This is a genomic window from Pseudomonas pichavaramensis, from assembly GCF_050473265.1.
In the GTDB taxonomy this organism is placed as follows: Bacteria; Pseudomonadota; Gammaproteobacteria; order Pseudomonadales; family Pseudomonadaceae; genus Aquipseudomonas.
The window spans coordinates 1-57671 of the sequence record NZ_JBJKFJ010000002.1; the positions used below are offsets into that span (position 1 = coordinate 1).

General features: G+C 62.2%; 53 protein-coding genes and 2 tRNA genes (1 of these 55 running past the window's edge). 17 read left to right on the plus strand and 38 right to left on the minus strand.

Features of this window, described 5'->3' with window-relative positions:
• Positions 1-178: 178 nt before the first annotated feature.
• The 3 genes from recD to recC are packed head-to-tail and all read right to left on the minus strand — an operon-like array spanning position 179 to position 9245.
• Positions 179-2209: an exodeoxyribonuclease V subunit alpha gene (gene recD, locus ACJRW5_RS03480; protein WP_484569149.1), complete on the minus strand. Its 2031-nt coding sequence runs from the start codon at positions 2207-2209 to the stop codon at positions 179-181.
• Positions 2206-5835 carry an exodeoxyribonuclease V subunit beta gene (gene recB / locus ACJRW5_RS03485; protein ID WP_484569150.1) on the minus strand — a complete coding sequence of 1210 codons (3630 nt, stop codon included), beginning with the start codon at positions 5833-5835 and terminating at the stop codon, positions 2206-2208. Before recB ends, recD begins: the two co-directional genes overlap by 4 nt.
• Positions 5832-9245, minus strand: a complete 3414-nt coding sequence (gene recC / locus ACJRW5_RS03490) for an exodeoxyribonuclease V subunit gamma (protein WP_484569151.1) — start codon at positions 9243-9245, stop codon at positions 5832-5834. The genes recB and recC overlap by 4 nt, the downstream gene beginning before the upstream one ends.
• Before the next feature lie 299 nt (positions 9246-9544).
• Here recC and ACJRW5_RS03495 point away from each other — a divergent pair, with 299 nt between their 5' ends.
• From ACJRW5_RS03495 to ACJRW5_RS03535, 9 genes are all read left to right on the plus strand, one after another.
• A complete protein-coding gene (locus ACJRW5_RS03495) occupies positions 9545-11341 on the plus strand; it encodes a thiamine pyrophosphate-requiring protein (protein ID WP_484569152.1) in 1797 nt (598 codons plus the stop codon).
• A 206-nt stretch (positions 11342-11547) separates the two neighbouring features.
• Positions 11548-12525, plus strand: a complete 978-nt coding sequence (gene coxB, locus ACJRW5_RS03500) for a cytochrome c oxidase subunit II (protein WP_484569153.1) — start codon at positions 11548-11550, stop codon at positions 12523-12525.
• Positions 12526-12537: 12 nt separating this feature from the next.
• A complete protein-coding gene (ctaD, locus tag ACJRW5_RS03505) occupies positions 12538-14439 on the plus strand; it encodes a cytochrome c oxidase subunit I (protein ID WP_484569154.1) in 1902 nt (633 codons plus the stop codon).
• Positions 14440-14442: 3 nt separating this feature from the next.
• On the plus strand, positions 14443-15042 hold the full coding sequence (locus tag ACJRW5_RS03510) for a cytochrome c oxidase subunit 3 (protein ID WP_484569155.1): 600 nt from the start codon (positions 14443-14445) through the stop codon (positions 15040-15042).
• 12 nt (positions 15043-15054) lie between these two features.
• Positions 15055-15393 (plus strand): hypothetical protein, encoded by a 339-nt coding sequence (locus tag ACJRW5_RS03515; RefSeq protein WP_484569156.1) that lies wholly within the window; start codon positions 15055-15057, stop codon positions 15391-15393.
• A complete protein-coding gene (locus ACJRW5_RS03520) occupies positions 15390-16250 on the plus strand; it encodes a cytochrome c oxidase assembly protein (protein ID WP_484569157.1) in 861 nt (286 codons plus the stop codon). The genes ACJRW5_RS03515 and ACJRW5_RS03520 overlap by 4 nt, the downstream gene beginning before the upstream one ends.
• Complete coding sequence (locus tag ACJRW5_RS03525) at positions 16247-16612, plus strand: c-type cytochrome (protein WP_484569158.1); 366 nt, start codon at positions 16247-16249, stop codon at positions 16610-16612. The genes ACJRW5_RS03520 and ACJRW5_RS03525 overlap by 4 nt, the downstream gene beginning before the upstream one ends.
• Before the next feature lie 6 nt (positions 16613-16618).
• A complete protein-coding gene (locus ACJRW5_RS03530; protein ID WP_484569159.1) occupies positions 16619-17182 on the plus strand; it encodes a c-type cytochrome in 564 nt (187 codons plus the stop codon).
• Positions 17179-17613, plus strand: a complete 435-nt coding sequence (locus tag ACJRW5_RS03535) for a c-type cytochrome (protein WP_484569160.1) — start codon at positions 17179-17181, stop codon at positions 17611-17613. Before ACJRW5_RS03530 ends, ACJRW5_RS03535 begins: the two co-directional genes overlap by 4 nt.
• On the opposite strand, the gene ACJRW5_RS03540 is transcribed toward ACJRW5_RS03535, so the two are convergent.
• From ACJRW5_RS03540 to ACJRW5_RS03575, 8 genes are all read right to left on the minus strand, one after another.
• Positions 17539-18768, minus strand: coding sequence for a cation:proton antiporter domain-containing protein (locus tag ACJRW5_RS03540; RefSeq protein WP_484569161.1), 1230 nt, complete (start codon positions 18766-18768; stop codon positions 17539-17541). The two genes, ACJRW5_RS03535 and ACJRW5_RS03540, sit on opposite strands and share 75 nt — an antisense overlap.
• 383 nt (positions 18769-19151) lie before the next feature.
• Positions 19152-19481 carry a four-helix bundle copper-binding protein gene (locus ACJRW5_RS03545; protein ID WP_484569568.1) on the minus strand — a complete coding sequence of 110 codons (330 nt, stop codon included), beginning with the start codon at positions 19479-19481 and terminating at the stop codon, positions 19152-19154.
• 37 nt (positions 19482-19518) lie between these two features.
• Positions 19519-19821 (minus strand): hypothetical protein, encoded by a 303-nt coding sequence (locus tag ACJRW5_RS03550; protein WP_484569162.1) that lies wholly within the window; start codon positions 19819-19821, stop codon positions 19519-19521.
• A 62-nt stretch (positions 19822-19883) separates the two neighbouring features.
• The gene (locus ACJRW5_RS03555; protein WP_484569163.1) at positions 19884-20198 is read right to left on the minus strand and encodes a hypothetical protein; all 315 of its coding nucleotides are present in this window, start codon (positions 20196-20198) and stop codon (positions 19884-19886) included.
• 187 nt (positions 20199-20385) lie between these two features.
• Positions 20386-21510, minus strand: coding sequence for an alkene reductase (locus tag ACJRW5_RS03560; RefSeq protein WP_484569164.1), 1125 nt, complete (start codon positions 21508-21510; stop codon positions 20386-20388).
• Between the two features lie 138 nt (positions 21511-21648).
• Positions 21649-21777 carry an aldehyde dehydrogenase family protein gene (locus ACJRW5_RS03565; RefSeq protein WP_484569165.1) on the minus strand — a complete coding sequence of 43 codons (129 nt, stop codon included), beginning with the start codon at positions 21775-21777 and terminating at the stop codon, positions 21649-21651.
• A 28-nt stretch (positions 21778-21805) separates the two neighbouring features.
• Positions 21806-22483, minus strand: a complete 678-nt coding sequence (locus tag ACJRW5_RS03570) for a type 1 glutamine amidotransferase domain-containing protein (protein WP_484569166.1) — start codon at positions 22481-22483, stop codon at positions 21806-21808.
• 59 nt (positions 22484-22542) lie between these two features.
• Positions 22543-23136: a TetR/AcrR family transcriptional regulator gene (locus tag ACJRW5_RS03575; protein WP_484569167.1), complete on the minus strand. Its 594-nt coding sequence runs from the start codon at positions 23134-23136 to the stop codon at positions 22543-22545.
• A 171-nt stretch (positions 23137-23307) separates the two neighbouring features.
• On the opposite strand from ACJRW5_RS03575, the gene ACJRW5_RS03580 reads away from it, so the two are divergent.
• Positions 23308-24258, plus strand: coding sequence for a GlxA family transcriptional regulator (locus ACJRW5_RS03580; protein WP_484569168.1), 951 nt, complete (start codon positions 23308-23310; stop codon positions 24256-24258).
• 70 nt (positions 24259-24328) lie between these two features.
• On the opposite strand, the gene ACJRW5_RS03585 is transcribed toward ACJRW5_RS03580, so the two are convergent.
• The gene (locus ACJRW5_RS03585) at positions 24329-24901 is read right to left on the minus strand and encodes a TetR/AcrR family transcriptional regulator (RefSeq protein WP_484569169.1); all 573 of its coding nucleotides are present in this window, start codon (positions 24899-24901) and stop codon (positions 24329-24331) included.
• A gap of 134 nt (positions 24902-25035) precedes the next feature.
• On the opposite strand from ACJRW5_RS03585, the gene ACJRW5_RS03590 reads away from it, so the two are divergent.
• Positions 25036-25737: a glutathione S-transferase gene (locus tag ACJRW5_RS03590; RefSeq protein ID WP_484569170.1), complete on the plus strand. Its 702-nt coding sequence runs from the start codon at positions 25036-25038 to the stop codon at positions 25735-25737.
• A 101-nt stretch (positions 25738-25838) separates the two neighbouring features.
• Here ACJRW5_RS03590 and ACJRW5_RS03595 read toward each other — a convergent pair.
• From ACJRW5_RS03595 to ACJRW5_RS03640, 10 genes are all read right to left on the minus strand, one after another.
• Positions 25839-25915, minus strand: a tRNA-Pro gene (locus tag ACJRW5_RS03595).
• 75 nt (positions 25916-25990) lie between these two features.
• Positions 25991-26347 (minus strand): MerR family transcriptional regulator, encoded by a 357-nt coding sequence (locus ACJRW5_RS03600; protein ID WP_013716019.1) that lies wholly within the window; start codon positions 26345-26347, stop codon positions 25991-25993.
• On the minus strand, positions 26328-26630 hold the full coding sequence (gene ihfA / locus ACJRW5_RS03605; RefSeq protein ID WP_003243414.1) for an integration host factor subunit alpha: 303 nt from the start codon (positions 26628-26630) through the stop codon (positions 26328-26330). Before ihfA ends, ACJRW5_RS03600 begins: the two co-directional genes overlap by 20 nt.
• A gap of 3 nt (positions 26631-26633) precedes the next feature.
• Complete coding sequence (gene pheT / locus ACJRW5_RS03610) at positions 26634-29012, minus strand: phenylalanine--tRNA ligase subunit beta (protein ID WP_484569171.1); 2379 nt, start codon at positions 29010-29012, stop codon at positions 26634-26636.
• Between the two features lie 49 nt (positions 29013-29061).
• Entirely contained in the window at positions 29062-30078 is a 1017-nt protein-coding gene (pheS, locus tag ACJRW5_RS03615; protein WP_484569172.1) for a phenylalanine--tRNA ligase subunit alpha, read from the minus strand.
• Positions 30079-30173: 95 nt separating this feature from the next.
• Positions 30174-30530: a 50S ribosomal protein L20 gene (rplT, locus tag ACJRW5_RS03620; protein WP_003243409.1), complete on the minus strand. Its 357-nt coding sequence runs from the start codon at positions 30528-30530 to the stop codon at positions 30174-30176.
• A gap of 29 nt (positions 30531-30559) precedes the next feature.
• Complete coding sequence (gene rpmI, locus ACJRW5_RS03625; protein WP_003243407.1) at positions 30560-30754, minus strand: 50S ribosomal protein L35; 195 nt, start codon at positions 30752-30754, stop codon at positions 30560-30562.
• A gap of 59 nt (positions 30755-30813) precedes the next feature.
• Positions 30814-31347, minus strand: a complete 534-nt coding sequence (gene infC, locus ACJRW5_RS03630; RefSeq protein ID WP_484569173.1) for a translation initiation factor IF-3 — start codon at positions 31345-31347, stop codon at positions 30814-30816.
• 17 nt (positions 31348-31364) lie between these two features.
• On the minus strand, positions 31365-33287 hold the full coding sequence (thrS, locus tag ACJRW5_RS03635) for a threonine--tRNA ligase (RefSeq protein WP_484569174.1): 1923 nt from the start codon (positions 33285-33287) through the stop codon (positions 31365-31367).
• Between the two features lie 276 nt (positions 33288-33563).
• Positions 33564-33640: transfer RNA gene (locus ACJRW5_RS03640), tRNA-Val, on the minus strand.
• A 184-nt stretch (positions 33641-33824) separates the two neighbouring features.
• On the opposite strand from ACJRW5_RS03640, the gene ACJRW5_RS03645 reads away from it, so the two are divergent.
• Complete coding sequence (locus ACJRW5_RS03645; RefSeq protein ID WP_484569175.1) at positions 33825-35108, plus strand: NAD(P)/FAD-dependent oxidoreductase; 1284 nt, start codon at positions 33825-33827, stop codon at positions 35106-35108.
• Positions 35109-35157: 49 nt separating this feature from the next.
• Here the strand turns inward: ACJRW5_RS03645 and ACJRW5_RS03650 are convergent, their stop codons facing one another.
• The 12 genes from ACJRW5_RS03650 to ACJRW5_RS03705 all read right to left on the minus strand — a co-directional run bounded on the left by ACJRW5_RS03650 (position 35158) and on the right by ACJRW5_RS03705 (position 48923).
• The gene (locus ACJRW5_RS03650; protein WP_484569176.1) at positions 35158-36039 is read right to left on the minus strand and encodes a PA2778 family cysteine peptidase; all 882 of its coding nucleotides are present in this window, start codon (positions 36037-36039) and stop codon (positions 35158-35160) included.
• Positions 36040-36095: 56 nt separating this feature from the next.
• Positions 36096-36503: a PA2779 family protein gene (locus tag ACJRW5_RS03655; protein WP_484569177.1), complete on the minus strand. Its 408-nt coding sequence runs from the start codon at positions 36501-36503 to the stop codon at positions 36096-36098.
• 80 nt (positions 36504-36583) lie between these two features.
• Positions 36584-38308 carry a hybrid sensor histidine kinase/response regulator gene (locus ACJRW5_RS03660; protein WP_484569178.1) on the minus strand — a complete coding sequence of 575 codons (1725 nt, stop codon included), beginning with the start codon at positions 38306-38308 and terminating at the stop codon, positions 36584-36586.
• A complete protein-coding gene (gene ercA, locus ACJRW5_RS03665; RefSeq protein WP_484569179.1) occupies positions 38292-39455 on the minus strand; it encodes an alcohol dehydrogenase-like regulatory protein ErcA in 1164 nt (387 codons plus the stop codon). The genes ACJRW5_RS03660 and ercA overlap by 17 nt, the downstream gene beginning before the upstream one ends.
• 76 nt (positions 39456-39531) lie before the next feature.
• Positions 39532-41478, minus strand: coding sequence for a S9 family peptidase (locus ACJRW5_RS03670; RefSeq protein WP_484569180.1), 1947 nt, complete (start codon positions 41476-41478; stop codon positions 39532-39534).
• Positions 41466-42620 (minus strand): pyrroloquinoline quinone biosynthesis protein PqqE, encoded by a 1155-nt coding sequence (pqqE, locus tag ACJRW5_RS03675; RefSeq protein ID WP_484569181.1) that lies wholly within the window; start codon positions 42618-42620, stop codon positions 41466-41468. The genes ACJRW5_RS03670 and pqqE overlap by 13 nt, the downstream gene beginning before the upstream one ends.
• Positions 42592-42873 (minus strand): pyrroloquinoline quinone biosynthesis peptide chaperone PqqD, encoded by a 282-nt coding sequence (pqqD, locus tag ACJRW5_RS03680; protein WP_484569182.1) that lies wholly within the window; start codon positions 42871-42873, stop codon positions 42592-42594. The genes pqqE and pqqD overlap by 29 nt, the downstream gene beginning before the upstream one ends.
• 100 nt (positions 42874-42973) lie before the next feature.
• A complete protein-coding gene (gene pqqC, locus ACJRW5_RS03685; RefSeq protein WP_484569183.1) occupies positions 42974-43726 on the minus strand; it encodes a pyrroloquinoline-quinone synthase PqqC in 753 nt (250 codons plus the stop codon).
• An 87-nt stretch (positions 43727-43813) separates the two neighbouring features.
• Entirely contained in the window at positions 43814-44728 is a 915-nt protein-coding gene (gene pqqB / locus ACJRW5_RS03690) for a pyrroloquinoline quinone biosynthesis protein PqqB (protein ID WP_484569184.1), read from the minus strand.
• 46 nt (positions 44729-44774) lie between these two features.
• Positions 44775-44846, minus strand: a complete 72-nt coding sequence (pqqA, locus tag ACJRW5_RS03695) for a pyrroloquinoline quinone precursor peptide PqqA (protein WP_003243383.1) — start codon at positions 44844-44846, stop codon at positions 44775-44777.
• A 456-nt stretch (positions 44847-45302) separates the two neighbouring features.
• Positions 45303-46823 (minus strand): acetaldehyde dehydrogenase ExaC, encoded by a 1521-nt coding sequence (gene exaC, locus ACJRW5_RS03700; RefSeq protein WP_484569185.1) that lies wholly within the window; start codon positions 46821-46823, stop codon positions 45303-45305.
• 324 nt (positions 46824-47147) lie between these two features.
• Positions 47148-48923, minus strand: coding sequence for a methanol/ethanol family PQQ-dependent dehydrogenase (locus ACJRW5_RS03705; protein WP_484569186.1), 1776 nt, complete (start codon positions 48921-48923; stop codon positions 47148-47150).
• Between the two features lie 256 nt (positions 48924-49179).
• Here ACJRW5_RS03705 and ACJRW5_RS03710 point away from each other — a divergent pair, with 256 nt between their 5' ends.
• Positions 49180-49566 (plus strand): hypothetical protein, encoded by a 387-nt coding sequence (locus ACJRW5_RS03710; protein ID WP_484569187.1) that lies wholly within the window; start codon positions 49180-49182, stop codon positions 49564-49566.
• A 204-nt stretch (positions 49567-49770) separates the two neighbouring features.
• On the opposite strand, the gene ACJRW5_RS03715 is transcribed toward ACJRW5_RS03710, so the two are convergent.
• From ACJRW5_RS03715 to pedF, 4 genes are all read right to left on the minus strand, one after another.
• Entirely contained in the window at positions 49771-50700 is a 930-nt protein-coding gene (locus tag ACJRW5_RS03715; RefSeq protein ID WP_484569188.1) for a quinoprotein relay system zinc metallohydrolase 1, read from the minus strand.
• A 118-nt stretch (positions 50701-50818) separates the two neighbouring features.
• Positions 50819-51568 carry a quinoprotein dehydrogenase-associated SoxYZ-like carrier gene (locus ACJRW5_RS03720; protein ID WP_484569189.1) on the minus strand — a complete coding sequence of 250 codons (750 nt, stop codon included), beginning with the start codon at positions 51566-51568 and terminating at the stop codon, positions 50819-50821.
• Between the two features lie 16 nt (positions 51569-51584).
• Entirely contained in the window at positions 51585-52457 is an 873-nt protein-coding gene (locus ACJRW5_RS03725) for a substrate-binding periplasmic protein (protein ID WP_484569569.1), read from the minus strand.
• Positions 52458-52497: 40 nt separating this feature from the next.
• Complete coding sequence (gene pedF / locus ACJRW5_RS03730) at positions 52498-52917, minus strand: cytochrome c-550 PedF (RefSeq protein WP_484569190.1); 420 nt, start codon at positions 52915-52917, stop codon at positions 52498-52500.
• Between the two features lie 327 nt (positions 52918-53244).
• Between pedF and exaA the strand changes: the two genes are divergently transcribed.
• The 4 genes from exaA to ACJRW5_RS03750 all read left to right on the plus strand — a co-directional run.
• Positions 53245-55107: a quinoprotein ethanol dehydrogenase gene (exaA, locus tag ACJRW5_RS03735; RefSeq protein WP_484569191.1), complete on the plus strand. Its 1863-nt coding sequence runs from the start codon at positions 53245-53247 to the stop codon at positions 55105-55107.
• Between the two features lie 169 nt (positions 55108-55276).
• A complete protein-coding gene (locus ACJRW5_RS03740; RefSeq protein ID WP_484569192.1) occupies positions 55277-55930 on the plus strand; it encodes a pentapeptide repeat-containing protein in 654 nt (217 codons plus the stop codon).
• Between the two features lie 224 nt (positions 55931-56154).
• Positions 56155-56580: a DUF2231 domain-containing protein gene (locus tag ACJRW5_RS03745; RefSeq protein ID WP_484569193.1), complete on the plus strand. Its 426-nt coding sequence runs from the start codon at positions 56155-56157 to the stop codon at positions 56578-56580.
• Positions 56577-57671, plus strand: the 5' portion of a protein-coding gene (locus ACJRW5_RS03750) for a PQQ-dependent sugar dehydrogenase (RefSeq protein WP_484569194.1). Its footprint extends 207 nt past the window's final position; only the first 1095 of its 1302 coding nucleotides appear in the window; its start codon is at positions 56577-56579; its stop codon lies off the right edge, out of view. Before ACJRW5_RS03745 ends, ACJRW5_RS03750 begins: the two co-directional genes overlap by 4 nt.

The window sequence follows — 57671 nt, forward strand, 5'->3', positions numbered from 1 at the left end:
ACTCAACCACCGCCCTGCCGACCGGCGCGAATTCTACACGCCAGATCCAGCTTTGCAACCCCTCTTTTAAACTTAACTCATTGATTAACAAGAAGTTTTTGAAGAGCTTCATCGCTGAAGTGGCGCGCATTCTACATCCAGCAGAATGCGCGTCAAGCTTTAATTGCAGTTTTATTACCTACAGCCCTTCGAGCGCCTCGCGCAGTCCGCTGCGCCGCTCCACACGTCGCTGCACCGCCTGTTCGAAGATGCCAGCACGACTCTCGACAAGGCTGAACCAATGACGCGCCCGGGTGATGCCTGTGTAGACCAGCTCCTTGGTCAGCACTGGATTGAGGTTATCAGGCAGGATTAGCGCGCAATGGGCGAATTCGGAGCCCTGGGATTTATGCACGGTCATGGCGAACACTGTCTCCACAGCACTCAGACGACTCGGCAGGATGTGACGCAAGGCGCCGCTGCCATCATTACGCGGAAATACCACCCGCAGTACTTGGTGTATGGGCGCACCAGGAACCTCTGGCAGCTCGGGCAAGCGCAACGCTATGCCGATATCGCCATTCATCAATCCCAGGCTGTAGTCGTTACGCGTGACCAGCACTGGCCGGCCCTCATACCAGCCATGAGCCTGTTCAAGCAGCCCCCGCCGCTCCAGCGCCTGGGTAATGCGCTCATTGAGCGCTTCCACACCCCATGGGCCCTTGCGAACGGCGCAGAGCAACTGGAACTGGTCGAATGCCGCGAGAACCCTACCAGCCCACTCATCCCAAACTGGTTCTCCCGCATCAGCCGCCGGACGCTGCTCGCGCATCAATTGCAGGTAGCGAGCATAGCCCTGCGGGCTAGATTCACTGCTACCCAGCCCATCTATCAGCAGGCACTCCAATGTACGATCCTGCTCACTCGAAAGGCGCAGCACGTGCAGGTCATCCGCACCTGCCGCCAAGGTTGCACGGGCAGCCTGCGCATCGCCCTGATTAACAGCCCGCGCCAGACGGCCGATACCCGAGCCACTGCCGAAGCGGCGCGAATGACGCAGCATGACGATATGCTGTGCCAGCGCCTTGTCACCGGAGACCAGGGCGGGATCGTCCATCAACTCTCCTGTCTGGCTTTCCAGCCTGGCCCGCGTCGCCTCGCTGTAACCACCGCATTCTGCCTCTCGACAGAGATCACCCAGCACCGCACCGGCCTCCACCGAAGCGAGCTGATCCTTGTCGCCCAGCAAAATCAAACGCGCATGTACCGGCAGTGCATCCAGCAAGCTGGCCATCATTTCCAGGTCGATCATCGACGCCTCGTCGACTACCAGCACGTCCAGAGGCAGAGGATTGGCGGCATCGTGACGGAAATGACGGCTGCCTGGGCGACTCCCCAACAAGCGATGCAGCGTCGTTACCAGCGTCGGAATCTGCTGGCGCACTCGCTCGTCCAGCGCCAGGGACTGCACCTGTGCACCAATGGATTCAGTCAGGCGCGCTGCAGCCTTGCCTGTGGGTGCTGCCAGACTCAGGCGCAGCGGCTCTCCAGAGGCCATGGCGGCTTCCTGCAACAATGCCAGCAAGCGCACCACTGTGGTCGTCTTGCCGGTTCCCGGCCCTCCGGTGATCAGCGTGAAGCGCCCTTGAGCAGCCATTGCACACGCCAGCTTTTGCCAGTCGGTCTGGCGCTTGCCGTCCACCATCAGCGCATTGGGAAAGAGTGAGGCCAGTCGCGTGGCCAGATCGGCCGGTGCCTCAGCGCTCGCCTGCAGACGCCGGGCAATGTTGCCGGCCACCTGACGCTCATAGCTCCAGTAACGCTTCATATATAAGCAGGCGCCACTCAGTACCAGCGGCGCACCTTCGGATTCCAGCAGCGAGCTGCCGACACAGGCTGCCAGCCAAGATTCCAGACTGAGCCCGGCTAGCACCTGCGACGGCAGGATCAGCGCTTCTTGCGCATCCTCGCCTTCCGGCGGCAACGACAACGTGAAGTCCGGGTTCGCCAGAGTGGCTGCCAGATCCAGGCAGACATGGCCCTGACCCAGCTGGTGACTGGCCAGCGCAGCGCCAAGCAACAACAAGGGCGAAGCGTCCGGGTCCAGCTCGGCGAACAGCTGCGCCAACGCCCGGTCCAGCTCACGCAGCCAGCCACGCTCGCTCCATGTAGAAAGCAGGGTAAAGAGCTCCGCGCGATCACGCAGCGCCGGCGCCAGCGTCGCACTCATGCTGCGCCCTCCTCGGCTCCGCCCATGAACAGCGCATCCAGACGCTCGATCAACTCGCGTGGCGGCCGTGCCAGGTAGGCGCCCTGCTGCGGCGCGCGCAAGAACAGATAGAGCGCGCCACCGACATGTTGGTCGTAGTCGTAATCCGGCAGGCGCAGACGTAGTTGCCGGTGCAGCGCCAGCACGTAGAGCACGTATTGCAGGTCATAACGATGGCTGGCGATAGCCACTTCCATCGTCTCCCGGGTATAGGCACTGTCGTCGCTGCCGAGCCAGTTGGACTTGTAATCCGCCACGTAGTAACGCCCCTGATGTTCGAATACCAGATCGATGAAGCCCTTGAACATGCCGTTGAGGGTGTCGGCACGTAGCGGCTGCCTGGCGACACCTGGCAACTCGTACTGCTGCACCCACTGATCCAACAACCTGACGTCCACCCCACGGGCTTCGAACCAGAACTCCAGCTCCGCCTGATACTGCGTCAGCTCCGCCAGCACCACAGTATCCGCACCCTTCAGCGGCAGCGCTTGGCTCAGCAGTGTCCGCAGCCAGTGCAGCAGCGGGTCGATCCAGCTTTCCAGGCCGCGACGCTGGCAGCGCCTGGCCAGCGCCTCACGCAACCTCGGCGGGTCCTGCATCAGCGTGGCGAAGCCTTCCTGCGCCGCCATTTCCAGCAGACCATGCAGGAAAGTGCCGGGGCTGGGCCCGCGAGGGAAACGATGCAGCCCCTGAGCGGATGCCGGCAGCGGCGCCAGGGCCAGCACTGGGTCCTCATCGTCGATGGCGTTCTGCATCGCCGGGCTGTCGGGCGCGGCGTCTTCGTGGCGGCTGACCTGGCTGGGCGCGTCCTCGTCCAGGCGCAGCGCACTGTAGGAGGCGATCCACCAATGTTCGGCGGCGCGTCGTACTGGTGTACGCCAGTGCGGCTCGAACTGACTATCTTCGATCATGCGATAACGCTGCTCGCTGGCGGCCGGTACTGGCGCCACGGTACTTTCCAGCTCGGCGGCAAAGGGCTCGAGCCAGTTGGCGAGCTCATGACTGGTTGCCAGCGATACACCGCCACCGAGCAGATAACCCAGCGCCGACTCGTGCAGACGCGACTTCTTACCGTTACCGATCTTCAAGTCCGCCACACCCAGCCAGCAGGCATGACGGGCACGGGTCAAGGCCACATAAAGCAGGCGCAGGTCTTCACCCAGGCGCTCACGTTCGGCGCGCGCCACGCTGTCCGCATCAGCCTTGAGCACCAAGCGGCGGCGTTCGCCGTCATGGATCTGCAGCGGCTTCTTGTCATCCACCGGACGGAACGCGCAGATGAATGGCAGGAACACCAGCGGATATTCCAGGCCCTTGGATTTATGGATGGTCACCACGCGCACCAGCGCCTCATCGCTCTCCAGACGCAACACCTGCTCGTCTGCTGTCTGTCCCTCACCGCTCAGCAACTCACCCAGGTAGCGAATCAGCGCCAGTTCGCCGTCGAGCTCGGCGGCGGCCTGCTGCAGCAACTCGGCCAGGTGCAGCAGGTTGGTCAATACCCGCTCACCATCGTCACGCCCCATCAGTCGTTGCGGCAGTTCGAAGTCCTGCAACAACTGACGCAGCATTGGCAGCACGCCCTGACGCTGCCAGCGCTGACGATAGTCGCGAAATTGCATCACCCGGCGCTCCCAGGTGCGCTCGTCGAGATTGAGCTGTTCCAGATCGGTCAGCGCCAGCCCCAGCGTCGCGCTGGCCAGCGCTGCACGCAGCGGCCGATCCTGATCCGGCTCGGCACAGGCGCGCAGCCACAGCAGCAGATCGCGCGCTTCCTGGGCGGCGAACACCGAATCCTTGTCGGAGAGGTAGACGCTGCGCACGCCGCGAGCGGCCAATTCGCCGCGAATGGCCTGCGCCTCGTTGAAGTCACGCACCAGCACCGCGATGTCGCTCGGTCGCAGGGCGCTGAATGCGTCTGCTTTGCTAAAACCGGCCTGCCCGCGCTGGCCCAGATCCAGCAGACGCACGATCTCGCTGGCTGCTCCGGCCGCCATGGCAGCCAGATAGGCACCCTTGGCGACCGACTCGTCGCTCGCCAGCTGCCACACCGTCAGGGCTGGCTGTGCCTGGCCGGCGACACTCCAGACTTCGCGTCGACCTTGCGCACCCACCTCGATGAAAGGCAGATCATCGCGTAGCAGGAACGCTCCCTCACCGTCCTCGCGCTGTTCGGCCCGCAGAAAAACACCGTTGACGGCATCGACCATGGCCTGACTGGAGCGGAAATTTTTCTCCAGGTTGTAGTGCCGACCAGACGTTGCCCGACGCGCACGCAGGTAGGTGTAGATATCGGCACCGCGGAAGGAATAGATGGCCTGCTTGGGATCGCCGATCATGAACAGGCCGCAGTCGTCGCGATTGGCCTCTACCTCGTAGAGCGTATCGAAGATGCGGTACTGCAGCGGGTCGGTATCCTGGAATTCGTCGATCATCGCCACCGGGAACTGACGACGAATCACCTCGGCCAAACGCGGGCCGTTGCTGCCCTGCAGGGCAGCATCCAGACGCACGAGCATATCGTCGAAGCCCATCTCCGCACGCTGGCGTTTCTCCCAATCGAAGCGCTGACGAACCCAGGCCGCCGCATGCCGTAAAGCCGCATCGGCAGGGTCAGGCAGCGCATCGAGCTGCGCCTTGAGCAACGCCATCGCGTCCAACGCTGGATGATCCGGGGCGTCACCCTTCCAGGCTTCGGCCAGGCCATCAGGGGTCAGGCGAGTGAAGCCCGTACCCAGATCGAGACGCGACTCCTCCCCGCCCGCCCACTCGCGCAACTTGGCCAGCCAGGGGTTATAGAAGCGCGCCTGGATTTTCTTGCCATCTACCTGCTTGGCCGCCACAGCCGCATCCAGCAACAGCTGCAGCTCGTCGGCCCAGACCAACCAGGGCGACTTGAGTTCGGCAAGCGCTTGCTCGCGCTGCAACAGTGCATTGTCGAGCAACTCGCCCAGCGACTGCGTCGGCTCTTTACCCTCCTCGCTCAGCAGAGGTCGTAACCTGGCACCAAGACCGGCTGGCGTGCCCCAGACGCTTGCCCCCCATTGCAGCGCGGCGCCCTGCAGCGGATAGCAGTGCTGTCGCCAATAGTCGCGCACCACTTCGGCCAGCAGCTCGCTGTGGTCGGTCTCCAGGGTCTGGCTGAACAGGCTGCCACTGTCGAAGGCATGTTCACGCAGCATGCGCTGGCACCAGCCGTGAATAGTGGACACAGCCGCCTCGTCCATCCACTGTGCTGCCAGCTCCAGGCGGCGGGCGCACTCGTCCCATTGCGTCTGGGCGAAATCGCCGCGTAGCTCACACAACAGATCATCGCCCTGTGCATCGCCCCTGAATACGCTCGCCGCCTCGACCAGGCGTGCGCGAATCCGGTCGCGCAGCTCACGCGTCGCTGCATCGGTGAAGGTCACCACCAGAATCTGTGGCGGTAGCAGCGCTTCGCGGAACGCGGCCTCGTCACCATGGCCGAGGATCAACCGCAGGTAGAGCGCGGAAATGGTGAAAGTCTTGCCCGTACCGGCGCTGGCCTCGATCAGGCGGCTGCCATGCAGGGGAAAGCTCAGAGCCAGGGGGCGCTGCTGGCTCATGCTGCGTCCTCCTCGAGCGTCTGGGGATGGCTATCGAGCAACGACTGATAAAGCCGCTCGCTCCATTCTGAAAACTGGCCATCGGCGGTGAGCGCAGCATAGTCCGGGAACTGTCGAGCTAGGCTGGCGCTAGCCTGGACTTCACCACTGAGGTTGTAGCCGCCCTCGTAGACACTACGAGCCTTGTCCTCGTTATTGTCCTGCAACCAGGCCAACGAGGTTTTCAGGGCGACCGGCAGAGGCGCCTGCATACCCGAGCTCCAGGCCTCCAGCCAGGCGGTCAGTACGCGGGCAGCGTGCTCCACGGGTAAAGGCTCGAACGCCAGGCTGCGGTCCTCGCCGACCAGTAAGGTGGTCAACGGCACGCCGCAAGCCGCCGCGATCACATGCAGCCCGTAGGGACGCAGCAGGCGATGCCACTTCCAACTCTTGTCCTTGTACAGCGCGCCTGGCAGCAGCTCCAGGCGTGCCACGCTGCCATCGGCCTTCTGCCGTAGCCCTGCCAGCCAGCCGTCGAGTTCAACACCCATTGCGCTGAAAAACAGGCGCTGCGGCGACTCCAGCAGGGTCGGCCAGCACAGGCAGAGCCCCTGGTAGCGGCGCAACTGGGCCGGCAAGGGCTCCAGCAAGGCGTTGCGATACTGCTCGCCGAAACCTGCCAGCGGCAGGATACCGCTGCGCTGCAGGCGATCGGCTGCTGCTCGTAGCGCATCGTCGCTGTCGCCCTCGCCTGCAACCGCCGCCTTGAGCAGGCTTTCCTGCAACTGGTAACGCTGCAGGCCGTCGAGGGCGAATGGCTCGCTGTCTAATTGCGCCTGCTCCTCTTCATCGAGAAACACCTTCAGCCGGCGGGTGAAGAAACACTTCACCGGATCCCGCAGGAACGACTGCAACAGTTCGGGCGTGAGCTGCTGCCCCTCTTCCCAGGCCGCCAGGGAAGCAGCGGTATTGCCCGCGGGGGCCTGACCATGCAATGCGGCCCACTCGTGGGCGTAACTGAACAACTGCGCCTCGCCATCGAAGTAGCGACGACTGAAAGGTTGCAAGGGATGCTCGGTGGTCAGGCCATGCAGAACGTCGCCGCCACCGGCCAGCGTCCAGGCGCTGGTAAGATGGTCGCGCAACTGGCCGACCAGCACCGACGGCGGGCGCTCGCTGTTATCGCGAATGCTGCGTCCCACCCAGCTGATATAGAGGCGATCACGCGCGGCCAACAACGCTTCCAGCAGCAGATAGCGGTCATCCTCGCGGCGCGAACGGTCACCGGGTCGGTAATCACCCGCCATCAGGTCGAAATCCAACGGCGCCTGGCTGCGCGGGTAGTCGCCATCATTCATGCCGAGCAGGCAGACCTGGCGAAACGGGATCGCGCGCATCGGCATCAGAGTGCAGAAATTCACCGCGCCAGCGAGAAAACGCTGACTCAAGCGCCCCTGATCGAGCCCTCCTAGCCAGGCCTCACGCACCACAGGTAAAGGCAGCGCCTCTTCCAGCGTCGCAGACTCGCACAGCTCCAGCCAGGCATCCAGCGCATCGAGCAGCTGAGTCGTCAGGACTTCTTCGCGGTCGTTCTGCGCCTGGAAGAAGTCGTCGAGCAGGCTGCGCAAGCGATCCCCCCACTGCGCAGGCACGGCAGGCTCACGCAGCTGCTGCAGATGCCGGTCGAGGGTTTCCAGCAGCCGCGTCACCGGGCCAATCAGGGCAGCATCAAGCCCGCCGATTTCATCGTAGGGTTCGATACCGGCAAAGGCATCGGCCGTGCCCACCGCGTAGCCCAGCAGCATGCGCCGCAGGCCAAAACGCCAGGTGTTCTGCTCCAGGTCCTCACCCAGACCAAGCGACTGGCGCTGGGTTGCATCCAGCCCCCAACGTACACCGGCCCCTTCCAGCCAGCGGCGCAACGTGGGCAACTGATCCTCGGCGATGGCGAAGCGCTGACGCAGCGCGGCGACATCCAACAAATCGAGGATCTCGCTGACACTGAAGCGGCTGTCCGGCAGACGCAACAAGTGCTCCAGCGCGATGACCATCGGCTCCTTGCCACGCAGCCCCTGGTCAGCCAGGGTAAAGGGGATGAAACGCGGATCATCGCTGGCGAACTGGCCGAACACAGCCTGGATATGCGGCGCGTAGGCGTTGACGTCCGGCACCATGACGATCACATCACGCGGCCTCAGCGTGGCGTCCTCGCTGAAGCAGGCCAGCAGTTGATCGTGCAGCACTTCCACCTCGCGCTGGGCGCTGTGGGCGACATGAAAGCGCAGCGAATGATCGCGTGCCGGGTCGACCGGCGACCAAGTGCTGCGCGTTTCTGCCAGCGGACGCAGGTCGAGGATGTCGTTCTGCAACTGCCCGAGCAGGCAGCTCTCACCGGCTGGACTGAACAGGTCGATGCGCTCGAACTGCTCGCGGTAACGCTGCGGTTCGTCGTACTGATCCAGCAGGTTAATGTAGTCACGCCCCTGCTTGCCCCAGGCGGCCAGCAGCGGCTGCCCATGCTGGTGCACATCGTCCTGTTCAAACAGTCCGATCTGCGCACCTGGCCGGCCCTTGCGCTGCTGGCGACGGTACTCGTGGCGCAGCAGGTCCTTGTCTTCGACGATATCGCCCCAGTGGTGCTGACAGGGGTTGTGCACGTAGAGCATGACCTGGCTGAAACGCGCCATGGCCGCCAGCGCCTCCAACACCTGAGCCGGCAACGAGGAGATACCGAAAACCGTGATACGCCGGGGCAGCCCGGGTGGCGGCGCGTCCAGTTCGCCCATCCGGGCGACAAAGCGCGGATGCACACCGGCACGACTCTCGGCCAGGTGCTGTTCGCCAACATCAGCCAGCAAGGCACGCCACAGCGCAGGTTGCCAGCGGGAATCATCTTCCAGAATCCGTTCACCGCCGCGTGAGGTGCGCAGACGGTCCTGTCCGGCGGCCCAATCCGCCAGCCAGTCAGCGCGATAAACCTGGTATTGGTCAAACAGATCCGCCAGACGCTCGGCCAGTTGATGGCGCTTGCGCAGATCCTGGTCATCAGCGAGAAAACGCTGCAAGGGAGCAAAAGCCTCGTCGACCAGCAGGCCCGGCAACAATCGCATCAAACGCCAGGTCAGCGGCGCCTTGTCCAGCGGCGACTGTTGCGGAATGGCGTCTTTGCCCAACACATTGCGGTACGCCTGCCAGAGAAAACGCGCCGGAAGATCGACATTCAGCGCTGCGGCGATGCCACAGCCGTCGCGCTCGGCCAGCGCCAGCTTGAGCCACTGGGCGATACCGTTGCTCTGCACCAGCAGCACCTCGTTCTCCAGCGGCCGCAACGGATAGCGGCGCATCCACGCCACCGAAAGTGCGCGCAGCTCTTCCAGATGGTTGCCGTGGATAACGATGAGGCCGGGCGACAGTTCCGGGCTGGCGGGCATCGACTCACTCCTGTCGAAAATCGAAGCGCAAGTTTGCCAGCATTTACCGACAAGGTGCGTCGTCAAACATCAAGCCATGGTCGCTCGACGCCAGGTTCTCAAGGCAACATCCGCAAGAAAGAACTGCGTCGCCAGCTACAGCGCCGCCCCAGTCCCCCCACTTAAACAGTCGAAACTTAGTCCCAGACCCCCAGTCCACTCTATCTATACCGGCCAGCACGAACGCCACCGAGCGGTGGTGACCTTGCCTCGGCAGCAACCGCCTGGCCGACACGCCGCATATAAGGGGGAGGACTGCCATGGCCAGTACTGTCGGTGACTTCATCGTCGAGCGTCTCTATCAATGGGGCGTGCGACGCATCTATGGCTATCCCGGCGATGGTATCAACGGTGTGTTCGGCGCACTCAACCGCGCCAACGGCAAGATCAAGTTCATCCAAGCGCGCCACGAGGAAATGGCCGCATTCATGGCCGCCGCGGATGCCAAGTTTTCCGGCCAGCTGGGCGTGTGCATCGCCACCTCCGGGCCAGGTGCAACTCATCTGCTCACCGGGCTTTACGATGCCCGACTGGATCACATGCCGGTGCTCGCCATCGCGGGCCAGCAGGCACGTACCGCGATCGGCGGGCATTATCAGCAGGAAGTGGATCTGCTCAGCGTGTTCAAGGATGTCGCAGGCGCTTTCGTCGAGCAGGCCAGCGCACCTGAGCAGGTCCGCCACCTGGTCGACCGGGCGATCCGTACGGCTCTGGGTGAGCGGCGGGTGACCGCGATCATTCTGCCCAACGACCTGCAGGAGGCCGAATACAGTGAGCCGTCGCGCAAGCACGGCATGCTACACAGCGGCGTCGGCTACACGAGGCCCAAGGTACTGCCCTACGACGAAGATTTGCGGCGTGCCGCCGTGGTACTCAATAGCGGCAAGAAGGTAGCCATGCTGGTCGGCGCCGGTGCGCTGGAGGCTAGCGCGGAGGTTACCCAGGTCGCAGAGAAGCTCGGTGCCGGCGTGGCCAAGGCGCTACTCGGCAAGGGCGTACTGGCAGACGACCTGCCCTGGGTCACCGGCTCCATCGGCCTGCTCGGCACGGTACCAAGCTTCAAACTCATGGAGGAATGCGACACCCTGCTGATGGTCGGCTCCGGTTTTCCCTATGCAGAATTCCTGCCTTGTGAAGGCCAGGCCCGTGGCGTGCAGATCGACCTCAAACCGGACATGCTCAGCCTGCGCTACCCCATGGAGGTCAACCTGACCGGCGACGCCGCCGAGACCCTGCGTGCCCTGCTGCCGCTGCTGGAGCACAAACCTGATCGCAGTTGGCGCGAGCGCATCGAGGGCTGGCGCCAGAACTGGGACCAAACCCTGGAGCAGCGTGCCCTGGCCTCGGCCGAGCCGATCAACCCGCAGCGAGTGGTCTACGAGCTGTCGCCCCGTTTGCCAGATCGCGCCATCGTCACCTGCGATTCAGGCTCCTGCGCCAACTGGTACGCGCGTGATCTGAAGATCCGCAGCGGCATGCTTTGCTCGCAATCCGGCGGCCTGGCGTCCATGGGCGCGGCGGTGCCCTACGCCATCGCCGCCAAGTTCGCCCACCTGGATCGGCCGGTGGTGGGCCTGGTCGGCGATGGCGCGATGCAGATGAACAACATGGCCGAGCTGATCACCGTGGCCAAATACTGGCGCGAGTGGGATGATCCGCGCTGGGTCATGGCGGTGTTCAACAATCAGGACCTGAACCAGGTCACCTGGGAGCAACGCGTCATGCAAGGCGACCCCAAGTTCGAGGCCTCGCAGGACATCCCCGACGTGCCCTACCACGCCTTTGCCGAATCCATCGGGCTGCGCGGCATCCTGGTCGAACGCGAAGAGGACGTTGGTCCGGCCTGGGAACGGGCCCTGGCTGCCGAGCGCCCGGTGCTGCTGGAGTTCCGTACCGATCCCAACGTACCGCCGCTGCCGCCGCACATCAGCCTGGAGCAGGCCAAACAGTTCACCGCCACCCTGCTGCAGGTGGATCCGAACCAGGCTGGCATTCTCGTGCAGACCGCCAAGCAGGTGTTCGGCGCCCTGCTGCCGGGCAAGGACAAGGACAGCTGAAGGCTTGCGCATTGCTGCAGGCCGGCGGCGAAGCGCAGAGCGCCGGCCCGGGTAGAAAAAGGTGAAACGGTCGCGGCGCGGGCCCGGTCACAGCCTAGAAGCCACCAAGAGCTGCCTCGCCGATGCGGGGCCTCTTCTTTTCTACCGAGGGGATGCACTGCAATGCCAGAACGGACCAGCAATCAAGCGCACCGCCGAGGGTCAGGGTGCGCCTGAGCCTCGCGTCAGAGCTGCCGCTGACCAGCGAGGCGCCGCTGCAATCGGTGCTGGCACCACGCAGCGAGGCGGCCGAGCTGATCGCCACCCTCACGTGGTGGATGATCGGCACCTTCACGGTGGTCTTCCTGCTGGTCATGCTGCTGGCCGGCATCGCCCTGTGGCGCGGCATGCATGCCAGAGCCAGCCTGAGTGAACGGGCCAGCCGCAATCTGGTGCTGCTCGGCGGCGTGGTGGTGCCCTCCTTCATCCTCGTGGCGCTGGTGATCGGCAGCATCCTGGTCGGCCAGGCCAGTTCCGGGGCACAAGGCGACGCTGAGCTGACCGCCGAGATCACTGGTAACCGCTGGTGGTGGCGCATCCGCTACTTCGACCGCGAGGGGCGCCTGCTGGCGGAAACCGCTAACGAGCTGCACCTGCCAGCTGCAGAAACGGTGCGCCTGGTACTCGAAGCCAAGGACGTGATCCACAGCTTCTGGGCACCGAATCTGGACGGCAAGACCGACATGATTCCCGGCATCAGCAACGAGCGCTGGCTGCGTATCGACCAGCCCGGCGTGTATCGCGGGCAATGCGCCGAGTTCTGCGGCGACCAGCACACGCTGATGGCAGTGCGCATCGAAGTACAGGCACAACCCGCCTTTCGCCGTTGGTTGGAACATCAGGGCCAGCCGGCCGTGGCGGACGCACAAGATATGGGCGAAGCGCGACGCCTGTTCAGCGAACGCGGTTGCGCCGACTGCCATAGCGTCCGCGGCACCGCTGCGACTGGCCTGCTTGGCCCCGACCTGACGCACCTGGCTTCGCGCCAGACCCTCGCCGCCGCCACACTGCCGAACAATCGTGGTCATCTCGCCGGCTGGATCAACGACCCGCAGAGCAGCAAACCCGGTGCACTGATGCCAGCAACCCGTCTGCAACCCGAGGAGCTGCAGGCGCTGCTCGATTACCTGCAGGCACTGCGATAGGAAGCGCTGACGATGACTGACCTGCTGAACGCACGACAACGGCAACAGCTCGACGACACCTGGCGTTCACCGAAGGGTCTGGTCGGCTGGTTCATGCAGGTCAACCAGCGCAAGATCGGCCTGCGTTTCATCGTCACGGCGTTCGTCTTCTTTCTCCTCGCCGGGGTGCTGGCACTGCTGATGCGCCTGCAGTTGGTGAGCCCGGAAAACGGCCTGCTGGATCCGACGCTGTACAACCAGCTGTTCACCATGCACGGCACCACCATGATGTTCTTCTTCGCCGTACCGGCGATGGAAGGCTTCGGCATCTACCTGGTGCCATTGATGCTGGGCACGCGCGACATGGCCCTTCCGCGCCTGAACGCCTTCGGCTATTACGTCTATCTGATCGCCGGCATCGTCTTCTTCCTTGCCCTGTTCCTGGGCATGGCGCCGGACGACGGCTGGTTCAGCTACGTGCCGCTGGCCGGCAAAACCTATTCACCGGGCCATGGCGCCGATATCTGGACAACGGTAATCACCTTTATCGAGCTGTCCGCGCTGGCGGCTGCGGTGGAGCTGATCGTCACCATCTTCAAGTTGCGCGCACCGGGCATGACCCTCAACCGCATGCCGCTGTTCGTCTGGGCGATTCTGGTGATGTCCTTCATGATCGTTTTCGCCATGCCCTCGGTGATCGTCGGCAGCGTGTTGCTGGCGCTGGACCGCACCTTCGGCACGCTGTTCTTCGTCAGCGAAGGTGGCGGTCAGCCGCTGCTCTGGCAACACCTGTTCTGGTTCTTCGGCCACCCGGAGGTGTATATCATCCTGGTACCTGCACTGGGCATGATCTCGGCGATTCTCACCACCTTCTGCCGACGCCAGGTGTTCGGCTACACGGCAGCGGTACTGTCGCTGGTGGCCATCGGCTTCATCTCCTTCGGTCTGTGGGTGCACCACATGTTCACCACCGGGCTGCCGCAACTGAGCCTGGATTTCTTCACCGCCGCGAGCATGATGATCGCGATTCCCAGTGGCGTGCTGATCTTCTGCTGGATCGCTACCCTGTGGGGCGCGCGCATCCGCCTGGCGACGCCGATGCTGTTCATCCTCGGTTTCTTCTTCACCTTCGTGCTCGGTGGCCTGACCGGGGTGATGGTCGCCTCGGTGCCCTTCGACCGCCAGGTGCACGACAGCTACTTCGTGGTCGCCCACTTCCATTACGTGCTGATCGGTGGCGGCGTATTCCCGCTGTTCGGCGCGCTGTACTACTGGTATCCGAAACTGTTCGGCCGGTTGCTCTCGGAACGTCTGGGGCGCTGGAGCTTCGCCCTCATGTTCCTCGGTTTTCACCTGACCTTCTTCCCCATGCACCAGCTGGGCTTTGAGGGTATGCCGCGGCGGGTCTACACCTACCTCAGCGAAATGGGCTGGGGACCTTTGAACCTGCTGGCCACGGTCGGGGCCTTCGTTTTCGCTGGCGGCGTGCTGCTGACCCTGATCAACACCCTGCGCGCGCGCTTTCATGGCCCCGCCGCCGGCGCCAACCCCTGGGGCGCCGACAGCCTGGAGTGGGCCACCGATTCACCGCCGGCCAACTACAACTTCGCGCGCATTCCGGTGGTCGAAAGCGGCTCGCCGCTGTGGCGCGATGGCGACCCGCAGCGCCTGCAGACCCTCGCCGACCTCGGCCACGTTACCGGCCTGCGCGGCGACCGCCGCGAGGTGGTGGCCAGCAGTGTGGTAGACGCCGAACCGCAAACGGTGGTGGTGCTACCCGCTCCTTCGATCTGGCCGGCGCTGCTGGCGATGGCAGTGGCCACGGGCTTCGTCGGTTTCATGCTATCGCCGTGGTTCTTCGTCTTCGGCTTCTTCTTCAGTTTCTTCATGATCGTCGGCTGGCTCTGGCCTCGGCGACCTTGGCGGGAGGATTGAGGAATGCCCAGAGTGGTGGATGTCAGCTCGTTGTCACGCTTCCAGGCGGGCCCGGAGGCGCCGCTGTGGTGGGGCATTGTCGGTTTGGTGCTGATCGAGGGCACGGTGGTGGCGAGCTTCATCGCCAGCTATTTCTACCTGCGCCTGTACCAGCCGCAGTGGCCGCCTGCCGGCGTGGCGCCGCCGGAGCTGCTGTGGTCGACGCTCAACCTGGTCATGCTGCTGGCCAGTTGCGTCACCATGTGGTGGGCCGGCAACCAGCTCAAACAGGACCGGCGTCGCCGCTTCACCCTGGCCACCGCTATCAGCGTGCTGCTGGCGAGCCTGGTGCTGCTGTCACGCTGGCAGCAGTTCCACGCCCTCGATGTACGCTGGGACAGCAGCCCCTACGGCTCGATCCTCTGGACCATCTCCGGCTTTCACTTCCTCCATGTGGTGTCCGCCGTGATCGGTACCGCCGTGGTGGTGGTGCTCGGCCTACGCGGCTTCTTCACCCGCCAGCGGCAGATCGCCGTCGTGGTCGACACCCTTTACTGGTACTTCGTCGGCCTGGTGTGGATCCCCCTGTACCTGGTTCTGTACTGGGTGCCCCGCTGGCTATGAGGAGGCTCCACCATGTGCGCTGACAGCATCCGCCCCTCCACCCAACGCCTGGCCTTCGGCTGGCTCGCGGCGCCAATGGCCTGGGCACTGCACCTCGGGCTGGTCTACAGCCTGGCAGGCTGGGACTGCCCTCACCCGCTACCACTGGCGCTGTATGCAGCCAGCCTGGGCTGCCTGGGCCTGGCGCTCGGCGGCGTGCGGGTGGCCTGGCGCAACGCCCGCAGGGCGCAAGGACCAGGTTCGGTGCGGCACTTTCTCGGTTCCAGCGGTTACCTGCTGGGGCTCCTGTTCAGTGCTGTAATCGTGGTGCAGAGCTTACCCTTCCTGCTGGTGGAGGGCTGTGGGCGATGAACAAGACGACGGCTCTGCTCGTTCTGCTGCTGATCATGCCAGCTGCCTGGGGGCATGCGCCGGATGTGCGCGTCCCTGGCGAAGTGAAGCTGATGAGCTTCGATCCCTGGTCCTGGCTGTTGCTGATCGGCAGCGCCCTGCTCTATCTGCGCGGCGCCAGGCGGCTGCGCCGCAGTATCGCGCGCGACCAGTGGCTGTTCGCTGGCGGCTGGCTATCTCTGGTGATCGCCCTGGGCCCGCCGCTGGATCCACTCGGTGGCTACCTGTTCTCCGCACACATGCTGCAGCATGAAATCCTCATCCTGATCAGTGCGCCGCTGTTGGTGCTCAGCCGTCCCGGCGGCCTGCTGTTATGGGGCTTGCCGGGATACGGGCGGCAACTGTTCAAGCGCCTGCGCCAGCGGCGATCGCTGCGCAGAATCTGGGACACCCTGAGCTCGGCTCATGGCGCCTGGCTGCTGCATGCCATAGTGCTGTGGGGCTGGCACCTGCCTGCACTGTTCGATGCCAGCGTGCTCAACGACGCAGTGCACGCGGCGCAGCACGGCAGTTTCTTCCTTTCCGCACTGCTGTTCTGGTGGGCACTGCTGCAGCGCCGCCAGGCCGGTGCAGTGCTCTACCTGTTCACCACCGCCGTACACAGCAGCCTGCTCGGCGCCCTGCTGAGTTTCTCGCCGACGGTCTGGTACTCGCCCTACCTGGCTACCACCCAGACCTTCGGCCTCGACCCGGTACAGGATCAACAACTTGGCGGGCTGATCATGTGGATGCCCGCCGGCCTGGTGTTTCTTGCTGCCGGGTTGCTGCTGACCGCCCGCGCGCTGAACGACGCGCCGCACCTGGAGCGACCAGGATGAACCTGCCCCCAGTCTCCCTGTGTCTGGTCCTGCTGCTTAGTGCCTGCGAGCCAATGGCCGAGGACAAACAGCCAACCTACGCCGGCGACCCCGAGCGTGGCCACGAGCTGACCCATCGCTACGGTTGCGGCAGTTGCCACCGCATCCCAGGGGTGCCCGGTGCCAGGGGTAAGGTCGGGCCGAGCCTGGAGAAAATGGCCCGGCGCGGCTATATCGCCGGCCTCTTGCCGAATGACGAGGCACACATGATGCGCTGGTTGCAGTCACCGCAAGCCGTCGATCCACGCAGTGCGATGCCCGATGTCGGCCTCACTGCTGACGAGGCGCGTGACATCGCCGCCTATCTGCATCGACTGGAATGAATGGTCATGAACGAACTTTCCACCTTGCTGCTGCGCCACTGGCTGCTTGCCGGCCTGACTCTGATCATGACCAGCCTGCTCGGCGCCATCGCCTTCATCTACCTGGGGTTTTACAACGTCGCCGCTACAGCCCAGCACACCGCGCCGGTGTACTGGCTGACCAACACCGTGATGCGTCACTCCATTGCACAGCGCGCCGCAGAATTGACTCCGCCTGCACTGGACGACGCGGGGCGCATCGAGCACGGCATGAGGCTCTATGTCCGCCACTGCGAACAATGCCACGGCGGTCCCGGCGTCGCACCACAGCCCTTCGCCCTGGGCCTGACGCCAATACCGGCGAACCTGGTGGAAACCGGCCGTCGCTGGCCGGCCAGCCACATCTTCTGGACGGCCAAATACGGCATAAAGATGACCGGCATGCCGGCCTGGAAATATCGCCTGGACGACGACCAACTCTGGGATCTGGTGGCCTTCATCGAGCACCTGCCGCGCCTGGCGCCGGGCGACTACCGCGAGGGGCGCGATGGCCTGACGCGTAGCCCGGACAGCCCGGAGTCACAACCATGAAGCTGCGCAGCCTGGCGCTGCTCAGCGCGCTGCTGGTCGGAGGCTGCGACAACGCGCCTGAGCTGGTCGTATCCGGCGTTGGTACCGGCCATGCCGCTGCCGGACACCGGGCGTTCCATCAGTTCGGCTGTACCAGCTGCCATGTCATCCCCGGCGTGGTAGGCGCCGACACCCATGTCGGCCCACCCCTGATCGACATCGCCCAACGCAAGTACCTCGCCGGGGTACTGCCAAACACGCCGGCCAATCTGGTGCGCTGGCTGCGCGCCCCACAGGCGATCGCACCCGATTCGGCGATGCCCGACCTGGGCGTCGACCGGCAGAGCGCGCTGGACATGGCCGCTTACCTGTATGGCTCAGTTCCGCCGCCGACGCAGACGGCCATAGAGCCGGGTGAAGGGGGTGGCGGTCAGGCCATGCACCACCACTGAGGCGCAGATCAGTAGGCTGCCGAGTTGCCAGACCAGCGGCTCACCGCTGCGTTCGCTGGCCATCAGCGCGTAGAGCAGCGCAGCCACGCCAATGGGGCCGAACCAACCGGCAAACAGCAGCGCACGCGGCGAGCGCAACGTAGGCAGCATCGGTCTGAGCAACAGCAGGGCTGGCAAACGACGCAGCAGCAGTACCGCAACCACCAGCACGGCCGCAGGCCAACCGAGCGCCCACCAAGCCGACCAGGGCAACATGGTGCCAAGCAACATAAAAATGGGCAGCGTAAAGAACTGATCCATCGTTTCCTGTACCCGCTCCTCCTCGGCCCGCTCCTTGCCGCCAACCAGCTGGTCGAATGCCAGGCCGGCGAGGAAAACTGCGAGAATACCGTCGACCTGCACGAGCTCGGCCACCGAAAGCACCAGAAGAGAAAGTGCCACCGTGTAGCTCATGAACGAAGGCCGCTCGATGGCGCCCTTGGCTTCGGCCAGGCGCAACAGATAGCCGGCCAGCAGACCTAACAGCAGGCCCAGCAGCACGGCGCCAGCGACCTCTTGCAGCAATACCCGGAGCAACCAGTGCTGTCCCGCCTCGGCGGGCGTCAGGCTCAACAGCAACAGTGGCAGCATTACCAAGGGTAAACCCAGGCCATCATTGAGACCCGACTCTGCCGAAATCAGGTGACGCAGTCGCCCCTCCAGATTGCGCTCGGCGATGTCGCCGGTCACCACCGATGTAGCCACGATAGGATCGGTCGGGCAGACCACCGCTCCGATCAATAACGCCAATAACGGCGAGAGGTCGAACAACCCGTAAATCGGCAACGCAGCGAACAGACACATCAGCGGCAAAACCAGGCCAACCAGTACCGCCAAGGAACGCCAGTGCTTCGATACGTAGCCGGCCGGCAGGCGCAGCGCCACGCTCATCAGACCAATTGCCAAACTCAGTTGCGCAGCCTTCTCCAAAAGCGCGTAAGGTTGCCCCCAGCGTTCAGGCTGCAATATGCCCAGTAGCGCCGGGCCAAGCGCGACACCAATCAACAGTGCGAGAAATGGTACTGCCAGGCCATACCGTTTCAGCGGGCGCGAAACCAGGCCTAGGACAATAATCGTGGCCGTTGCAATGGCTATACCCTCATATAACTCCCGCATGAACACCCCGCTCTTTATCCCACTCCAGTCCGTCTATCTGAGCAACTACGAGTTTTCAGTGCGTTTGTTGTAGCGCGGGTGGGCAAGTTCACTATCAAATCATATTCATAGAGCCCACCTGACCGTCACGCCCAGCTACCCAATGAGGGCTGCAAGCTTCTGCAGCCTACCATTGGAGCCAGGAGCCGTTCGCAAACACGTCATTACGCTCACGCCCAAAACACCAATCAGCGCAGTCCGTTAGCGCCCTTACCGAAGTTCTCAGCGCTTTAAAAAAATGCTCCTGAAACACTATTGTTCCAGGAGCACAGCTTACAATTGCCAACAGATGGTCATAAACGAACACTCGCAGTTGCTAGCCGCGGTGCTCGCCCCTATGCGGATCAGCTGGCCATGCGGCTACATTCATCCGCACAGTGCCTGCAGGCTTCAGCACAGTCCTGGCAATGCTTAGCCTCGTGTTTGGCGCACTCATCGCCACATTGCCTGCAGATCTCAGCACAAACCCTACAGATAGTTGCCGCAGAATCACTGCCTACAGCCATCAGCGATGCAGCAAGGCGGCAGATCTCCGAGCATTCGCGATCCAACTTAATGCAATGTGCCATTCGTTGAACCTCTGGCTCACTCAGGCATTGCCCAAAACAACGATCGCAGGCGGTTGCACAGTCAAGACAGGCGCGTATACAGGCTTCGTAATTAATACCAACCATCATCTTTCTCCTAAAAATTGATTTACAGGGCTCTAGCTCAGTCATTTTTAGGGGGGCGATAGGGGCGTGAAATCACGACAGAAAGACTCCAGAAAACAAGCGCATCCATATAAACGACAGCAGTATTGGCCGCATCGATATACCGGGGATAACTATTTACCAAACCACAACACAACGCACGCTCCGCTGATTGCACAAATACGATTGCCCGTGCGTTTTTCTCCTGCAGACTGACAATTCTCCCCACTCCATCGTCGCCAGCTAAGCGGGCGTATTGCGCGCCCGTCACCGCCCCGAGCAGAGCGACCACAAGCATCAAGCAATAACAGAGCGCTTTCATTCGTTGCCTATACCGGGACTGGACACGATGTAGGCAGTTGACCTGGCTGCTCAAGAACGGGTTCAGAGAGTTTTTCGTCCACGATTCGAGGAGAGGACCCCTGACGCAGGAAACACAAAAGATCTCAACAGCAGGAGCACCGCTTCAGTTTTCGCTTGCGATATGGCTGCGAAAAAAGGGGGGGTAACCAGTAGCACCAGTGCACCTACTCCTACCAACAGCCACAAAAGCCAGCACCCCATCAGCAAGGTAGGAATCGCAGTCAGCAGCGAGGCCTGGGTATGCGTCAATCCCAGCTCATTGATTATGGAGGTCAGCAGTGGCCCCATGAAAACGATGCCCGGGCGCAGCTTGAGCGCGACGAGCAGGATACACACGATCACTGCTGAGACTGACGGAGCACGGACGTCGCGCCAGCCAAGGCCAGATACGCCAGACTAGACTTAACATCGCGATTGGTCGGTACGGATTTGACAGACATGACGAAGACTTCCTACGTAGTGAGCAGTTACGCAGGCGTGTCCCCGTCCATTCGCGTTGAGGCCACGCCGCCAGATGTGAACGTCAGCCCGAGTAACTCGGGTAGTCCGTCAGGCCCTTCTCCGCGCCGCCATAGACAGTGGCAGGATCCAGCGGGTTGAGCGGCCAGCCATTGGCGATGCGTGCGGGCAGGTCGGGGTTGGCGATGAAGGGACGACCGAATGCGATGAGGTCGGCCAGCCCCAACTCGATCAGCCGCTCACCACGCTCGGCGGTATAGCGACCGGCGTAGAGAATCTTCCCGCTGAAGCTCGTGCGCACGTCGCGACGGAAGCTCTCAGGCAACTCTGGCGCGTTGTCCCAGTCCGCCTCGGCGATCGATACATAGGCCACGCCTGCGGCCTCCAGTACCTTGATGGCTTCGATATAGGTGGTGTGCGGGTCCTCTTCGACCAAGCCGATGTACACCCGGTCCTGGTCGGTGCCAGTAAACAACGGAGTGAAGCGCACACCCAGACGATCTGCGCCTACGGCAGCGGCCACGGCCTCGACGATCTCGCGCAGAAAGCGCAGACGGTTCTCCAGCGAGCCACCGTATGCATCATCGCGCTGATTGGAATGCGCGGAGATGAACTGGTTGACCAGATATCCGTTGGCTGCGTGAATTTCCACACCATCGAAACCGGCATCGATGGCATTGCGCGCCGCCTGGGCGTACTGCCCGACCAGATCGCGGATTTCAGCCAGCTCCAGTGCGCGGGGAAGCGACGGCTGAACCAGCTCGCCGACACCAGGGCCAGTCTGAATGAATGCCTTGACCTTCTGCGCCTGAATGGCGGATGGCGCAACGGGCGCCTGCCCGTCAGGCTGAAGCGCGTTATGGGAAACGCGACCGACGTGCCAGAGCTGAGCGAATATCACGCCACCCTCGGCATGTACCGCTTCGGTCACCTTGCGCCAGCCATCGATCTGAGCCTGGCTGTAGATACCGGGCGTCCAGGCATAACCCTGGCCACGCGGTTCGATCTGGGTGCCTTCACTGACCATGAAACCGGCACTCGCGCGCTGGCGGTAATACGTAGCCATCAGACCAGTCGCGATATCACCTGGCTGGGCGCTACGCTGGCGAGTCAACGGTGGCAACACGATGCGGTTCTTGAGAGTGATGCGCCCCATGTCGGTGGGGGTAAACAGAGCAGCGTATTTCATGATTCCTATCCTGTCGTTCAGGCGCCAACACCAATTGGCAGGCGCACGGGTACGCATGGACGCAACTGGCGCCCAAGAGCTTGATGATTGAAAGTGCGGCCCCTCTGCTCGAGAGACCGCTGAGGCGTTACTTCTTGATCAACACGGTTTCAGGTTGGTGAACAGCAGGCGACCTTCATGGCCGTGCTCGGTGCCGATGCCCGATTGCTTGTGGCCACCAAAAGGAATGTCGATGCCTTGCGTGTGGATCTCGTTGACCCACACCATCCCCGTCTCCAGGCGATTGCTGCTTGGGTCAAGCCAGCAGTTTGAGCAAGGCGTTGGCTGCGGACTCGGAACTAGCCGGGTTCTGACCAGTGACCAAGCGTCCCTCGACGACAATGAAAGGCTGCCAGTCGCCAGCCTTCTCATAGCGTGCGCCCAGTGCCTGGAACTCGTCCTCGATGAGGAAAGGCACCACGTCGGTCAGCTCTACAGCCGCTTCTTCACTGTTGGTGAAACCCGTCACCCGGCGGCCCTTGACCAGCGGCTCGCCATTCGCAGCCTTGACGTGGCGCAGCACGCCCGGAGCATGGCAGACGAAGCCAATTGGCTTGCCGGCGCGCTCGAAGTTTTCGATCAGAGCGATGGAGATGTCCGACTCCGCCAGATCCCACAGAGGGCCATGACCACCCGGATAGAACACAGTGTCGAAATCCTCAGCCTTCACCTCACTGAGTTTCACCGTGCTGGCCAGGGCCTGCTGCGCGGCCGGATCGGCAGCGAAACGGTGGGTCGCCTCAGTCTGGAAGTCCGGCAGGTCACTCTTGGGATCCAGAGGGGGTTGGCCGCCTGCTGGCGATGCCAACACGATATCGGCGCCGGCGTCCTTGAAGACGTAGTAAGGCGCGGCGAACTCTTCCAGCCAGAAGCCGGTTTTCTTGCCGGTGTTACCCAGCTTGTCATGGGATGTCAGTACCATCAGAACTTTCATGATCATTGCCTCATATTGAGCATTGCATTGGTTTCGACCGACCTATGCCGGCCATGGGTTCACTGGTTATCAAGAAGACTTCGTGTCTGCAGCAGGACCTCTTCGAACGCATGGTGGGTGCGAGTGATCTTGGTCATCACGCTGGCTCCCAACCACATCGCATAGAGCCTCAGTGCCAACTGTGCAGGCGTAGCACCGATCGTTACCGTGCCCTCCTCCAGTCCTCGGCTGATCGCAGTCTCCAGCCGCTCGACGATCTGAGCGGTACCGCGTTGAAGTGCCAATCGCATCGGTTCGGACAGATCGGCGACTTCAGCCCCCAACTTGACGGCCAGGCATTTACTGCACTCGACCTGACTGGTCTGGTTGGAGATCCAAAGCTGCCAATAGCGCATCAACGCATCATGGGCACTGGTTGTCGGATCCTGAAAAATACGATCCATGTCAGTGAAATAGGCCTCGAAGTAGTGCTCCAGCAGCGCAGTGCCGAACGCGTCCTTCGAGGCGAAATAGTGGTAGAAGGACCCCTTCGGCACACCCGCGGCATTCAGCACCTCGTTCAACCCGACAGCAGAGAAACCTTTGCGGGCGATGATCGATTGAGCTGCGTCGAAAATACGCTGCCGGGTCTGGTTGCTTTCAGTGGTTGTCATGGCTGCCTGCCTCAGTAGACCAGTCGTCTAGTTCGTTGGAGCCATGTTAGGAATCGCCACCGACAGCAGCAATGTCATATCCGCAAGGATTTCGGACATGCACGGCAAGCCGATTGCGCAAACTACCTAGCCCTCCGACAATCGGTGAATGCCGCAGAGAAGGAAAAGATCATGCATACCGTAGCGTTGGTGGTTTACCCGCAATTCCAGGGGCTGAGCCTGTCGGTCGGCTCCGTTTTCGAGTGCGCTAACCTCCTGAATGGCGAGCCGGTCTACGGATTCACGCTGGTATCCGAAACAGGTGGCCCCGTGATGTCGTCCCAAGGTTTCTCGGTCAATACCGAAGCTCTCGGCTCGGCTGGATACGACACCATCATCGTCAGTGGCTACCTGGAGTTGGGAGAGCCCAGCCCCGAATTGCTGACCTGCCTATCCAGTGTCAGCTCACAATCGCGGCGTATTGCATCACTGTGTACAGGCGTCTTCGTACTCGCCGAAGCCGGCCTATTGGAGGGCAAACGGGCCACGACTCACTGGTTGCACGTACCCGAGTTCAAGAAGCGTCATCCCACCGTCAGAATCGATGATGATCGATTGTTCGTGGTCGATGGGCAGATCTGGACGGGTGCAGGCATGAGTGCCGGAGTAGACCTTGCGCTGGCAATGATAGAGAACGACCTGGGCCCTGACCTGGCCCGTCGCGTGGCCCGGAAGCTGGTAATCGCCCAACGTCGAGGCGCAGAGCAGTCACAGCTCTCGGCGCTGCTGGAGATCGATCCGAAATCCGACCGTGTGCAACTGGCTATGGCCTACGCGCGCGAGAACCTGCGCAGTGATCTCTCGGTCGAGGCTCTGGCAGATGTCGCGCGACTGAGCCCGCGCCAGTTCAGCCGAGTGTTTCGCGAGGAAACCGGAAAAACTCCGGCGAAAGCAGTCGAAAGACTGCGTGTAGAGGCCGCACGCGTAATGATGGAAACGAGCCGTCACCCAGTGGAAGTGATTGCCCGTGAGACTGGTTTTGGCGATCGGGAACGCATGCGCCAGGCGTTTATACGAGCCTATGGCAAGCCACCGCAATTGATGCGAGATGAGCTGTACAAGACAGCTAACGGGGCTGACTGAACATACCTGCTGGATCGCTGGCCAACAGAACCTGAGCGTCCTCCTGCATCCGCAATTCTCTAAGAAGCGCTTAGTGCTCGCGGGAAATTTGAGTAGGGATGAGACCTGACTGCCGATAAGTGTCGATCAGCTCGTCGAACAGTTTCAGATCGACGCGGGTTCGAGCAATCAGTTGAGCACCGGCAACTGCAGCGTAAATGGCACCCGCGCGGCGCTCGGCATTATCCAGCCCTGCCTCAGCCAATACCTGTGTCAGCCACTGCACATTGATGTCTGCAAACGCCTTGACCTCTCGCTCGACTTCTTCCGGTAGGTCTTCGTATTCCGCAGCCATGAAACTGGCGAGGCAGAGCCTGTTGCCATTTTCCAACGACTTCCGAAAAAGCGAAGGATAAGCACGCAAGCAGTCAAGCGGGTCCGGATTCGACTCGCATATGGAACGCAAGGCTTCGGCGGTGTCTCGCCAATAGCGTTCTGCGACAGCGGCACCAAGGTCGGCCTTGCTCGCGAAGTGGTAGTAAATACTGGCGTTCTTCACGCCTACGGTTTCACCGATGCTGCGGAAATTGATACCGCTGTATCCATGCAACTGCGCTGCCGTTGTCGCAGCAGCCAGGATGGCCTCTCGAGCATTGCCAGTCACGATCAACTCCTCGCACCTTCGATGAACATCGGCAGTTTACTGTCACGCCCCAAACCTGCCAACTGGAAGGCAGGTATTGACAACCCAAAATCTCTCACACACTCTTTGCCTACCAACTGACAGGTAGGTAGACCATGAACACTACATCCAGCAACTCCGACTCATCCGTTCTCCCCACAATGAAAATCTACGACTGGTTCGATGGCCCGTATCCCGCTCGCGTGCGAATTGCGTTGGCGGAAAAAGGACTGCTTGACCACGTCGAGTTCATCTCCATCAACCTGTGGACAGGGGAGCATAAGAAACCAGAGTTCCTCGCGATCAATTACTCAGGAACACTACCGGTACTGGAGCTTGATGACGGCACGCTCATAGCGGAGTGCACAGCGATCACTCAATACCTGGACGCACTCGACGGCCGCCCCACGCTTACCGGCGAGACGGCGAAAGAGAAAGGCCTCATCCACATGATGACAAAACGCGCTGAAATTGAATTTCTCGATGCGGTCAGCGTTTACTTTCATCACGCAACGCCGGGGTTAGGGGCGCACGTGGAGCTGTACCAAAACCCTGAATGGGGAAACCGCATGCGCGATAAAGCCATCAGGGGCATGCACTACTTCAATAGGGTGCTTGAGCAACAGTCGTTCGTTGCCGGTGACATCTTCTCCATGGCAGATATTGCGGTGCTCGGAGGGATGATCTTCGCATCATTGGTCAAGCTTGCCGTGCCCGATGAATGTACAGCTCTACGAGCCTGGCATACCCGCATGCAGGACAGACCAAGCGTCAGGGAGTGGCGAACGATGGTGGCGAGTAACACACCGGAAGTATGAAGGCTAAGGCATCAGTCCTGGTCACCGCCGGGTACTTTTGCGCTGCCCAAAAACAAAAACGGCCAGTGATTGCTCAACTGGCCGTTTTCGTTGGAGTTTTTTGGTCGGGACGGAGTGATTCGAACACTCGACCCCTTGCACCCCATGCAAGTGCGCTACCGGGCTGCGCTACGCCCCGACGGTGCTTACGGATGACCGAAAGCGAGAGGAACTATACATTAAGCTTTTGAAATAAGGCAACTTTTTCTTCGCCCTACTTCTTCAGAACGTGCAAAACGTCCTCAAGCTCCGCAATCATCTGCTTGATCAGTTGACGATATTGAGTCGTGTCATCTTTGGCTTCATCCCCAGAAAGACGCTGGCGTGCCCCACCGATGGTGAAGCCCTGATCGTACAGTAGCGCACGGATCTGACGGATCATCAGCACATCCTGACGCTGATAATAGCGGCGGTTGCCTCGCCGCTTTACCGGATTCAACTGCGGGAATTCCTGTTCCCAGTACCGCAACACATGGGGTTTGACCGCGCAGAGTTCGCTGACCTCACCAATGGTGAAGTAGCGTTTGCCGGGAATTGCCGGTAATTCGTCGTTATGACTTGGTTCCAGCATAGGCCTCGACCCTGGCTTTCAATTTTTGCCCTGGACGAAAAGTGACCACACGGCGAGCCGTGATTGGAATCTCTTCCCCTGTTTTCGGATTACGGCCAGGTCGCTGGCGCTTGTCGCGCAAGTCGAAATTGCCGAACCCGGACAGCTTGACCTGTTCGTTTAGCTCAAGAGCCTGGCGGATTTCTTCAAAAAACAGCTCCACCAGTTCCTTGGCTTCCCGTTTGTTCAGGCCGAGCTCTTCATACAGACGTTCCGCCATTTCAGCTTTCGTCAGAGCCCCCATACGCTACTTCCTTAACGTGGCGTTGAACCTTTGTTCGAGGCAGGTGAGGATATTTTGCGTAGTAGTACTCACCTCATCGTCATTAAGAGTGCGCGATGGATGCTGCCAGGTCAAGCCGACTGCCAGGCTTTTTCTATGCGGATCAATGCCTTTACCGTGATAGACGTCAAATAGCTTGAGGTCTGTCAGCCACTCACCCGCTGTCTCGCGGATAGCTGCCAGCACAACTTCAGCCGGCTGCTCACGATCGACCAGCAGCGCCAGGTCACGACGCACCTCAGGGAAGCGCGACAACTCGCTGAACGCCGGCATGCGACCAGTGGCCACTTCGGCCAGCAGCAGCTCGAAGAGGTAAACCGGCTGATCCAGGCCCAGGGTCTTGGCCAGTTCCGGGTGCAGCGCACCGAGGTAACCAACCAGGCGCCCTTCGCGCTCGACGCGGGCAGTCTGGCCCGGGTGCAGCGCCGGGTGCTCGCCCGGTAGGAAGGTGAATGCATCGGCCGCACCGGCGTAGCCCAGCAGCGCTTCGACATCGGCTTTTAGGTCATAGAAGTCGACGCCATCACGGCTGTTGGCCCAGCCTTCCGGCTGACGGCTGCCACTGATCACACCGGCGAGCATGGCTTCCTGCTTCAGGCCCTCGAGCTGGCCGACGAAGCGCAAGCCGCTCTCGAACAGGCGCACGCGGGTCTGCTGACGGTTGAGGTTGTGTTGCAGCGCCTTGATCAGGCCCGGCCACAGTGTGGAGCGCATGGCGGCCATGTCCGAGGAGATCGGGTTGGCCAGCTGCAGCGGCTCTACGCCCGGCGCGAACAGTTCGAACAGTTTCGGATCGATGAAGCTGTAGGTGATCGCTTCCTGATAACCACGGGCCACCAGCAGGCGACGCAGCGCCGGCAGTTCGGCACGGGCTTCGGCACGGGTCTGCGGTGCCAGGCGCGCTTGCGGGTAACGAACCGGCAGGCGGTTGTAGCCGTACAGGCGACCCAGTTCTTCGATCAGATCGACTTCCAGGCTGATGTCGAAGCGGTGGCTCGGCACGCTGACCAGCCACTCGCCTTCGCCCTGAGCAGTGACGCCCAGGCCCAGACCACCGAGCAGACGCTCGACTTCCGCGGCATCCATGTCCAGGCCCAGCATCTGCTGGATACGCTCGGCGCGCAGGGTGACCGGTGCCACTTGCGGCAGGTCGGCAGCACTGGCCACTTCAACGACCGGACCGGCTTCGCCGCCGACGATGTCCAGCAGCAGCGCGGTGGCGCGCTCCATGGCATTGCGTGCCAGCTGCGAGTCGACGCCACGCTCGAAGCGGTGCGAGGAATCGGTGTGCAGGCCGTAGGAACGGGCCTTGCCGGCAATGGCGATGTTGTCGAAGAAGGCGCTTTCGAGGAACAGGTCGCGGGTCTTGTCGCTGACACCGCTGTGCTCGCCACCCATCACGCCGGCAATCGCCAGGGCGCGTTCGTGGTCGGCAATCACCAGGGTGTTGCTGCGCAGGGTGACTTCCTGGCCATCGAGCAGGACCAGCTTCTCGCCCTCCTCGGCCGGACGCACGCGAATGCCGCCCTTGATTTCGTCGAGGTCGAAGGCGTGCATCGGCTGGCCGAGTTCGAGCATCACGTAGTTGGTGACGTCGACGGCCGGATCGATGCTGCGCACGTCGGAGCGACGCAGGCGCTCGACCATCCACAGCGGGGTCGGACGCGACAGGTCGACATTGCGAATGACGCGCCCCAGGTAACGCGGGCAGGCCTTGCTGTCGAGCACTTCCACCGGGCGCACTTCATCATGCGCCGGGGTGATCGCTTCGATGGCTACCGGCGTCACGGCGGCGCCGTACATGGCACCGACTTCGCGGCCCAGGCCGGCGATGGACAGGCAGTCGCCACGGTTGGGGGTCAGGCCCAGTTCGATGCACACGTCATCGAGGCCCAGGTATTCGCGCAGGCTCTGGCCGACCGGTGCATCAGCGGCCAGCTCCATGATGCCGGCGTTTTCTTCGCTGATCTGCAGCTCGGAAGCCGAGCAGAGCATGCCGAAGGATTCCACGCCACGCAGCTTGGCCTTCTTGATCTTGAAGTCGCCCGGCAGCTCGGCGCCGACCATGGCGAAGGGAATGCGGATGCCGACGCGGGCGTTGGGCGCACCGCAGACCACCTGGAAGGTGTCCGCACCGTTGCTGACCTGGCAGACGCGCAGCTTGTCGGCGTCCGGGTGCTGCTCGGCGCTGACGATCTCGCCGACCACCACGCCACTAAAGGCACCGGCTACCGGCTGTACGGCGTCGACTTCGAGGCCGACCATGGACAGGCGGGCGACCAGATCGTCACGGCTGACTTCCGGGCTGACCCAGCTGCGCAGCCACTGTTCACTGAATTTCATACTGACTGTTCTCCTTAAACGAATTCGATACGTGCAATGCGGGCGGGCGCTAGCGGAATTGCGCCAGGAACCGCAGGTCGTTATCGAAGAACAGGCGCAGGTCATTGACGCCATAGCGCAGCATGGCCAGACGCTCGACACCCATGCCGAAGGCGAAGCCGGAGTACTTTTCCGGATCGATGCCGCTCATGCGCAGCACGTTCGGGTGCACCATGCCGCAGCCCATGACTTCCAGCCAGCCGGTCTGCTTGCACACGCGGCAGCCTTTGCCCGAGCACATCACGCACTGCATGTCGACTTCGGCCGAAGGCTCGGTGAAGGGGAAGAAGGACGGACGGAAACGCACGCCCAGCGGCTTCTCGAAGAACACGCGGAGGAATTCCTCGATGGTGCCCTTGAGGTCAGCGAAACTGATGCCCTCGTCGATCAGCAGGCCTTCGACCTGATGGAACATCGGCGAGTGGGTGATATCGGAGTCGCAGCGATAGACGCGGCCGGGGCAGACGATGCGGATCGGCGGCTGCTGCGATTCCATGGTGCGCACCTGAACCGGCGAGGTGTGGGTGCGCAGCAGCATATTCGCATTGAAGTAGAAGGTGTCATGCATCGCACGCGCCGGGTGGTGGCCGGGGATGTTGAGTGCTTCGAAGTTGTGGTAGTCGTCTTCGACTTCCGGCCCCTCGGCCACGTTGTAGCCGATATGGGTGAAGAACTGCTCGACGCGCTCCAGGGTGCGGGTCACCGGGTGCAGACCACCGGAGGCCTGACCGCGGCCCGGCAGGGTCACGTCGATACGCTCTGAAGCCAGCTTCTCGGCGAGCAGCGCTTGCTCAAGCACGGATTTGCGGGCGTTCAGGGCGTCTTGAACCTGATTTTTTGCGGCATTGATCAGGGCGCCGGCTTTTGGGCGCTCCTCTGCCGACAGTTTACCCAGGGTCTGCATCAGGGCAGTCAGTTCGCCCTTCTTGCCAAGGTACTGAACCCGGAGCTGCTCCAGGGCGTTGACATCTTCGCTTTGTTGCACGGCCTCGAGCGCTTGGGAGACCAATGCATCCAGATTTTCCATTTACAGACTCCAGATACGAAATAGGGGAAGAGCTTGAAGGCTCTTCCCCTATCTTTGACGTTGCCACCGGGCGAACCCGGTGATTGTCGGGGGACTTAAGCCAGAACGGCCTTAGCTTTCTCGACAATCGCAGCAAACGCCGCTTTTTCGTTCACTGCCAGATCAGCCAGAACCTTACGGTCGATTTCGATCGACGCTTTTTTCAGGCCAGCGATCAGACGGCTGTAGGACAGACCGTTGACGCGAGCACCAGCGTTGATACGAGCGATCCACAGTGCACGGAACTGACGCTTGCGCTGACGACGGTCACGGTAGGCGTATTGGCCTGCCTTGATCACCGCTTGCTTGGCAACACGGAACACGCGCGAACGAGCACCGTAGTAGCCTTTGGCGAGTTTCAGGATTTTTTTGTGACGAGCACGAGCGATAACGCCACGCTTAACACGAGCCATGAGTAATTACCTCTAAGTATCTTGACCGATTAACGAACGCGCAGCATGCGCTCGACTTTTGCGACGTCCGACGGACCGATCAGCGAGCTGCCACGCAGCTGGCGCTTACGCTTGGTGGACATCTTGGTCAGGATGTGGCTCTTGAAAGCGTGCTTGTGCTTGTAACCCGAAGCAGTCTTCAGGAAGCGCTTTGCAGCACCGCTCTTGGTTTTCATTTTTGGCATGTTTAGTACTCCGCATTCATTAACAACTGATAACCATCAGGCCTGCCGTGCCCGGGAGGTTATTTACGCTTCTTGGGAGCGATGACCATCATCAGCTGGCGTCCTTCCAGCTTAGGATGTTGTTCTACGGTGCCGAGCTCGATCAGGTCTTGTTCGACCCGCTTGAGCAGCTCCATACCCAACTCCTGGTGGGCCATCTCACGGCCGCGGAATCGAAGCGATACCTTGGCCTTGTCCCCATCTTCAAGGAAACGTATCAGGTTGCGTAGTTTTACCTGATAATCCCCTTCTTCCGTCCCTGGACGAAACTTGATCTCTTTGATCTGCTGCTGGTGCTGGTTCTTCTTGGCAATAGCAGCCTGCTTTTTCTTTTCGAACAGGTGCTTGCCGTAGTCCATGATGCGGCAAACCGGTGGTACCGCGTCAGCGGAGATTTCCACCAGATCCAGCTTGGCTTCCTCGGCAGCGCTCAACGCTTCATCGATGGAAACCACACCAATCTGCTGGCCGTCCGCGCCAATCAGACGAACTTCACGCGCGGTGATGTTCTCGTTGATCGGCGCCTTGGGGGCGGCCCGCTTGTCCTGTCTCATATCACGCTTAATAGTTCTTACTCCAAATCTTGGCGACCACGCCGGGAAACCGCTTGCTGCAACTGCGCGGCGAATTGCTCGAGAGGCATTGACCCCAGGTCGACGCCTTCGCGGGTGCGCACAGCAACGGATCGTGTCTCGACCTCCCGATCTCCAATGACCAGGAGATAGGGAACCTTGAGCAAGGTATGCTCGCGGATTTTAAAGCCGATCTTCTCGTTTCTCAAGTCAACCTTGGCACGAAAACCGCTTTGATTGAGAGTTTTCTCCGCTTCGCGGGCAAAATCGGCCTGTTTATCGGTGATATTCATGATCACCGCCTGGGTCGGCGCCAGCCAAGCCGGGAAAGAACCGGCATAGTGCTCGATCAGCATGCCAATGAAGCGCTCGAAGGAACCGAGGATAGCGCGGTGCAGCATGACCGGACGCTTGCGGTTGTTGTCTTCGGCGATATAGCTGGCATCCAGACGCTCGGGCAGGTTCGGATCGTATTGCAAGGTACCGCACTGCCAGTTACGACCCAGGCAGTCACGCAGAGTGAACTCGATTTTCGGGCCGTAGAAAGCGCCCTCGCCCGGCTGGTATTCCCACTCCAGGCCCGATTCGTTCAGCGCATCGGCCAGCGCGCCCTCGGCGCGATCCCACAACTCTTCAGAGCCGACACGCTTGGCCGGGCGCGTGGAGAGCTTCATGGCGATATCGCTGAAGCCGAAGTCCTTGTAGACATCCAGCGTCAGCTTGATGAAGTCGGCCGCTTCCTTCTTCACCTGCTCTTCGGTGCAGAAGATGTGCGCATCGTCCTGAACGAAGCCACGCACGCGCATGATGCCATGCAGCGCACCGGACGGTTCGTTACGGTGGCAGGCACCAAACTCGGCCAGACGCAGCGGCAGGTCACGGTAGGACTTCAGCCCCTGATTGAACACCTGCACGTGGCACGGGCAATTCATCGGCTTGACCGCATAGTCGCGGTTTTCCGAGGCCGTGGTGAACATGTTCTCGGCGTAGTTGGACCAGTGGCCGGAGCGCTCCCAGAGGATACGATCGACCACCTGCGGCGTCTTGATCTCCTGGTAGCCGTTCTCGCGCTGCACCTGACGCATGTACTGCTCGAGCACCTGATAAACAGTCCAGCCATTGGCGTGCCAGAACACCATGCCCGGCGCTTCTTCCTGCAGATGGAACAGATCCAGCTGCTTGCCGATGCGACGGTGATCGCGCTTCTCAGCCTCTTCAATGCGCTGGATGTAGGCAGCCAGCTGCTTCTTGTCCGCCCAGGCAGTACCGTAAACGCGCTGCAGTTGCTCGTTCTTCGAGTCGCCGCGCCAGTAGGCGCCGGAAATACGAGTCAGCTTGAAGGCCTTGAGGAAGCGGGTGTTCGGCACGTGAGGACCACGGCACATGTCGACGTATTCTTCGTGGTAGTACAGACCCATGGCCCGCTCATCCGGCATATCGTCGATCAGGCGCAGCTTGTAATCCTCGCCACGCGAGGTGAAGACATCGATGACCTCGGCACGCGGCGTCATCTTCTTGATGACGTCGTAGTCCTTGTCGATCAGCTCCTTCATGCGCTGCTCGATGGCCGCCATGTCTTCCGGGGTGAAAGGACGACCGATGGCGATGTCGTAGTAGAAGCCTTCGTCGATGACCGGGCCAATCACCATCTTGGCATCCGGGTACAGCTGCTTGACGGCATGGCCAACCAGGTGCGCGCAGGAGTGACGGATAATTTCCAGCCCTTCCTCGTCCTTCGGGGTGATGATCTGCAGTGTGGCGTCGTGTTCGATGATGTCGCAGGCATCGACCTGGCGACCATCGACCTTGCCAGCCAGGGTGGCCCTGGCCAGGCCCGAACCAATGGACTGCGCGACCTCCAGTACGGATACCGGATGATCGAATGAACGCTGACTGCCGTCGGGAAGAGTAATGATGGGCATGGCGCCTCCTCTCCTAGTGGTGACCCCTACCAAAGGTCACGTGGGTTGGGATGAGCCAGGAAGCGATTCGGCGGTATACCTGCCTAACGATGGCAGGAGCCCGAGGGCCAACCGGAACGAACCAGAGTCACTGGAAGTAAAGAGTGCGGATGCTTTCAGAAAGCCGAAGCCCTGACAAGCCGCCGCGAGCAACAAAGCAAACAAATGGCGATGCAGCACCCGTAAATTTCGGGCAATAAAAAAAAGGGGTCGCTCAGCGACCCCTTTTTATCGATTTGGTAGGCACAATTGGACTCGAACCAACGACCCCCACCATGTCAAGGTGGTGCTCTAACCAACTGAGCTATGTGCCTTCGATGGGTGCGCATTCTACGCAGATCTTTTCGGGCGTCAACAAGTTTTTTCGCTAACCTACTGAAATAGTCCAATTTTTTACGAGCAGAGGCATCGTTGAATATTTTGCACGGCCACTAGCCGGCCATTTTCAACTCAGGTAGCATCGGATCATTCGTAAAAAATAAAGAACAGAGGTTCAATATGGCGCACACGGCATATCCACAATCCTATTACGCCGCTTCTGCCAACAACGCCCCGCAACGCCCGGCACTACAGGGTGAGGTGGAGACCGATGTCTGCATCATCGGTGCAGGCTACACCGGCCTGTCCACTGCCCTGTTCCTGCTGGAGAATGGCTTTAAGGTCAGTATTGTCGAGGCGGCCAAGGTCGGTTTCGGCGCATCGGGCCGCAATGGTGGGCAGATCGTCAACAGTTACAGCCGTGACATCGATGTGATCGAGCGCAGCGTCGGCCCCAAGCAGGCGCAACTGCTCGGGCAGATGGCCTTCGAAGGCGGCCGCATCATCCGCGAACGCATCGCCAAGTACGATATCCAGTGCGACCTGAAGGACGGCGGCGTGTTCGCCGCACTGACCAGCAAGCAGATGGGCCATCTCGAATCGCAGAAGAAACTGTGGGAGCGCTACGGCCACACCCAGTTGGAGCTGCTGGATGCAGCGCGCATTCGCGAAGTCGTCGCCACTGACAACTATGTCGGCGGCATGCTGGACATGAGCGGCGGTCACATCCATCCCCTCAACCTGGCGCTGGGCGAAGCTGCTGCAGTGGAGTCGCTCGGTGGTGTGATCTACGAACAATCCCCCGCTACCCGCATCGAGCGCGGCGCCAACCCTGTCGTACATACGCCTGAAGGCCGCATCAAGGCCAAGTTCGTCGTGGTCGCAGGCAACGCTTACCTGGGCAACCTGGTGCCGGAACTGGCATCCAAATCGATGCCGTGCGGCACCCAGGTGATCACCACCGAGCCACTGTCCGATGAACTGGCGGCCAGCCTGCTGCCGCAGGATTACTGCGTCGAGGACTGCAACTACCTGCTCGACTATTACCGCCTGACCGGTGACAAGCGCCTGATCTATGGCGGCGGCGTGGTTTACGGTGCGCGTGACCCGGCCAATATCGAAGCGATCATCCGCCCGAAGATGCTCAAGACCTTCCCGCAACTCAAGGACGTGAAGATCGATTACGCCTGGACCGGCAACTTCCTGCTGACCCTGTCGCGCCTGCCGCAGGTCGGCCGTATCGGCGACAACATCTATTACTCCCAAGGCTGCAGTGGCCACGGCGTGACCTACACGCACCTGGCCGGCAAGGTCCTGGCCGAGGCGCTGCGCGGTCAGGCCGAACGCTTCGATGCCTTCGCCGGACTGCCACACTACCCCTTCCCCGGCGGTCGACTGTTCCAGGTGCCATTCAGTGCCATCGGCGCCTGGTACTACACGCTGCGCGACAAGCTCGGTGTCTGAGGACGCTCACTCATGAAAACGGCGCCTTCGGGCGCCGTTTTCGTTTGCATCATGGACAAGCCGGCAAGGCCTGACACTGCCCGGTCGAAGTGCTGACCTCGAGCGGAGCGGCGAAGCGCGCGTCCTCCGGCGCCAGGCGCCGGGCACAGGCCTGAGCCTGTTTCGCTTCGGTCGCACAACGCTGCTCACCCAACAGTTGGGACAGGTTGTACCAACCCGCAGCGAATCCGGGATCGCGCTTGAGACTCTCACGCAGCGCTTGCTCCGCGCCCTTGCGATCACCATCGGCATAACGACTGTTGCTCAGGGCGAACCAGGGCAATGCCTGCTCCGGCCAGGCCTCGGCCGCACGGCGATAAGCACGGCGTGCCGGCTGAGCGTTGCCGGTCTGCTCAAGATCATTGGCTGCCTGCATCCAGGTGTGCATGTCGGCCTGAGCCGGCAGCCGCTCCGGCGGCAACGTCAACACCGCCCAACGGCCGCCCCGCGCCCAGGTCTTGTCGAAGCTGGCGAAGCTGTCTTCGAGCCGGCGGGTAGTGGCCGAACGCAGGATCAGGGTGCGCTCACGGCGGTCGTAACCGACCACAACCGCGAAGTGCCACTGCGGATAGAAGTCGAATGCCAGGTTCTGCAACACCAGTACCGGGTTGCCCGCCGCAACCTCGGCCAGAATCGCATCCAGGTTCGGCTTCAGCGGGTAGACAAGCATCTCATGGCTGCGTGCAGCGGCGACCATCTCGACCTGCAGACTCCCCTCACGACTGGGTATGTAGACCTTGTCCTTGAGCGCGCCCGGCGTGGTCAGCACGCCGCGCTGGTTGAGCATGGTGGCCAACGCCGCAGGGCCGCACTGATAGGCGTCCTGCGGGAAGAAGGGAACATCGGTGAGTTCCACCCGCTCAGGCAGGCGCTGGGCCTCCGGTGACAACACCGGAGACCGAGCGCAGGCTGTGAGTAGAACGATCGATGCGATACAGCAGAGACGGATCAGCGATTGATGCATTTGACGAAACTGAAGATGTTGGTGGCGCACAGCATATCAGTGATGATGAAGATCACCAGAAACAACACAATGATGCCGACCACACCGGCACCGGCAGGCGCCTGATCGAGCTGCTGGTTGAACTGGGCCAGTTCGGCCGGCGTCAGGCTGGCAATACGCGACTCGACCTGTTCGCGCTCAACGCCCATGGCGACCAGTTTGTCCTTGACCTGCTGATCATCGAGCATGGCCATCAACTGCTGTTGGTCGACCTTATGCTGCTGTTCGGCGATCACCTCATGGGTGCCGATCATCGCGGCGTTCGCTGCTGGGATCTGCACTACCAGCAGCAGATGAAAGAGCGCGGTGACAGCAGCAAGGCGACGCATGACGCGGTTCATGGAAATTGTCATTGTGGTTATCTCCTGAGGGATGAGGTAGCCAATAGACAGCATCCGCTCCGCTCAGGTTCAGCCCGCCAGTCTGCCGCCGTTCACGCGTCCTGGAGAAGCTGGCTGAGCACCGCGCGCAGCTTGCCGGGTTTGACCGGCTTGTTCAGCAGTGGCGCCCCCAGCGCCTGCAACTCGCGGCGACAGGCATCGCTGCGGTCAGCGCTGATGATCAGCGCAGGAATCGGCCGGGCAAACACCTCGCGCAGCTGTTGAATGACCTCGCAGCCAAGCACGCCATGATCGAGATGGAAATCGGCCAGGATCACCTCCGGCGCCCTGCCCTGCAGCCGCTGCAAGGCCTCGGGCAAGTCGAGCGCGGTGACCACCTCGCAGCCCCACTGACCGAGCAACGCGGCCATGCTGTGCAGAATGTCCGCTTCGTTGTCGATCACCAGCAGGCGCCGTCCCGGCAGCGGATTACCCAGCGCAGGCTGCACGGTGTTCTGAGGTTGTCGTTGCGGCAGTTGCCGCGCCAACGGCACACGGATACTGAAGACTGAACCTCTACCGGGATGAGAGCGAACCTGCACCGGATAACCCAGCATCCGGGCGATGCGCTCGACGATGGCCAAACCGAGGCCAACACCCTTGCGATCGGTGGCGCAGCCGACTTCCAGTTGATTGAACTCGAGGAAAATCTTGTCCAGCTGGTCGGCAGCTATGCCGCGACCACTGTCCCATACCTGCAAGTCGACGAAGGCGCCACGGCGGCGCGCACCGAGCAGCACGCCACCGCTCTCGGTGTAGCGACAGGCGTTACTGAGAAAGTTGCGCAAAATACGCGTCAACAAGCGGAAGTCGGTGTGCACGGCACAATCGCAGCCACGCACGCGCAGGCGCAGACCGCTGGCCGAGGCCACGCCATCGAACTCTGACGCCAGCGGCGCCAGCAGTTCCTCCAGGCGATAGACATCGAGATCCGGTTTGATCGCAGCCTGATCCAGCTTGGAAATATCCAGCAGATCGGCAAGCAGATCCTCCGCCCCTTCCAGCGCCAGATGGCTGCGCTCCACCAGATTGTGCTCGGCACTCGGCAGCTCGCGCTCACGCAGCGTGGAAATCAGCAGGCGCGCGGCATTGAGCGGCTGCAGCAGATCGTGACTGGCGGCTGCCAGATACTTGTCTTTGCTGCGATTGGCCGCCTCAGCGGCGTCGCGCGCCTCGCGCAGGGCCTGCTCGATACGTTCTCGCTCTTCGATCTGCCGCTGCAGGTTGCGGTTGGATTCGAGCAGCTCGAAGGTACGTGCGGCGACGCGCTGTTCCAGTTCGTCATTGAGCAGCTGCAGGCGTTGCTGGGCCTGCTTGCGCTCGGTGATATCGGCGACGAAGCCCTCGAAAACCCCTTCACTCTCGGGTTTGAGCAACAGGTTCATCAACACGTCGATGGTGCTGCCATCGCGGCGACGCAGGCGCGTTTCGTAGCCCAGCAGCGCCCGCCCCTGACTCAAGCGCTGGCGAATCAACGTCAGTTCCTCGAAGCCGCCAACGAACAGGTGCCGAGCCAGATCGTCCGGCGCCCAGAGCACCTGCTGCGGATCGTCATAGCCAAGCATACGGGCCATCGCCGGATTGGCGGCCAGTACCCCGTCCTGCAGGCTGGCCTGGATGATGCCGTGCACCGCGTGCTCGAACAGCCATTTATAGCGATTGCGCTCGGCCTCCAACTCTTCCAGGCGCGCCAGCAGTTCCGGGTAATGGCTCTTGCGCGCCGACTGGCTGCTTAAGCCGAGCAGCCCAGCCAGCGCTTCGTCAGAGCGCCTCGCCATAGACCACCTCGACGTCACGCTGGGTCGACTCGCGCGGGTTGGTAAGGATGCACGGGTCGTCCATCGCATGGCTGGACAGGAACGGAATGTCGGAGGTGCCGACACCATGCAGCGCCAGAGTTTCGCGAAAGCCCACGGCATGCTTGAAGGCGATCAGGTGCTCGACCAGGCGCTGACGAATCTGCGCGTGATTCAGACCACGACAATCGATACCGAGGGTCTCGGCGATGACCTTGAAGCGTTCCGGCGCAGCGCTGTAGTTGAAAGCCACCACATGCTCGATCAGTACCGCATTGCACAGGCCGTGGGGCAGATCGAGAAAGCCGCCGAGGCTGTGACTCATGGCATGCACAGCGCCGAGAATGGCATTGGAAAATGCCAGACCGGCCTGCATGCTGCCGAGCATGATCTTCTCGCGCAGGGCGATGTCACCTGGATTGGCGATCATCTGCACCAGGTTGCCGTTGATCAGGCGCATGGCCTCCAGGGCATGCGGATCGGTCAGCGGGCCATGGCCGGTGGACACGAACGCTTCGATGGCATGCACCATGGCGTCGATGCCGGTGCAGGCACTGAGGAACGGGTCCATGCTCAGAGTCGTTTCCGGGTCGATCAGCGACACGTCCGGCACCACCGCCTTGCTGACGATGGAAAACTTCATGCGCTCCTGCTGGTTGGAAATGATCACGAACTGCGACACGTCAGCCGAGGTGCCGGCGGTGGTCGGGATCAGGATCAGCGGTGGGCTGGGTACGCGAATGGTATCGACACCCTCGAACTCGAGGATGCTGCGCCCGTGAGCGACGACGATGCCGATCCCTTTGGCGCAATCCATCGGGCTGCCGCCGCCAACGGCGACGATGGCGTTGCAACCCTCGCTGCGATAAACCTCGGCGCCCTCCATCACCTCTTCGACCCGGGGATTGGGCGACACCTTGGTGTACAGGCTGTAGGCGATGCCCTGAGCCTGCAGACTGGCCTCGACGTCACCAGCCCAACCAGCGGCAACGACACCAGGATCGGAGACGATCAGCACCTTACGCGCACCGAAAGTCTTGGCGTAGTTACCAACGTTGTGCCGGGAGCCGGCACCGAAGATGATCTCGGGGGAAACGAACTTGCGCAGCTGATTCAAATCGTGGCTCATACAACGGCCTGAAATTTCTTGTTATGGATGGCGATCAGCCTACTGCATTGCTGGGTTAATGCAATGCGACCAGAGTTCAGCCCAGCCCCTGGTAAAAGGCATGTTCGGCGCGCAAGGCCATGGCCAGATTGGCCGCCTGACGAAAACCGTGGCGTTCTTCGGCGAACAGGTGATATTCCACCGGCAAACCACGCTGACGCAGCGCTTCGACCATGCTTTCGGTCTGGCTCGGTACCACCACGGCATCCAGCCCGCCCTGGAAGAAAATTACCGGCACGCTGATCCGTTCAGCCTGCAACAAGGGTGTACGCGCCCGGTAACGCTCGGCATCGCGCTCCGGATCGCCGATCAGCCAGTCCAGATAATCCGCCTCGAACTTGTGCGTCAGCCGGCGCAGCGCCAGCGGGTCGCTGACGCCGTAGAGACTGGCGCCGCCGCGCAACTGCGGCAACTCGGCGAGCGCTCGCAATGCGCTAAAGCCGCCGGCGCTGCCACCGCGAACGAACACCCGCTGCGCATCGATGCGACCATCATCGGCCAGCGCGTCGACGGCGGCGCGAATGTCCTCGACCTCCAGCGCTCCCCATTCGCCAGCCAGCCGCAGACGATAGGCACGACCATAACCACTGCTGCCGCGATAATTGAGGTCGAGCACGGCGTAACCGCGCAGCGTCCAGAAGGCGATACGCGGATCGAACACCGGGTAGCAGGCAGAAGTCGGGCCACCGTGCAGGAAGATCACCAGGGGGGGGCGCTCTGCCGACGAAACGGGAGCGTAGAAGAAACCATGGCAATGCTCGCCCTCTCCCACGGTGCAACTGAATGGCTGGGGTCGGGCCAGTTGTGCTGCGAACAAAGGCTGCTCGCCGCCGGCGAGTATGCGCAATGCGCCATCGCGGCGGCGGATCGCCAACACGGCAGGCAAGCGATCCGGCGCAGCAGCGATGCAGTAGAAATATTCGCTGTCGGCAGCCAGGGAGCGGAAGCGGGTAAAATCTTCGGCCAGCCGCCGTTCGTAGGGTGCGCTGTGCGCACCAACGGTATCGGCATTCAAAGAATTGGTGCGCACGGCGCACCCTACGTCCTGCTCGAAACGGGTCAGCAGCAGCTCGTCATTTTCCAGCGCAAGATAGGTGCGAGCGCCCAATTGCCAGGGCGCCGGCGCATGATCGTAAGGCGCGGCATCGCACTCTGTGTCGGCATCAATGCATCTGGGCTGCCACCAACCTTCTTGGTCATCCAGCACCCACAGCCGGCCCTGCGCATCGAAACGCGGCTGCTGCAGAGATCGATCCCCCAGCTCACCTGACAGCAGCCGAGTGCGTTCACCGGACTCACGCAGACAAAGGCGCGTAGCGACCCAGGGCTGATGCGGGCGACTCCACTCGATCCAGGCCAGACGCTGGCCGGAGGGATCCGCCACCGGCGCAGCATAGAAATCGGCACCTTCGACCAGGACATCGTGCTTACCATTGAGGCCGATGCGCACCAGGCGATGCACCACCGCATCGCCTTCATGGCTTTCCTCGACTGCGAGCAGCGCCTGCCAGGCGGGCACGAAGGACAGGTCGCCGTAGCGGCATTTGCAGCGAGCCGTTAGCGCCTGGGGTTGATTGTTCGTAGGAGCGGCTGGGCGGCATTGCGCTTCAGCCGCGATTTCTCTTGAATCAGCAAGATTCGCGGCTGAAGCCGCTCCTACGGAAGAGGGGGTGACCAACAGATGGTAGATCTGCTGATCCCCTTCATTGACGAAGGCCACGCCCTGCTCTGTGGCACAGCAGGCGCCGCCACCATACTCGTAGACGCGGCTGCGCACGGAGAACCCCGGCGGGCTCAGTTCACGCACGTCGCCGTCGCGGCAAAAGAACAGCCCGCAACGCGCCTGCTGTGGGTCGAACGCTACCCACAGCACACCACCATGAGCAGCGTGTAGCTCGGCAAAATCGACACTGGCCGCTGCAGCCTGCTCGGCACTCCAGATCGCGTCAGGATCGGTGCGCACGGCGCACCCTACGCCTTGCATATGATCCGCGAGGCCTTGTCGTTGCGGTACTGCAACGCATCCATCCCCAGCGGCGCCTCATCGGCCTGCCGACGTGCAGCGAGAATCACCCCATGATGGGCCGACTTGCTGCACACCGGGTCGGCATTGCTGGCATCGCCGGTGAGCATGAAGGCCTGGCAACGACAGCCGCCGAAATCCTTGTGCTTCTCATCACAGCTGCGGCACGGCTCGGGCATCCAGTCGTCACCGCGAAAGCGGTTGAAGCCGAAGGAATGCCGCCAGATATGTTCCAGGCTGTGCTCGCGCACGTTCGGGAACTGCACCGGTAGCTGCCGCGCGCTGTGGCATGGCAGCGCGGTGCCGTCCGGCGTGATATCGAGGAACAGGTTGCCCCAACCGTTCATGCACGCCTTGGGGCGCTCCTCGTAGTAATCCGGGGTGACGAAGATCAGCTTGCAGGGGTGGTTATCGGCCGCCAGCTTGTCGCGCCACTGGTTGGTGATGCGCTCAGCGCGCTCCAGCTGCGCACGGGTCGGCAGCAAGCCTGCGCGGTTGAGCTCGGCCCAACCGTAGAACTGGCAGGTGGCGAGCTCGACGAAATCCGCCTCCAGCTCCAGGCACAGTTCGATGATACGTTCGATATTGTCGATGTTGTGCCGGTGGGTGACGAAATTGAGCACCATCGGGTAACCGTGGGCCTTGACCGCTCGGGCCATGGCCAGCTTCTGCGCGAAGGCCTTCTGCGAGCCGGCCAGCAGGTTGTTCACTTCCTCGTCGGCGGCCTGGAAGCTGATCTGGATATGGTCGAGCCCGGCATCGGCGAACTCGGCGATACGTGCTTCGGTCAGGCCGATACCGGAGGTGATCAGGTTAGTGTAGTAGCCCAAGCCGCGTGCGGCGGCGATCAGCTCCGCCAGGTCCTGGCGCACCAGCGGCTCGCCGCCGGAAAAACCCAGCTGCGCGGCGCCCAGCTCACGCGCCTGGCGAAACACTTCGATCCACTCGGTGGTCGACAGCTCGGCGCCCTGCTTGGCGAAATCCAGCGGGTTGGAGCAGTACGGGCACTGCAGCGGGCAACGATAAGTCAGCTCGGCCAGCAGCCACAGCGGTGGCCCCGGTTCATGACCTGCTTTAGCGAAGCTCGATCCAGAACTGAGCATGGGCCACCTCCATAAAGGCGAGGATGTCCTCGTCGATACCGGGTACATCGGGGAAGCGCTGGTGCAGATTATCGATGATCTCGGACACCGAGCGCTTGCCGTCGACCTGCTGAAGAATCTCTCCGGCGCTGTCGTTGAGCTTGATCATGCCTTCCGGATAAAGCAGCACATGGCAGCCCTGAGCCGGTTCGAACTGCAGGCGGAAACCGCGGCGGATGGCGGGTACGCTGGGTGGGAGGATGACAGCAGTCATTGTTCGGGCTCCTGACTGGTGCGCGCGGCGCACCCTACAAAGGGCGCGTCGAACGGAAATGCGGCCGTAGGGTGCGCCGTGCGCACCGCTCGCTCGATACTCATAAGACGATACCCCGATGCCAAGCGCGCTCGTTGGTCACGGTGTGATACGGCGGACGCTGCAGCTCGTAGGCCATGCTCATGGCGTCGAGCATGCTCCACAGCACGTCCAGCTTGAACTGCAGGATCTGCAGCATGCGCTCCTGCGCCTTACGGGTGCAGTAGTGTTCGAGAGTGATGCGCAGGCCGTGCTCGACATCGCGGCGCGCCTCTTTCAAACGCTTGCGGAAGTAGTCGTAGCCGGTGGCGTCGATCCACGGGTAATGCTGCGGCCAACTGTCCAGACGCGACTGATGAATCTGCGGGGCGAACAGCTCGGTCAGCGAACTGCTGGCCGCCTCCTGCCAACTGGCGCGGCGAGCGAAGTTGACGTAGGCATCGACGGCGAAACGCACGCCGGGTAGCACCAGCTCCTGCGACAGCACCTGTTCACGGTTCAGCCCGACAGATTCGGCCAGGCGCAGCCAGGCCTCGATGCCGCCCTCCTCGCCAGGCGCACCGTCGTGGTCGAGGATGCGCTGAACCCATTCGCGCCGCGTTTCGCGATCCGGGCAATTGGCCATGATCGCCGCATCCTTGAGCGGGATGTTCACCTGGTAATAGAAACGGTTGGCCACCCAACCCTGAATCTGCTCGCGCGTAGCGCGCCCTTCGTACATGGTGCGATGGAACGGGTGATGAATGTGGTACAGCGCACCCTTGGCGCGCAGCGCCTGCTCGAACTCGGCAGGGCTCATGGCAGGTTGGCTCATCAGTATCTCCGATGCAGGTTGCCGTAGGGTGCGCCGTGCGCACCTGCATTCTTTAAGGTGCGTACGGCCTGGGCGGCCTCGCACACCCTACAAAACGATGCTCATGCCATCGAAAGCGACCTCGATACCACGCGCGTCCAGTTCGGCACGCTCAGGCGAATCAAGATCGAGAATCGGGTTGGTATTGTTGATATGGATAAGGACCTTGCGCGCCGAAGGCAGGCCGTCGAGGACCTCGATCATGCCGCCAGGACCGCTCTGGCACAGATGGCCCATCTCGCTGCCGAGCTTGTCGCCCACCTCGCACACGCGCATTTCGTCGTCGCGCCACAGTGTCCCGTCTACCAGCAAACAATCGGCACGGCGCATCCAGCTCAGCAGGTGCTCGTCCACCTGGCCGAGGCCGGGGGCGTAGAACAGGCTGCGGCCACTGCGGGTGTCTTCGATGAACAGGCCAATGTTGTCGCCCGGATGCGGATTGCCGCGATGCGGCGAATACGGCGGCGCGCTGCTGCGCAGGGCGATCGCGGTAATGCGTAGCGCCGGGCAAGCTGGGATGCTGAAAGGTTTGGCGTCCAGTTCAATCAGCCGGCGCTGCAGGCCGCCATTCCAGTGACTGAGCATGTTGAACAGCGGAAATCCGGTGGTCAGGTCCTGATGGACCATCTCGGTACACCAGACCTGATGCGGGCAGCCTTCACGCAGGGTCAGCAGGCCGGTGCAATGGTCAATCTGGCTGTCGAGCAGAACGATGCCGGCGATAGCGGTATCACGCAGCTTGCGCGCCGGTTGCAGTGCCGGAAAGGCTTCGATCTGTGCGCGGATGTCCGGCGAGGCATTGCACAGAATCCACTGCTCGCCGTCGTCGGAGATGGCGATGGACGATTGCGTACGCGGTTGCGCCCGCAGGGTGCCGGCCCGCACGCCACGGCAGTTGCGGCAGTTGCAGTTCCACTGCGGAAAACCACCGCCAGCGGCGGAGCCGAGAATCTGGATATGCATGAGAGTCACCAGCGGGATGCCCCGGTCGAGCCGGGGCCAGGAGCGATCAACGATTGGCGAAATACATGGTCACTTCGAAGCCAATACGCAGGTCGGTGTAGGCGGGTTTAGTCCACATGGTGCGGTCCTCTTGTTATGGCGCCGGGGCATTCCGGCACCCTCATTAAGCCCCCGCCAGGCAAGAGGCCAAATGGTACTTTGGGATGAATCGGCACTGGCATTGGTAGGTGACGCTATTGGTAGGCATGGTTCACAGCTGAAGGTTCCGGTCATCGCCGGAACTGAAACATGCGCCAATAAAAAACGCGGCCGAAGCCGCGTCGCGAGAAGAATCTGCTGCCGTTCAGGCCCATGGCTGCCTGCAGACCCACCCGGGTAGGGTCGCTCGCCTGGCAATGAGCGGCGCGCCGGAGCGAGCGCGCCGCCCTTGGTACATAGCCGATTCACGATCTTGCGAGCTAGAGACCTACAAGGCAGAAGTAGGCGAGGAAGCAGAGTGTACTTTTGTACATGAGCATTCCGAGCCTGCTTCTAACGCAGTAGGGCCGACGCGCAGCAGATCGTGTGTTGGAGATCAGAAGAAGCCCAGCGGATTGATGTCATAGCTCACCAGCAGGTTCTTGGTCTGCTGGTAGTGGTCGAGCATCATCTTGTGGGTTTCGCGACCGACGCCGGACTTCTTGTAGCCACCGAACGCGGCATGCGCCGGATACAGGTGGTAGCAGTTGGTCCACACGCGGCCGGCCTTGATCGCACGGCCCATGCGGTAGGCGACGTTCATGTCGCGGCTCCACACACCGGCCCCCAGACCGAACTCGGTGTCGTTGGCGATGGCCAGCGCCTCGGCTTCGTCCTTGAAGGTGGTCACACCGATCACCGGGCCGAAGATTTCCTCCTGGAACACGCGCATCTTGTTGGTGCCCTTGAGCAGAGTCGGCTGGATGTAGTAACCGCTGGCCAGGTCGCCGTCCAGTCGCTCCGCCGCACCGCCGGTGAGCACCTGAGCACCTTCCTGCTGAGCGATTTCAAGGTAGCTGAGGATCTTGTCGAACTGCTGCTGCGAGGCCTGGGCGCCGACCATGGTGTCGGTATCCAGCGGATTGCCACGTTTGATCTGCTTGATCTTCTTCATCACCTCGACCATGAAGGCGTCGTAGATCGACTCCTGTACCAGGGCACGCGATGGGCAGGTGCACACCTCACCCTGATTGAAGAAGCCCAGCACCAGACCTTCGGCGGCTTTCTCGATGAACGCTGGCTCGGCATTCATGATGTCGGCGAAGAAGATGTTCGGCGATTTGCCGCCCAGTTCGACGGTGGACGGAATGATGTTTTCGGCCGCGCACTTCATGATGTGCGAGCCGACCGGGGTGGAGCCGGTGAAGGCAATCTTGGCGATGCGCTTGCTGGTGGCCAGCGCTTCACCTGCCTCGCGACCGAAGCCCTGGACGATGTTGAGCACGCCTGGCGGCAGCAGGTCACCGATGATTTCCACCAGCAGGGTGATCGACAGCGGCGTCTGCTCGGCCGGCTTGAGCACGATGGCGTTGCCGGCAGCCAGGGCCGGAGCCAGTTTCCAGGCGGCCATCAGCAGCGGGAAGTTCCACGGGATGATCTGCCCGACTACACCCAGCGGTTCGTGGAAGTGATAGGCCACGGTGCCGTCATTGATCTCGGCAGTACTGCCTTCCTGGGCGCGGATGCAGCCGGCGAAGTAGCGGAAGTGGTCAGCAGCCAGCGGCACGTCGGCGTTGAGGGTTTCACGCACGGCCTTGCCGTTGTCCCAGGTCTCGGCCACCGCCAACAGCTCAAGGTTGGCTTCGATGCGATCGGCGATCTTCAGCAGGATGTGCGAACGCTCCTGCACGCTGGTACGCCCCCAGGCATCGGCGGCAGCATGTGCAGCGTCCAGCGCCTTGTCGACGTCGGCGGCATTGGAACGGGGGAATTCGGCGATCACCGAGCCATCGACCGGGCTGGTGTTGCTGAAGTACTGGCCGCTGAGCGGGGCGACGAACTCGCCACCGACATAGTTACCGTAACGTGGTTTGAGGGTGACGACGGCGCCTGCAGTACCCGGTTTCGCGTAAATCATGATGCTGACCTCTCTTGTTGTCGGAGCCCGCTGCCAATCGGGGAAGCGAGTCATGGTTCGATCTTAGGAAGCCCCCCGAGACCTCGGTATGCGCCCATGGCACAGGTCGCCTAGTCATTTGGTAGTAGAGCGGCAAGCCCTCTGGCATGAGCCTTTGGCAGCGAGGCGAGAGACGCTGGAAGCTAAAGGCTAGACCCGTTCTGTCCATCTTGCGTTCCCTCGATGACAGATTCAGGCGTGGCATATCGCAGCAGATCCACGCAGCCGGCAGCAGAAACGACGATGGCCGGACAACGTCCGGCCATCGTGTGATACCTGCAGCGATCAGTGCTTGGCCACCAGATCCTTCGGCAGCTTGAAGGTCCACAGCATGCCACCCTGGTTCAGGTGCTTGACGCGTTTGGCCACTTCACCGCCCCACAGCGGCACCGCACCACCCCAACCGGACAGCACGGAGACATACTGCTCACCGTCCATTTCCCAGGTCACCGGCGAGCCGATCACCCCGGAACCGGTCTGGAATTCCCAGACTTTCTCGCCGGTCTTGGCATTGAAGGCCTGCAGGTAGCCTTCCGGGTTACCGGTGAACACCAGGTTGCCCTTGGTGGTCAGCACCCCGCCCCACAGCGGCGCGTAGTTGGTCTGGCGCCAGACCTCCTTGCCGGTCTTCGGATCGATGGCGCGCAGCACGCCGATGTAGTCCTCGTTGAGCGGCTTGATGGTGAAGCCGGCGCCCAGGTAGGCCGCGCCCTTCTTGTAGGCGATGTCCTCGTTCCAGATATCCATGCCCCACTCGTTGGACGGCACGTAGAACAATCCGGTGTCCTGGCTGTAGGCCATCGGCATCCAGTTCTTCGCGCCGAGGAAGGCCGGTGCCGCGAACACGCTGGCGCCCTTCTCCTTCGCACTCGGCGAGCCCGGACGGTTGCTGTCGTCGTAGATCGGCCGGCCATTCTTGTCCAGGCCCTTGGCCCAGGTGATCTTGTCGACGAAGGGGAAGCCACGGATGAACTTGCCGTTGGTGCGGTCGAGCACGTAGAAGAAGCCGTTACGGTCGGCCGTGGCTGCGGCCTTCACGGTCTTGCCGCCGTCCTGATAGTCGAAGGAGATCAGCTCGTTGACACCGTCGAAGTCCCAGCCGTCATGCGGGGTGGTCTGGAAGTGCCAGGTGATGGTGCCGTCGTCCGGGTTAAGCGCCAGGCGCGAGGAGGAATACAGGTTGTCGCCAGGGCGCAGGTGCGAGTTCCACGGTGCCGGGTTACCGGTACCGAAGAACAGCAGATTGGTGTCGGCGTCGTAGTAGCCGCCGAGCCAGGGCGCAGCGCCGCCGGTCTTCCACAGGTCGCCCGGCCAGGTCTTGCCGGCCTCGCCACCGCTGATGCCGTTCTCCACCGCCTTGCCGTCCTTGTAGACATAGCCCATGTGGCCTTCGACGGTCGGACGGCTCCACAGCACCTGGCCGTTCTTCGGATCGTAGGCTTCGATCTTGCCGACCACGCCGAACTCGCCACCGGACACGCCAGTGATCAGTTTGCCATTGACCACCAGCGGCGCCGCGGTGATGGAGTAGCCGGCCTTGTGGTCAGCCACACGCTTGCTCCAGACCACCTTGCCGGTGTCCTTGTTCAGGGCGATCAGCTTGGCATCCAGGGTGCCGAAGATCACCAGGTCGTCGTACAGCGCCACGCCGCGGTTGATCACGTCACAGCACGGGCGGATGTCGTCCGGCAGACGCGCTTCGTACTGCCACAGCTCACGGCCGGTGCGCGCATCGACGGCGAATACCCGCGAGTAGGATGCCGTGACGTACATGACGCCATCCTTGATCATCGGCTGCGCCTGCTGACCACGCTGCTTCTCGCCGCCGAAGGACATGGTCCACACCGGGCGCAGCTCCTTGACGTTGTGCTCGTTGAGGATGTTCAGCGGGCTGTAGCGCTGGCCCTGCAGACCGAGGCCATTGGTGACGATCTCATCGGTGGTGCTGGCGTCCTTGAGAATCTCGGCGTCGGTGACCGCCAGCGCGGCAGCGGATGGCATCAGCATCGCTGCGCACAGCGCGGTGAGGAGGAAGGGCTGGCGAAGACCGGTATGTTTCATTGCGGCTACCTCTGCGGGTTCATTGTTATTGCCGGGAAATTTTCCCGGTCTGCCGCAAATTCTTGGCCCGACTTGGCGCCCCAACAATTGCACCCCCAGCCGATTTTCCTCGTTCCTTGGTAGCAATACCTGGCCGCCGAAACGCGGCTGCGGTGGAAAATGGCGCAGACCGTCGCCAAATGACATCGGCGAGATTGCAGTGGTAATCGCTTTGCCCGACACTTGGCCGCCCTGCACATACCGACCGGAGACACCCGTGCCCCACCCCCGCCAGGAAATTCTCGATCATCCCGATGCGCTGGACTGCACGGTCTACCGCCCCGACGAGCAGGACCCGGATGCCGAAGAACAGGACCTGGGCGACGGCAAGGTTCTGCTCACCGGTTCCTTCGAACCGCCGACCGACTGGGATGCCCACCAGCGCGAGGATTATTTCGGCGAGGAAGACCCGCTGCACTTCGTCACCGCTTATATCGAATGCCTGGCCAAACCGGCCACCAAGGCCTTCTTCATGGCCGAAAGCGGCGATTATGTGGCCGTGCAGCTCAGTGTCAGCGAAGTGGTGATGTATTACGTCTACGACCACGAAGAAACCGAGCACGGCCGCCATTACGTGCTGATTCGCGACGACGAAGAGCTCTGATCACCGAGTGTGGGAGGCGCGTCAGCGATGACGCCCTTATGCGCAAGTCGCGGCTAAAGCCCCTCCCACAAGAGCAGCCTGCTGCCCGGATGAAATCCGGGGATAGCGAGCATATTTCTCCCGGATTTCATCCGGGCTACGACTACCAAGCCATGACAACGCCCGCGTAGGGTGCGCCATGCGCACCGATGCTTCCGCAAGCCTTTACTCCTGGCGATCCACCCGTGCCATGGCATCGCGCTCGTAACGCGGGTAGAGGTGACTGACGCTGCGAATCAGCTCATAGCGCGACAGGCTCACCTGGGCGAAACGTTCGGGGATCGGCGTGCGAATCAGCTCGTTCATCTCGGCGCCCTGCTCCGCACCCTGACGCAGCACACCATCGAGCCAGCCCAGATAATCGCGCATCTGGACAAAGGGCGCGGCATCCGTGGTCAGCGGCCCATGGCCGGGCACGATCTGCTTCCAGGGCAAGGCTTCGAGACGATCCAGGTCGGCCAGCCATACGTCCAGCCCCGGACTGTTCGGCGTGGTCAACGCCCGCTGGTAGAACAGCAGGTCGCCGGCGAACAGCACACCGCTGCGCTCATCGAGAATCGCCAGATCGGCGCCGGTATGCCCGCGCAACGCCAGCAGTTTCAGTCGTCGCCCTCCGACCTCCATATCGCCTTCCTCCAGCGACTCAGTAGGCAGCACCACCTCGGTGCCCCGCATCCAGTCGCCGACCAGGCGATACATGTTCTCCGCCATGGCGTCACCCTGCTCGGCCAACAGCTGGGCGGTGCCCGGCAACGCCGCGATCGGTACATCGGTGAAGGCCTGGTTGCCCAGCACGTGATCCGGGTGATGGTGAGTCAGCAACACGCGCAACAGCGGTTTGCCGGTGTTTTTTTCGATGCTCTGACGGAGTGCTTCACCGTAACGGCGCGAGGGGCCGGTATCGATCAGCACCACGCCTTCGTCGGTTTCTATGAAGCCGACATTGACGATATTGCCGCCATTGTCCGCGGCAAAATTGTCGGTGCTGCCCTCCACCAGCCAGACGCCATCGGCGATCTGCCGCGGTTGCAGATGGTAATCGAGCGCCTGCGCCACCCCGGTTCCAAGAGCCAGCAGAAACAATATCCAGCGCATGATTTTCTCCTCGATATCCGCCTGAGCCGCGAGCTTCGCCCCTAGGCGTGGCGCCTACAGAGCCACGAGCGCTATTGTCTCTTGTAGGAGCCGCGCCCCGCGGCGAACGAAAGTACCGTCAGAACGCCGCCTGGAACTCGTTGCCGTTGTTATCACGCAACCACAATTCGGCCTGCTGGTCGCCACGTAGATCGAAGGTCAGCGTCGGGTTCTCGCTGACCGCCGGAAACAGCTCCAGACGCCCCAGCACCTGGCCGTCCAGGTCACGCAACTCGGCCTGTTCGATATAGAACTCGGGGATGCCACCGACCAGGCCGTTGTCCATCGGGTGCGACACCTGCAGGCGCAGACGGCTGTCCTCACCACGCACGAAACGCTTGCCCAGCACCTGGCCGAGGCGCTCTTCCCAACCGGCTTCGGCACGCACCACGCTGGGCGCCGTGCAGCCACCACCCGCGGCTTCGATGCGAGCCGAGCCGACATGCCAGACGCCATCGTCGGTGAGCACCGCTGCACGAATCGGCGTGGCCTGCTCGACCCGGATACGAATGGCCAGGCTCGGCTCCAGCTGCTCACCGGGAGTGAAATCGAGAATGCTCGGGATCGGGTTGAGCTCGGCCCAGGCCAGAATGCGCCTGACCTTGCCACGGTAGGCGCTGGCATCGATCTGGATCGGCACCTGGCGGGCATCCTCGGCGAACGGCGGCACCTGCAGGCCAATCTTGTCATCGAAGACGAAGGGCTGCCCGTCGAGCAGGCGCTGGTGATAGTAGTCCCACATCACCGAGGTGACCGGATCGGGCGCGGCGGCCCGCGCTTCCCAGACCCAGGCAAACAGGGCCAGCAACACCAGGCTACGCCAATCCATCTTCCACCTCCGCCCGTTATTGATATTGTTCAGGCTTCTCGTAACGCAGACCGTAGCGCGCATACAGGCGCTCGACCGAGCCATCGAGGATCAGGCTTTCCAGTTGTTCTTCCAGGGCGTATGCCAGCTGCCGATTGGTTTCATGCACCGCCATGCCGACGTCCCAGATTTGCCGGCCCATGTCCGGGTAGGCGTTGTCGGCCAGCGCCAGTTGCGTATCGCCCGCTTCGTGCAGCAACCAGTCCACCTCGCCACGCAAGGCCATCACCGCATCCACCTCGCCGCCCCTCATGGCGGCAAACGCCAGAGTGGGCGATGGGTAGTGGCGCGCTTGCGAGCGCAGCAAGCCTTCACGCACCGAGCTGAGGTAGAACGACGGCACACTGTCCACCTCCACGCCCACAGGATGATTCTGCAACGCATTGATGCTCGGCACCTCGGCCAGGCGACGCTGGTCGAACGCCAGCTGCCAGCGCTCACGCTGATAGTGACCGAACATCACCACGCGCTCGTTGACCAGCTCGCCCAGCTCATTACGCATCTGCGTGAATTCGCGGTCATAGGGCACGCGCATCATCAGGTCGGCCAGCTGGCCCTGCGCGGTCACCCGACCGCGCCAGATGTAGTCACGCAGGTCGTCGTCGAGTTTTTCTCCGGGCGGCGCCCAGATCACCTGTAGCTTCAACCCCAGCCCTTCGGCCAATGCCTTGACCAGTTCGTAATCGACGCCGCGCGGCTGGCCATCCTGCTGGAAACTGTAGGGCGGGAAGTTCTGGTACAGCGCCACCCGCAGTACGCCTTCCTCCATGATGCGGTCGTAGTCACGCACCTGCGCCTGGGCCACACCCAGGCACAGCAGCAGGCCGCACAGCAGGATCAGGCGGCGCATGGTGCGAAAACTCGAGCGCAGCAGCTTGGCCATCAACCTCTCACTCCTCGACGTGCACGCTCTCCAGATAGCTACGCACCGCCCACAGGGCTTCCTGGCTCAGGTAGTCGGCCATCTTCGGCATGTACACGCGGCCGTCGCGCACGGCGCCGTTGATCACCCGTTCCTTGAACCACTCATCGCCCATTGCGCCCAGTTCCAGCAGACGCAGATCCGGGGCGATGCCGCCGGACTTGGCTTCCAGGCCGTGGCAGGCGGCGCAGTTCTGGTTGTAGGCCGAGGAGCCGATCTCGATGGCACGGGGGTTGTCGCGATACGGGTTCTCGTCCAGCCATTCCTCACCCAGCGGCTCAAGACCATCGGTGTTGACCGCTTGCGGTACCACATCGCCGTGTGCCCAGAGGTTGGTCGAAGCGGCGAGCAACAGCAGCGCCAGGGTGGATTGGATCTTCTTATTCATGGCTAGGACCTCATCGAATGCACGCAAGACAGCCCGTTCAAAGCTGTGGCGACCATCTTAGAAAGGCCGCGCAGCACGCCGAATGCTGCTTTGGTGGTCGCGTTCTAGTCCCTTGGTAGTAGGGCTTGGGTGGGGGGTTTATCGATGCCTTGGCAGCAAGGCCAAGTCATGTGCCAACCGGGAAATCCTCCCGGCAAAGTCGGGAGATTTTCCGTAGGCGCACAGGTGGCCGGGTACCACCATCGGCTTGCCTCTGCAGGGCATCTCCAGAACCGCATTCCTGCGGTGCCCTGCGGCGACCTACCACCTCCAATGGGAAGCACAACCATGACAACAAGAAACCTACCCAGCACCCCACGCCCCCTGGCGCTTGCCCTGATGCTGGCCGGTGGCCTGGCACTGAGCCAGGGTGCACTGGCCAAGCCGGTCACCTGGGACGACATTGCCAACGACCACAGCACCACCAGCAACGTGCTGCAGTACGGCATGGGCACCAACGCCCAGCGCTGGAGCCCACTGGCCCAGGTCAACGCCGACAACGTGTTCAAGCTGACCCCGGCCTGGAGCTATTCCTTCGGTGACGAGAAGCAGCGTGGACAGGAATCGCAGGCCATCATCCACGACGGCGTGGTCTACGTGACCGGCTCCTACTCGCGCGTCTTCGCCCTCGACGCCAAGACCGGCAAGCGCCTGTGGACCTACAGCCACCGCCTGCCCGACGACATCCGCCCGTGCTGCGACGTGGTCAACCGTGGCGCCGCCATCTACGGCGACAAGATCTACTTCGGCACCCTCGACGCACGCGTCGTGGCGCTGAACAAGGACACCGGCAAGGTGGTGTGGAACAAGAAGTTCGGCGACCACTCCGCTGGCTACACCATGACCGGCGCACCGACCATCGTGAAGGACGGCAAGAGCGGCAAGGTACTGCTGATCCATGGCAGCTCCGGTGACGAGTTCGGCGTGGTCGGCCGTCTGTTCGCCCGCGACCCGGATACCGGCGAAGAAGTCTGGATGCGCCCGTTCGTGGAAGGCCACATGGGCCGCCTCAACGGCAAGGACAGCACCCCGACCGGCGACGTGAAAGCGCCGAGCTGGCCGGATGACCCCAACCACCCGACCGGCAAGAAGGAAGCCTGGAGCCAAGGCGGCGGCGCGCCGTGGCAGAGCGCCAGCTTCGATGCCGAGACCAACACCATCATCGTCGGCGCCGGTAACCCGGCCCCGTGGAATGGCTGGGCACGCACCAGCGACGGCGGCAATCCCAAGGATTACGACAGCCTGTACACCTCCGGCCAGGTTGGCGTCGACCCCACCACCGGTGAAGTGAAGTGGTTCTACCAGCACACCCCAAACGATGCCTGGGATTTCTCCGGCAACAACGAACTGGTGCTATTCGACTACAAGGACAAGGACGGCAAGGTCACCAAGGCCACCGCCCACGCCGACCGCAACGGTTTCTTCTACGTGGTCGACCGCGCCAACGGCAAGCTGAAGAACGCCTTCCCCTTCGTCGACAAAATCACCTGGGCCAGCCACATCGACCTGGAAACCGGTCGTCCGGTGGAAAATGAAGGCCAGCGCCCACCCAAGCCCAAGGCCGGCGAAACCAAGGGGGAAGTGGTCGAAGTCTCCCCGCCTTTCCTGGGCGGCAAGAACTGGAACCCCATGGCCTACAGCCAGGACACCGGCCTGTTCTACGTACCGGCCAACCACTGGAAGGAGGACTACTGGGCCGAGGAAGCGCACTACAAGAAAGGCTCCGCGTACCTCGGCATGGGCTTCCGTATCAAGCGCCTGTATGACGACCACGTCGGCATCCTGCGCGCCATGAACCCGACCACCGGCAAGGTCGCCTGGGAACACAAGGAACGCCTGCCACTGTGGGCCGGGGTGCTGGCGACCAAGGGCAACCTGGTGTTCACCGGCACCGGCGACGGCTACTTCAAGGCCTTTGACGCCAAGAACGGCAAGGAGCTGTGGAAGTTCCAGGTCGGCACCGGGATCATCTCCCCGCCCATCACCTGGGAACAGGATGGCGAGCAGTACATCGGGGTGACTGCCGGCTACGGCGGCGCGGTGCCGCTGTGGGGTGGCGACATGGCCGAGCTGACCAAGCCGGTCGCCCAGGGTGGCTCCTTCTGGGTGTTCAAGCTGCCGAGCTGGGATAACGCCAGCGCCAAACGCTAAGGGCTGAACGCATGGCGCACCGTAGGGTGCGCCATGCGCACCAGCTTTTCGCATTCCCATCTCGCCATCTGCGCTGCCCCATTGGTGCGCACGGCGCACCCTACCCATTCCCGTAGGAGCTCCGCTTCAGCCGCGAAGCACATCAGGCAACCACCCCCGAGGACTCGCCATGAACTACCTGCCCCTGCTTATCCCGGCCCTGCTGCTGGTACTCGGCAGCCACGCCATCGGCGCCGAGAGCGACGGCGTGCCAGAGATCAACGGCTGCCGCATCGAACCCGACAGCAAATGCCCCAACGCCAACCTGCGTGGCGCTGACCTGCGCAACATGGACATGCGCCGCATGGACCTGTCCGGCGCGGACCTCTCCGGTGCAGACCTGCGTCACGTCAACCTCGACCTGGCCATTCTGGAAAAGGCCAAGCTGCGCGGCGCCAACCTCAACCGCGCCAGCCTGCAACAGAGCAACCTGCGCCTGGCCGACCTGTCCGGCGCCAGCCTGGTCGCCATCGGCGGCTGGGGCCTGTTCGCCCAGGCCGCGCAATTCGAAGGCGCCGACATGCGCGCCGCCAACCTGGAGTTCGCCCGCCTGTCCGGGGCCAAGCTGCACAACGTCCAGCTGCAGGCCGCCAACCTGGAAATGACCTGGCTGAGCAAGGCTGACCTCAAGGGTGCTCATCTGGAAGACGCCAACCTGCAAGAGGTCAAGCTCAGCGGCTCGAACCTGGAAAACGCCAACCTCAGCGGCGCCCGCACCCGCTTCGGCAACTTTCAGGACGCCAACATGCCCGGTTGCGTGCAATGTCCCAAAGGCTGGGACTGAAGACGCCCAACGTCTTCTGTAGGAGCGACTCGGCTCAACCGCGATGCGTGCTTGAATATCGCGGCTGAAGCCGCTCCTACAGAGCCGGACTAAACGCCTCCCCCTCTAACCTGGCGCAAAAACAACTGAACCATGCCGGCATAAGGCAATCCCTTCTTAGGACAGTCAGATCGAGGCCACTCCCTGCGAGTTGCCAACCATCAACGACCCAAGAGGGACCTGCAGTGACAACCGCAACCTCACACGCCTACCCCCACGTCCTATCGCCTGTACATGTCACCCTGGTCTGTGGCCAGGTTCCGCTGTTTCTCGGCGCCCTGCTCAGTGATATCGCCTACTACCGCAGCTACCAGATCCAGTGGAGCAATTTCGCGTCCTGGCTGATCGCCGGCGCTCTGGTATTCGCCGGGCTGGCGTTGCTATTCGCTCTCGCTGGCCTGCTCAGGGATCGTGGAAACCGGCGCGCCAGCACCTATTTCCTGCTGCTTCTGGGCACCTGGTTGCTGGGGTTCGTCAACGCATTGGAGCACGCCAAGGATGCCTGGGCCGCGATGCCCACGGGCCTGGTACTGTCGGTGATCGTCACCCTGCTGGCCGTTGCCGCCACTTGGGTCGGACTGGCCCAACCACGTGACGGAGGTGCCCGATGAAAGCCGCCAAACTGATGACCGCCCTGCCTCTGGCAATGCTGCTGAGCGCCTGCGGCGACGACTCATCCAGCAAGCAACAAACCTATGGTGCCCAACCGCAATTGCCCGAACCCGAGCGCGGCATCCTGCCGAGCATGACCATCGCCGAGCCAACGCCATGGGGCGATCAGCAGCCCAGCGTGCCGGACGGTTTCAGCATCAGCGCCATTGCCACCGACCTGAAGATTCCTCGGCAGACTCTGGTGCTGCCCAACGGCGACATCCTCGTGGCTGAGGGCCGCGGTGGCAACGCAGCCAAACTCAAACCCAAGGACGTGATCGCCGGCGTAATCAAGGCACGCGGCAACACCAGCGTGGAAAGCGGCAACCGCCTGACCCTGCTGCGTGATGCCGATGGCGACGGCAGCTACGAGCTGCAGACGGTCTTCGCCGAAGACCTCAATGCGCCCTACGGCCTGGCGCTGTACGAGGGCAACCTGTACGTGGCCAACCAGGACGAACTGGTGCGCTTCGACTACGAAGAAGGCCAGACCGAAGCCAGCGGCCCACCGAGCAAGGTCACCGACCTGCCATCGGCGATCAACCATCACTGGACCAAGGCCCTGACCATCAGCGAAGACGGCCGCTACCTGTACGTCGGCATCGGCTCCAATAGCAACATCACCGAGCGCGGCATGGAGGCCGAAGTCGATCGCGCCATGGTCTGGCAGATCGATGCCGAAACCGGCGCCCACAAGCCCTACGCCACCGGCCTGCGCAACCCCACCGCCTTGGCCATTCAACCGGGCACTGGCACCCTGTGGTCGGTAGTCAACGAACGTGACGAGCTGGGCGAGGACCTGGTCCCTGACTACCTCACCTCGGTGCAGGAAGGCGGCTTCTACGGCTGGCCCTACAGCTACTTCGGTCAGCATGTCGACCCACGGGTAAAACCGCAGGATCCGGACAAGGTCGAATCGGCCATCGCCCCGGACTACGCCCTGGGCGCACACGTCGCGGCGCTGGGCCTGGATTTCTCCAGCGAGGTGATGGGTGAGCAATATGCCGACGGCGTATTCGTCGGCGAGCACGGCAGTTGGAACCGCAAGAAC

Bases quoted from the DNA above. Each gene is read 5' to 3' on its own strand.
- ctaD (WP_484569154.1), top strand. From the start codon at position 12,538: ATGACTGACCTGCTGAACGCACGACAACGGCAACAGCTCGACGACACC.
- ACJRW5_RS03705 (WP_484569186.1), bottom strand. From the start codon at position 48,923: ATGAAACATACCGGTCTTCGCCAGCCCTTCCTCCTCACCGCGCTGTGC.
- recD (WP_484569149.1), bottom strand. From the start codon at position 2,209: ATGAGTGCGACGCTGGCGCCGGCGCTGCGTGATCGCGCGGAGCTCTTT.
- ihfA (WP_003243414.1), bottom strand. From the start codon at position 26,630: ATGGGGGCTCTGACGAAAGCTGAAATGGCGGAACGTCTGTATGAAGAG.
- ercA (WP_484569179.1), bottom strand. From the start codon at position 39,455: ATGAGCCACGATTTGAATCAGCTGCGCAAGTTCGTTTCCCCCGAGATC.
- ACJRW5_RS03535 (WP_484569160.1), top strand. From the start codon at position 17,179: ATGAAGCTGCGCAGCCTGGCGCTGCTCAGCGCGCTGCTGGTCGGAGGC.
- ACJRW5_RS03715 (WP_484569188.1), bottom strand. From the start codon at position 50,700: ATGCGCTGGATATTGTTTCTGCTGGCTCTTGGAACCGGGGTGGCGCAG.
- ACJRW5_RS03545 (WP_484569568.1), bottom strand. From the start codon at position 19,481: ATGGTTGGTATTAATTACGAAGCCTGTATACGCGCCTGTCTTGACTGT.
- ACJRW5_RS03660 (WP_484569178.1), bottom strand. From the start codon at position 38,308: ATGGCGAGGCGCTCTGACGAAGCGCTGGCTGGGCTGCTCGGCTTAAGC.
- pheT (WP_484569171.1), bottom strand. From the start codon at position 29,012: ATGAAATTCAGTGAACAGTGGCTGCGCAGCTGGGTCAGCCCGGAAGTC.
- ACJRW5_RS03740 (WP_484569192.1), top strand. From the start codon at position 55,277: ATGAACTACCTGCCCCTGCTTATCCCGGCCCTGCTGCTGGTACTCGGC.
- ACJRW5_RS03550 (WP_484569162.1), bottom strand. From the start codon at position 19,821: ATGAAAGCGCTCTGTTATTGCTTGATGCTTGTGGTCGCTCTGCTCGGG.
- pqqB (WP_484569184.1), bottom strand. From the start codon at position 44,728: ATGCATATCCAGATTCTCGGCTCCGCCGCTGGCGGTGGTTTTCCGCAG.
- pqqE (WP_484569181.1), bottom strand. From the start codon at position 42,620: ATGCTCAGTTCTGGATCGAGCTTCGCTAAAGCAGGTCATGAACCGGGG.
- ACJRW5_RS03580 (WP_484569168.1), top strand. From the start codon at position 23,308: ATGCATACCGTAGCGTTGGTGGTTTACCCGCAATTCCAGGGGCTGAGC.
- infC (WP_484569173.1), bottom strand. From the start codon at position 31,347: ATGAGACAGGACAAGCGGGCCGCCCCCAAGGCGCCGATCAACGAGAAC.
- ACJRW5_RS03725 (WP_484569569.1), bottom strand. From the start codon at position 52,457: ATGCGCCGCCTGATCCTGCTGTGCGGCCTGCTGCTGTGCCTGGGTGTG.
- ACJRW5_RS03670 (WP_484569180.1), bottom strand. From the start codon at position 41,478: ATGCAAGGCGTAGGGTGCGCCGTGCGCACCGATCCTGACGCGATCTGG.
- ACJRW5_RS03525 (WP_484569158.1), top strand. From the start codon at position 16,247: ATGAACCTGCCCCCAGTCTCCCTGTGTCTGGTCCTGCTGCTTAGTGCC.
- ACJRW5_RS03515 (WP_484569156.1), top strand. From the start codon at position 15,055: ATGTGCGCTGACAGCATCCGCCCCTCCACCCAACGCCTGGCCTTCGGC.
- ACJRW5_RS03655 (WP_484569177.1), bottom strand. From the start codon at position 36,503: ATGACAATTTCCATGAACCGCGTCATGCGTCGCCTTGCTGCTGTCACC.
- ACJRW5_RS03560 (WP_484569164.1), bottom strand. From the start codon at position 21,510: ATGAAATACGCTGCTCTGTTTACCCCCACCGACATGGGGCGCATCACT.
- pqqD (WP_484569182.1), bottom strand. From the start codon at position 42,873: ATGACTGCTGTCATCCTCCCACCCAGCGTACCCGCCATCCGCCGCGGT.
- pqqC (WP_484569183.1), bottom strand. From the start codon at position 43,726: ATGAGCCAACCTGCCATGAGCCCTGCCGAGTTCGAGCAGGCGCTGCGC.
- ACJRW5_RS03570 (WP_484569166.1), bottom strand. From the start codon at position 22,483: ATGAAAGTTCTGATGGTACTGACATCCCATGACAAGCTGGGTAACACC.
- ACJRW5_RS03520 (WP_484569157.1), top strand. From the start codon at position 15,390: ATGAACAAGACGACGGCTCTGCTCGTTCTGCTGCTGATCATGCCAGCT.
- thrS (WP_484569174.1), bottom strand. From the start codon at position 33,287: ATGCCCATCATTACTCTTCCCGACGGCAGTCAGCGTTCATTCGATCAT.
- ACJRW5_RS03600 (WP_013716019.1), bottom strand. From the start codon at position 26,347: ATGCTGGAACCAAGTCATAACGACGAATTACCGGCAATTCCCGGCAAA.
- recB (WP_484569150.1), bottom strand. From the start codon at position 5,835: ATGAGCCAGCAGCGCCCCCTGGCTCTGAGCTTTCCCCTGCATGGCAGC.
- exaC (WP_484569185.1), bottom strand. From the start codon at position 46,823: ATGATTTACGCGAAACCGGGTACTGCAGGCGCCGTCGTCACCCTCAAA.
- ACJRW5_RS03590 (WP_484569170.1), top strand. From the start codon at position 25,036: ATGAACACTACATCCAGCAACTCCGACTCATCCGTTCTCCCCACAATG.
- pedF (WP_484569190.1), bottom strand. From the start codon at position 52,917: ATGAATAAGAAGATCCAATCCACCCTGGCGCTGCTGTTGCTCGCCGCT.
- ACJRW5_RS03565 (WP_484569165.1), bottom strand. From the start codon at position 21,777: ATGGTGTGGGTCAACGAGATCCACACGCAAGGCATCGACATTCCTTTT.
- pheS (WP_484569172.1), bottom strand. From the start codon at position 30,078: ATGGAAAATCTGGATGCATTGGTCTCCCAAGCGCTCGAGGCCGTGCAA.
- exaA (WP_484569191.1), top strand. From the start codon at position 53,245: ATGACAACAAGAAACCTACCCAGCACCCCACGCCCCCTGGCGCTTGCC.
- ACJRW5_RS03645 (WP_484569175.1), top strand. From the start codon at position 33,825: ATGGCGCACACGGCATATCCACAATCCTATTACGCCGCTTCTGCCAAC.
- recC (WP_484569151.1), bottom strand. From the start codon at position 9,245: ATGCCCGCCAGCCCGGAACTGTCGCCCGGCCTCATCGTTATCCACGGC.
- ACJRW5_RS03540 (WP_484569161.1), bottom strand. From the start codon at position 18,768: ATGCGGGAGTTATATGAGGGTATAGCCATTGCAACGGCCACGATTATT.
- ACJRW5_RS03495 (WP_484569152.1), top strand. From the start codon at position 9,545: ATGGCCAGTACTGTCGGTGACTTCATCGTCGAGCGTCTCTATCAATGG.
- rplT (WP_003243409.1), bottom strand. From the start codon at position 30,530: ATGGCTCGTGTTAAGCGTGGCGTTATCGCTCGTGCTCGTCACAAAAAA.
- ACJRW5_RS03530 (WP_484569159.1), top strand. From the start codon at position 16,619: ATGAACGAACTTTCCACCTTGCTGCTGCGCCACTGGCTGCTTGCCGGC.
- ACJRW5_RS03720 (WP_484569189.1), bottom strand. From the start codon at position 51,568: ATGGATTGGCGTAGCCTGGTGTTGCTGGCCCTGTTTGCCTGGGTCTGG.
- ACJRW5_RS03510 (WP_484569155.1), top strand. From the start codon at position 14,443: ATGCCCAGAGTGGTGGATGTCAGCTCGTTGTCACGCTTCCAGGCGGGC.
- ACJRW5_RS03575 (WP_484569167.1), bottom strand. From the start codon at position 23,136: ATGACAACCACTGAAAGCAACCAGACCCGGCAGCGTATTTTCGACGCA.
- rpmI (WP_003243407.1), bottom strand. From the start codon at position 30,754: ATGCCAAAAATGAAAACCAAGAGCGGTGCTGCAAAGCGCTTCCTGAAG.